The 57,671-nt window shown below is 70.0% G+C and carries 44 protein-coding genes (2 of these 44 running past the window's edge); 15 read left to right on the top strand and 29 right to left on the bottom strand.

What is annotated here, in order from left to right:
• Positions 1–1,950, top strand: partial view of a 3-hydroxyacyl-CoA dehydrogenase NAD-binding domain-containing protein gene (locus AQI94_RS25500; RefSeq protein WP_031044867.1) — the 3' portion only. It extends 177 nt beyond the left edge of the window; 1,950 of the gene's 2,127 nt are visible here — the last part of the coding sequence; its start codon lies off the left edge, out of view; the stop codon is at positions 1,948–1,950.
• Between the two features lie 76 nt (positions 1,951–2,026).
• Here AQI94_RS25500 and AQI94_RS25495 read toward each other — a convergent pair whose 3' ends face one another.
• Positions 2,027–3,055, bottom strand: coding sequence for a hypothetical protein (locus tag AQI94_RS25495; protein WP_078902718.1), 1,029 nt, complete (start codon positions 3,053–3,055; stop codon positions 2,027–2,029).
• A 70-nt stretch (positions 3,056–3,125) separates the two neighbouring features.
• Here AQI94_RS25495 and AQI94_RS25490 point away from each other — a divergent pair, with 70 nt between their 5' ends.
• Complete coding sequence (locus tag AQI94_RS25490; RefSeq protein ID WP_031044863.1) at positions 3,126–3,491, top strand: PIN domain-containing protein; 366 nt, start codon at positions 3,126–3,128, stop codon at positions 3,489–3,491.
• A gap of 154 nt (positions 3,492–3,645) precedes the next feature.
• On the opposite strand, the gene AQI94_RS25485 is transcribed toward AQI94_RS25490, so the two are convergent.
• From AQI94_RS25485 to ngcE, 10 genes are all read right to left on the bottom strand, one after another.
• Complete coding sequence (locus AQI94_RS25485; protein ID WP_062229944.1) at positions 3,646–5,076, bottom strand: ArnT family glycosyltransferase; 1,431 nt, start codon at positions 5,074–5,076, stop codon at positions 3,646–3,648.
• A 74-nt stretch (positions 5,077–5,150) separates the two neighbouring features.
• On the bottom strand, positions 5,151–6,668 hold the full coding sequence (locus AQI94_RS25480) for an amino acid permease (RefSeq protein WP_031041182.1): 1,518 nt from the start codon (positions 6,666–6,668) through the stop codon (positions 5,151–5,153).
• Positions 6,669–6,814: 146 nt separating this feature from the next.
• On the bottom strand, positions 6,815–8,734 hold the full coding sequence (gene dxs, locus AQI94_RS25475; protein WP_031041179.1) for a 1-deoxy-D-xylulose-5-phosphate synthase: 1,920 nt from the start codon (positions 8,732–8,734) through the stop codon (positions 6,815–6,817).
• A gap of 134 nt (positions 8,735–8,868) precedes the next feature.
• Positions 8,869–10,191 carry a sugar ABC transporter permease gene (locus AQI94_RS25470; RefSeq protein ID WP_031041176.1) on the bottom strand — a complete coding sequence of 441 codons (1,323 nt, stop codon included), beginning with the start codon at positions 10,189–10,191 and terminating at the stop codon, positions 8,869–8,871.
• Complete coding sequence (locus tag AQI94_RS25465) at positions 10,188–10,979, bottom strand: ATP-binding cassette domain-containing protein (RefSeq protein WP_031041173.1); 792 nt, start codon at positions 10,977–10,979, stop codon at positions 10,188–10,190. Before AQI94_RS25465 ends, AQI94_RS25470 begins: the two co-directional genes overlap by 4 nt.
• Positions 10,980–11,268: 289 nt before the next feature.
• Positions 11,269–12,360, bottom strand: a complete 1,092-nt coding sequence (locus tag AQI94_RS25460) for a sugar ABC transporter substrate-binding protein (RefSeq protein ID WP_031041171.1) — start codon at positions 12,358–12,360, stop codon at positions 11,269–11,271.
• A gap of 133 nt (positions 12,361–12,493) precedes the next feature.
• Positions 12,494–13,693, bottom strand: a complete 1,200-nt coding sequence (locus tag AQI94_RS25455; RefSeq protein WP_031041169.1) for an ROK family transcriptional regulator — start codon at positions 13,691–13,693, stop codon at positions 12,494–12,496.
• 183 nt (positions 13,694–13,876) lie between these two features.
• Positions 13,877–14,800: a carbohydrate ABC transporter permease gene (locus AQI94_RS25450; RefSeq protein WP_031041167.1), complete on the bottom strand. Its 924-nt coding sequence runs from the start codon at positions 14,798–14,800 to the stop codon at positions 13,877–13,879.
• Between the two features lie 17 nt (positions 14,801–14,817).
• Positions 14,818–15,753 carry a carbohydrate ABC transporter permease gene (locus AQI94_RS25445; RefSeq protein ID WP_031041165.1) on the bottom strand — a complete coding sequence of 312 codons (936 nt, stop codon included), beginning with the start codon at positions 15,751–15,753 and terminating at the stop codon, positions 14,818–14,820.
• A 67-nt stretch (positions 15,754–15,820) separates the two neighbouring features.
• Positions 15,821–17,266 (bottom strand): N-acetylglucosamine/diacetylchitobiose ABC transporter substrate-binding protein, encoded by a 1,446-nt coding sequence (gene ngcE, locus AQI94_RS25440; RefSeq protein ID WP_031041162.1) that lies wholly within the window; start codon positions 17,264–17,266, stop codon positions 15,821–15,823.
• Between the two features lie 421 nt (positions 17,267–17,687).
• Here ngcE and AQI94_RS25435 point away from each other — a divergent pair, with 421 nt between their 5' ends.
• Together AQI94_RS25435 and AQI94_RS25430 are read left to right on the top strand one after the other, a co-directional pair.
• On the top strand, positions 17,688–21,422 hold the full coding sequence (locus tag AQI94_RS25435) for a GH92 family glycosyl hydrolase (RefSeq protein WP_031041160.1): 3,735 nt from the start codon (positions 17,688–17,690) through the stop codon (positions 21,420–21,422).
• A 20-nt stretch (positions 21,423–21,442) separates the two neighbouring features.
• Positions 21,443–23,386, top strand: coding sequence for an alpha-glucuronidase (locus tag AQI94_RS25430; RefSeq protein WP_031041158.1), 1,944 nt, complete (start codon positions 21,443–21,445; stop codon positions 23,384–23,386).
• Here AQI94_RS25430 and AQI94_RS25425 read toward each other — a convergent pair.
• Genes AQI94_RS25425 through AQI94_RS25405 form a run of 5 tightly spaced genes read right to left on the bottom strand, consistent with a single transcriptional unit; the run spans position 23,380 to position 29,755 of the window.
• On the bottom strand, positions 23,380–25,389 hold the full coding sequence (locus tag AQI94_RS25425; RefSeq protein WP_031041155.1) for a beta-galactosidase: 2,010 nt from the start codon (positions 25,387–25,389) through the stop codon (positions 23,380–23,382). The genes AQI94_RS25430 and AQI94_RS25425 overlap by 7 nt on opposite strands.
• Positions 25,386–26,219 carry a hypothetical protein gene (locus AQI94_RS25420; RefSeq protein WP_031041152.1) on the bottom strand — a complete coding sequence of 278 codons (834 nt, stop codon included), beginning with the start codon at positions 26,217–26,219 and terminating at the stop codon, positions 25,386–25,388. The genes AQI94_RS25425 and AQI94_RS25420 overlap by 4 nt, the downstream gene beginning before the upstream one ends.
• Positions 26,216–27,871, bottom strand: coding sequence for an ABC transporter substrate-binding protein (locus AQI94_RS25415; protein ID WP_031041149.1), 1,656 nt, complete (start codon positions 27,869–27,871; stop codon positions 26,216–26,218). Before AQI94_RS25415 ends, AQI94_RS25420 begins: the two co-directional genes overlap by 4 nt.
• Before the next feature lie 37 nt (positions 27,872–27,908).
• Positions 27,909–28,781: a carbohydrate ABC transporter permease gene (locus AQI94_RS25410; RefSeq protein ID WP_031041147.1), complete on the bottom strand. Its 873-nt coding sequence runs from the start codon at positions 28,779–28,781 to the stop codon at positions 27,909–27,911.
• On the bottom strand, positions 28,775–29,755 hold the full coding sequence (locus AQI94_RS25405; protein WP_031041144.1) for an ABC transporter permease: 981 nt from the start codon (positions 29,753–29,755) through the stop codon (positions 28,775–28,777). The genes AQI94_RS25410 and AQI94_RS25405 overlap by 7 nt, the downstream gene beginning before the upstream one ends.
• Positions 29,756–29,958: 203 nt before the next feature.
• Between AQI94_RS25405 and AQI94_RS25400 the strand changes: the two genes are divergently transcribed.
• Positions 29,959–30,954 carry an acetylxylan esterase gene (locus AQI94_RS25400; RefSeq protein WP_031041141.1) on the top strand — a complete coding sequence of 332 codons (996 nt, stop codon included), beginning with the start codon at positions 29,959–29,961 and terminating at the stop codon, positions 30,952–30,954.
• Here the strand turns inward: AQI94_RS25400 and AQI94_RS25395 are convergent.
• The 5 genes from AQI94_RS25395 to AQI94_RS25375 form a co-directional block, all read right to left on the bottom strand.
• Positions 30,944–34,213 (bottom strand): GH92 family glycosyl hydrolase, encoded by a 3,270-nt coding sequence (locus tag AQI94_RS25395; protein ID WP_062229943.1) that lies wholly within the window; start codon positions 34,211–34,213, stop codon positions 30,944–30,946. The genes AQI94_RS25400 and AQI94_RS25395 overlap by 11 nt on opposite strands.
• A 359-nt stretch (positions 34,214–34,572) precedes the next feature.
• A complete protein-coding gene (locus tag AQI94_RS25390; RefSeq protein WP_031057385.1) occupies positions 34,573–35,637 on the bottom strand; it encodes a lytic polysaccharide monooxygenase auxiliary activity family 9 protein in 1,065 nt (354 codons plus the stop codon).
• A gap of 1,540 nt (positions 35,638–37,177) precedes the next feature.
• On the bottom strand, positions 37,178–37,759 hold the full coding sequence (locus tag AQI94_RS25385) for an HD domain-containing protein (protein ID WP_051832819.1): 582 nt from the start codon (positions 37,757–37,759) through the stop codon (positions 37,178–37,180).
• 136 nt (positions 37,760–37,895) lie between these two features.
• Positions 37,896–38,444 (bottom strand): DUF1062 domain-containing protein, encoded by a 549-nt coding sequence (locus tag AQI94_RS25380; protein ID WP_031057390.1) that lies wholly within the window; start codon positions 38,442–38,444, stop codon positions 37,896–37,898.
• A 210-nt stretch (positions 38,445–38,654) separates the two neighbouring features.
• On the bottom strand, positions 38,655–39,482 hold the full coding sequence (locus tag AQI94_RS25375) for a helix-turn-helix domain-containing protein (protein ID WP_031057392.1): 828 nt from the start codon (positions 39,480–39,482) through the stop codon (positions 38,655–38,657).
• A gap of 112 nt (positions 39,483–39,594) precedes the next feature.
• Between AQI94_RS25375 and AQI94_RS25370 the strand changes: the two genes are divergently transcribed.
• On the top strand, positions 39,595–40,371 hold the full coding sequence (locus AQI94_RS25370) for an alpha/beta fold hydrolase (RefSeq protein ID WP_031057395.1): 777 nt from the start codon (positions 39,595–39,597) through the stop codon (positions 40,369–40,371).
• A 105-nt stretch (positions 40,372–40,476) separates the two neighbouring features.
• On the opposite strand, the gene AQI94_RS25365 is transcribed toward AQI94_RS25370, so the two are convergent.
• The 3 genes from AQI94_RS25365 to acnA all read right to left on the bottom strand — a co-directional run bounded on the left by AQI94_RS25365 (position 40,477) and on the right by acnA (position 45,284).
• Positions 40,477–42,030: a sensor histidine kinase gene (locus AQI94_RS25365; RefSeq protein WP_031057398.1), complete on the bottom strand. Its 1,554-nt coding sequence runs from the start codon at positions 42,028–42,030 to the stop codon at positions 40,477–40,479.
• Positions 42,027–42,431 carry a response regulator transcription factor gene (locus tag AQI94_RS25360; RefSeq protein WP_225890260.1) on the bottom strand — a complete coding sequence of 135 codons (405 nt, stop codon included), beginning with the start codon at positions 42,429–42,431 and terminating at the stop codon, positions 42,027–42,029. The genes AQI94_RS25365 and AQI94_RS25360 overlap by 4 nt, the downstream gene beginning before the upstream one ends.
• Positions 42,432–42,566: 135 nt before the next feature.
• Positions 42,567–45,284, bottom strand: coding sequence for an aconitate hydratase AcnA (gene acnA, locus AQI94_RS25355; protein WP_031057405.1), 2,718 nt, complete (start codon positions 45,282–45,284; stop codon positions 42,567–42,569).
• 412 nt (positions 45,285–45,696) lie between these two features.
• On the opposite strand from acnA, the gene AQI94_RS25350 reads away from it, so the two are divergent.
• Entirely contained in the window at positions 45,697–45,897 is a 201-nt protein-coding gene (locus AQI94_RS25350; RefSeq protein ID WP_031057408.1) for a DUF4236 domain-containing protein, read from the top strand.
• A gap of 83 nt (positions 45,898–45,980) precedes the next feature.
• The gene (locus AQI94_RS25345; RefSeq protein ID WP_031057411.1) at positions 45,981–47,510 is read left to right on the top strand and encodes a helix-turn-helix domain-containing protein; all 1,530 of its coding nucleotides are present in this window, start codon (positions 45,981–45,983) and stop codon (positions 47,508–47,510) included.
• Between the two features lie 50 nt (positions 47,511–47,560).
• On the opposite strand, the gene AQI94_RS25340 is transcribed toward AQI94_RS25345, so the two are convergent.
• On the bottom strand, positions 47,561–48,067 hold the full coding sequence (locus AQI94_RS25340) for a DinB family protein (RefSeq protein WP_031057415.1): 507 nt from the start codon (positions 48,065–48,067) through the stop codon (positions 47,561–47,563).
• A 174-nt stretch (positions 48,068–48,241) separates the two neighbouring features.
• On the opposite strand from AQI94_RS25340, the gene AQI94_RS25335 reads away from it, so the two are divergent.
• Positions 48,242–48,637: a TOBE domain-containing protein gene (locus AQI94_RS25335; protein ID WP_031057417.1), complete on the top strand. Its 396-nt coding sequence runs from the start codon at positions 48,242–48,244 to the stop codon at positions 48,635–48,637.
• Positions 48,638–48,655: 18 nt separating this feature from the next.
• Here AQI94_RS25335 and AQI94_RS25330 read toward each other — a convergent pair whose 3' ends face one another.
• Positions 48,656–49,345: a M24 family metallopeptidase gene (locus tag AQI94_RS25330; protein WP_031057421.1), complete on the bottom strand. Its 690-nt coding sequence runs from the start codon at positions 49,343–49,345 to the stop codon at positions 48,656–48,658.
• A 256-nt stretch (positions 49,346–49,601) separates the two neighbouring features.
• Here AQI94_RS25330 and modA point away from each other — a divergent pair, with 256 nt between their 5' ends.
• The 4 genes from modA to AQI94_RS44660 all read left to right on the top strand — a co-directional run bounded on the left by modA (position 49,602) and on the right by AQI94_RS44660 (position 53,230).
• Positions 49,602–50,420, top strand: coding sequence for a molybdate ABC transporter substrate-binding protein (gene modA / locus AQI94_RS25325; protein ID WP_031057424.1), 819 nt, complete (start codon positions 49,602–49,604; stop codon positions 50,418–50,420).
• The gene (modB, locus tag AQI94_RS25320; protein ID WP_031057428.1) at positions 50,417–51,280 is read left to right on the top strand and encodes a molybdate ABC transporter permease subunit; all 864 of its coding nucleotides are present in this window, start codon (positions 50,417–50,419) and stop codon (positions 51,278–51,280) included. Before modA ends, modB begins: the two co-directional genes overlap by 4 nt.
• A 610-nt stretch (positions 51,281–51,890) precedes the next feature.
• Positions 51,891–52,970: an ABC transporter ATP-binding protein gene (locus tag AQI94_RS25315; RefSeq protein WP_031057433.1), complete on the top strand. Its 1,080-nt coding sequence runs from the start codon at positions 51,891–51,893 to the stop codon at positions 52,968–52,970.
• Between the two features lie 116 nt (positions 52,971–53,086).
• Entirely contained in the window at positions 53,087–53,230 is a 144-nt protein-coding gene (locus AQI94_RS44660) for a hypothetical protein (RefSeq protein WP_158806425.1), read from the top strand.
• A gap of 244 nt (positions 53,231–53,474) precedes the next feature.
• Here the strand turns inward: AQI94_RS44660 and AQI94_RS25305 are convergent, their stop codons facing one another.
• A complete protein-coding gene (locus tag AQI94_RS25305) occupies positions 53,475–53,909 on the bottom strand; it encodes a DUF6299 family protein (protein WP_031057439.1) in 435 nt (144 codons plus the stop codon).
• A gap of 241 nt (positions 53,910–54,150) precedes the next feature.
• On the opposite strand from AQI94_RS25305, the gene AQI94_RS25300 reads away from it, so the two are divergent.
• Positions 54,151–54,345, top strand: a complete 195-nt coding sequence (locus AQI94_RS25300) for a DUF5999 family protein (RefSeq protein ID WP_031057442.1) — start codon at positions 54,151–54,153, stop codon at positions 54,343–54,345.
• 127 nt (positions 54,346–54,472) lie between these two features.
• Here the strand turns inward: AQI94_RS25300 and AQI94_RS25295 are convergent, their stop codons facing one another.
• Both AQI94_RS25295 and AQI94_RS25290 read right to left on the bottom strand, forming a co-directional pair.
• Complete coding sequence (locus AQI94_RS25295; protein WP_031057445.1) at positions 54,473–54,871, bottom strand: RidA family protein; 399 nt, start codon at positions 54,869–54,871, stop codon at positions 54,473–54,475.
• Positions 54,868–56,046 carry an acyl-CoA dehydrogenase family protein gene (locus AQI94_RS25290; protein ID WP_031057447.1) on the bottom strand — a complete coding sequence of 393 codons (1,179 nt, stop codon included), beginning with the start codon at positions 56,044–56,046 and terminating at the stop codon, positions 54,868–54,870. The genes AQI94_RS25295 and AQI94_RS25290 overlap by 4 nt, the downstream gene beginning before the upstream one ends.
• A gap of 163 nt (positions 56,047–56,209) precedes the next feature.
• Here AQI94_RS25290 and AQI94_RS25285 point away from each other — a divergent pair, with 163 nt between their 5' ends.
• Positions 56,210–57,671: the 5' portion of an AMP-binding protein gene (locus AQI94_RS25285; protein WP_031057453.1), read on the top strand. 131 nt of this gene lie beyond the right edge of the window; only the first 1,462 of its 1,593 coding nucleotides appear in the window; its start codon is at positions 56,210–56,212; the stop codon falls past the right edge of the window.

The following is a 57,671-nucleotide window of genomic DNA, read 5'->3' as shown; positions in this document are numbered from 1 at the left end:
AACCTGAACACCGCCATCGACCAGGTCGAGAAGGAGGCGTCGGCCGGCGAGATCGTCGGTGTGGGCATCACCGGCAAGCCGTTCATCTTCGCCGTCGGCGCCGACCTCAAGGGCGTCGAGCTGCTCAAGGAGCACAAGGACGCGCTGGCCATCGGCAAGGGCGGCCACGAGGTCTTCAAGCGTCTCGCGGGCATCGCGGTGCCGACCTTCGCGTACTACAACGGCGCGGCGATGGGCGGTGGCGTCGAGGTCGGTCTGCACTGCCAGTACCGCACGGTCTCCGCGGCCCTGCCCGCCTTCTCGCTCCCCGAGGTCTTCCTCGGTCTGGTCCCCGGCTGGGGCGGCTGCACGCTGCTGCCGAACCTGATCGGCGCCGAGAAGGCCGTCTCGGTCATCATCGAGAACAGCCTCAACCAGAACAAGCAGCTCAAGGGCGCCCAGGTCTACGAACTGGGCATCGCCGACGCGCTGTTCGAGGGCGCGGACTTCCTGGAGCAGTCCCTGCTGTGGACGGCGTCCGTCCTCAAGGGCGAGATCGTCATCGAGCGCCCGGCGATCGACCGCGGTGAGGCCTGGGACCAGGCCGTCGCCAAGGGCCGCTTCGTCGCGGACTCCAAGGTGCACGGGGCCGCTCCGGCCGCCTACCGCGCCCTGGACATCATCGAGGCCGCCAAGAACGGCGACCTCCAGCAGGGCTACGACGCCGAGGACCAGGCCCTCGCCGACCTGATCATGGGTGGCGAACTGCGCTCCGGCATCTACGCGTTCAACCTGGTGCAGAAGCGCGGCAAGCGTCCCGCGGGCGCCCCGGACAAGAACCTGGCCCGTCCGGTCACCAAGGTCGGTGTCGTCGGCGCCGGTCTGATGGCCTCCCAGCTCGCGCTGCTCTTCCTGCGCCGCCTGGAGGTCCCGGTCGTCCTCACGGACATCGACCAGGAGCGCGTCGACAAGGGTGTGGGCTACGTCCACGCCGAGATCGAGAAGCTGCTCGGCAAGGGCCGTATCAACCAGGACAAGGCCAACCGCCTCAAGGCCCTGGTCACCGGTGTGCTGGACAAGGCGGAGGGCTTCTCCGACGCGGACTTCATCATCGAGGCCGTGTTCGAGGAGATCGGCGTCAAGCAGCAGGTGTTCGCGGAGGTCGAGGCGGTCGCCCCGGCGCACGCGATCCTCGCCACCAACACCTCCTCGCTCTCCGTCTCGGAGATGGCGTCGAAGCTGAAGAACCCCGAGCGGGTCGTCGGCTTCCACTTCTTCAACCCGGTCGCGATCCTGCCGCTGCTGGAGATCGTCCGCGGCGAGCAGACCGACGACGCCTCGCTCGCGACCGCCTTCGCGGTGGCCAAGAAGCTGAAGAAGACCGCGGTGCTCGTGAAGGACGCCCCGGCGTTCGTCGTGAACCGCATCCTCACCCGCTTCATGGGCGAGATCCAGAACGTCATCGACGAGGGCACCCCGGTGGCCGTGGCGGAGAAGGCGGTGGAGCCCCTGGGCCTGCCGATGTCCCCGCTGGTCCTCCTGGAGCTGGTCGGTCCCGCGATCGGTCTGCACGTCTCGGAGACCCTCAACCGGGCCTTCCCGGACCGCTTCACGGTCTCCCCGAACCTCGCGGCCGTCGTCAAGGCGGGCAAGCGCGGCTTCTACGTCTACGACTCCGGCAAGCCGGAGCTGGACCCCGAGGTCGCCGCGCTCCTCAAGCAGGGCGATGTCGTCCTGTCCGAGGAGCAGGTCCGTGACCGCGTCCTGGACGCCGTCGCCCAGGAGATCGGGCTCATGCTCGACGAGGGTGTCGTCGCCGAGGCCCAGGACATCGACCTCTGCCTGATCACGGGCGCCGGCTGGCCCTTCCACCTGGGCGGCATCACGCCTTACCTGGACCGCGAGGGTGTCTCCGAGCGCGTGAACGGCAAGAAGTTCCTGGCTCCGGGCCTGGCGTCGGTTCCGGCGTAACCCCCCGGCAGGTGACGAGGGCCTCCGCTGCGGCGGGGGCCCTCCGTCGTTCACCGTGGACCGGACGGGTGGGCGCTCAGACCTCCCGCCAGGCCGCCAGGGCCAGTCCCGGCTCGTCCTTCTGCCGGGCGACCCTCAGCTCCCCGTCGGGGGTCACCGTCGCGGCGACGACACGGCCGTCCGCGTCCTCGGCGAGGGCGACGGCCGTGTCCGCCGGCAGCTGCGGTCCGGACTCCGTCCACCACAGGCCCGCCGACTCCTGCTCCGCCGGACAGGCGGCGAAGGCGACCCGGCCGGACGCCGAACGCTGGGCGAGCAGCGTGCAGTCGTGGCCCTCCAGGGTGCAGCGCAGCAGGGCCGCGGGGCCGGGCCCGGCCGCCGCCAGCAAAGGGGTGGGCTCGGTGTCCGGACGCCAGGCATAGAGCATGCCCTCGGGGTCCGCGAAGAACAGGGTGATGTGTTCCTTGGAGGTGGGCAGCGCGCTGAGCGTGCCCGGCTCGACGGGCACCGGCAGCGGGTCGGCCGGGACGGGAGGCACGCCCGCCTCCGTCTGGAGCCAGCGCAGAACGCCGTCGGCATCGGTACCGAACAGCTCGATGCGGCCCGACTCCCCTGTCACCGCCGTCAGTTGCTCGTGCACGCCGGTCCCGCCGAGGTCGGCCCAGGCGTTCCAGCCGCCGCGCTCCTTCTGGATGAGCGCGCGCACGCTGTCACCACGGTCGCGGACGAAGACATGGGCCCGGCCCTCCGCGTCGACGGCCACGGCGGGTGGGCCGGTGCGCGCGCCGGCCTTGTCCGGGTGGCCGACCGGGGCCCAGTCGAGGGCGGCGAGATGGGCGCGGAAGTGCGTGGAGTGCACCAGGCCGGCCTCCTGGGCCTTGGTGGGCCGCCAGGAGACGAGGTGTGCGTAGCCGTCGGCGCCGTGTCCCACCCCGAGTCCGGGGTGCAGACGCTGGTCACCGCCGACCTTGCGCCAGGGCAGCCAGGTGTCGCCGCCAGGGCGGCGCTCCGCCCGGCACCACACGGCGTCGTCGCGAGTGGCGTAGACGCCGAGTCGGCCGTCGCGGGCGCGGATGAGCCAGTCGCCGTTCACTGTACGGACCATTGACACGGGTCCACTTTAATCTGGCGGTCAACGCCGTCCTCGGGTGGGCCGGGCGTGGGACGCTGAGGGCATGAGTGACGTGCTCTTGGTCGTCGTGGATGCCGCGAACGTCGTCGGCTCGGTGCCGGACGGGTGGTGGCGGGACCGACGGGGAGCGGCGGAGCGGCTGCGGGACCGACTGGCCGCGGACGGCGTGCCGGGGCGGGACGACCCTGTGGAGATCGTGCTGGTGGTGGAGGGGGCGGCGCGAGGGGTGTCCTCCGTGCCGGGGGTGCGGGTGGAGTCGGCTCCGGGGAGCGGGGACGACCACATGGTGGAGCTGGTCGCGGGGGCGGGTGAGCGGCCGGTGCTGGTGGTGACCGCGGATCGCGAACTTCGGCGCAGAGTCGGGGAGTTGGGGGCGGAGGTGGCGGGGCCTCGCACGGTTCGTCCGTGAGATGTGCTGCCGCCTGCCGGTGAGCGCCTACGGGTTCGTCGTGGCTGGTCGCCAAGCGGGTGGGTGCATCCCAGGCGGGCCTCAACTGCACCCACCCAGGGGCGCGGGGAACTGCGCGACCAGCCCCCACCGGCCCGCGCCCGACAACGCACCCCTACCCCCGCCGCACGTACAGCACAGCCCCATCCACCGTCCCCACCGCCTCGTACCCCGCCGAAAGCAACCGCCGTAGGCCCCGCACCCGTTCCGGCCCGTACGGCTTGCCCCGGGAGTCGTCCACCACCAGTGCCGCCGAGACCGCCTCCCGCCGGAACACCGTCCAGGCACCCCGTACCGCGTACCTCTCCCCCACCCGCCCCCCGTCCCGGCCCCCGCTGTAGTTCGTGAGGAGACCCGCCGTCAGATAGCGGGTCGCCGGCGCGCGGTCGGCGAGCCAGTACGTCTCCGGGTGTATCCCCCAGACCAGTACCGCATCGCCCGGCGCCGTGCGGGACGACACGGCCTGCGCGACCCGGCGGGCGTGATCGAGGTCCGTTCGCGGGGCCAGCACACCCCACGTCAGGAACAGCACGCACGCGCAGGCCGACGTGAACACCGCCGTGACCGTGCGGTCGTACGGCAGCACGCGGAGCGCCGCCGTGGCCAGGAGCGCGACCGGCGGCAGGAGGGGGAGGTAGTAGTGGCCGAAGAAGTGCAGGCCGAGCAGGACCCCTCCCGCCGATGCGAGCAGCCACAGCCACAGGTCGGCCGTCGGTGCGCGCCGGGCCCTGGCGACCGGGGCGATCAGGCCCGCGCAGGCCACCGACACGATCGCGGTGTTGACCGATCCCCTTGCCAGCACGTGGAGTTCGGAGCCGGTCAGGGTCGCGTACGCGCCCGAGCCCGTCACCGTCCAGAACACGAAGCCGACCGGATCCGTGGCCAGCGCGGCGCCCAGCACCGGCAGCACCGCCCCCGCGACCAGCCGCCCGAGGCCGCCACGCCGGGCGCCCGAGGCGACGTACAGCCACAGCACCGGCAGCAGCACCGCCCCGCCCGTCTGCTTGGTGAGGAAGGCGCACGCGACCGCCGTGCCCGCCGCGCCCCAGCGCCGTCGGTCCGCGCACCACATCGCCGCCGCCGTGCAGGGCAGCACGAAGGCCTCGAAGGTCGCGGCCTGCGCGTCCTCGGGGTTCAGGCCCACGGAGATCAGCAGATACAGCACACCGGCGGTGGTGCCGGACCGGTCGCCCCAGCGGTGGCGGGCCAGGGAGGCCAGCAGGGCCGCGGTGAGGAGGTGGGCCAGGAGGGCCAGGACCCGCACGCCGGCCAGCGTGCCGGAGCCGGTCACCGCGAACGTGGCCTCGTACAGCCACGGTACGAGCGGCGGCTTGCGGTCGACGACCGTCTCGTAGAGCTCGCCGCCCTGCGCCAGCAGCCGTGCCTGCACGGCGAGATAACCCTCGTCCGGGTTCCACAGGGGGCGGGTGAAGGACGGGATCCGCGTCACGCAGGCCAGGGCCGCGAGCGGGGGCAGCAGCCGGCTCCAGTACGCCGTACGGGAACCGGGTACGGAGGGTGACGGGAGCAGCAGCTCTGCGGGCATGAGCGGCACGCTATCCGGCCCCGTATCTCCCGGGTGAGCAGGACATACGGGGCCGGAGAGGTGGAACGTTTGTGTTACTCCCTGTTGCCGGCGCTGCCGCCGCTGTCGGCCGTCGCTGCCATGCGCTGTCCGAGACGGCTGTGGCCACGGCCGTAGAGGAAGTACACGGCGAAGCCGATGACCATCCAGATCGCGAACCGCAGCCAGGTCTCGGCCGGCAGGTTGAGCATCAGCCAGAGAGAGGCCGCCACCGACAGGATCGGGATGAACGGCACCCAGGGGGTGCGGAAGGCCCGCGGCAGGTCGGGGCGGGACTTGCGGAGGATGATCACGCCGATGGCGACGACCACGAAGGCGAACAGGGTGCCGATGTTGACCAGTTCGGCGAGTTCGCTCAGGGGCGTGAAGCCGGCGACGATCGCGATGATCACGCCGAGCAGGATGGTCGGGCGGTGCGGGGTCCGGAACTTCGGGTGGACGTGGGAGAAGAACGTGGGCAGCAGTCCGTCACGGCTCATCGCGAAGAACACCCGGGTCTGGCCCAGCAGCAGGATCATGCAGACGGTCGTCAGGCCGACCGCGGCGCCGAAGCTGATGAAGCCCGCGAACCAGGGGTGGCCGGTCGCCTTGAAGGCGTCCGCGAGCGGGGCCGTGATGGACAGGTCCGTGTACTTCTGCATGCCCGTCACGACGATCGACACGGCCACGTAGAGGGTCGTGCAGATGAGGAGGGAGCCGAGGATGCCGCGGGGCATGTCGCGCTGCGGGTTCCTGGTCTCCTCGGCGGCCGTGGCGACGACGTCGAAGCCGATGAAGGCGAAGAAGACGACGGAGGCGGCGGTGAAGATGCCCATCACGCCGAAGTTGGAGGGCGCCCAGCCGAACATCAGCTGGATCAGCGGCGACTGGAGACTGTCACCTGCCGGTACCTCCTGCGCCTTCGGGATGAACGGGTCGTAGTGGTCGCCGTTGACGAAGAAGGCGCCCGCGATGATCACGGTCAGCACGACCGTCACCTTGATGGCGACGACGACCGAGGTCACGCGCGCGGAGAGCTTGGTGCCGAGCACGAGGATGGCGGTCAGCACCAGGACGAGCGCGGCGGCGAGGATGTCGAAGCCGAAGCCGTCGGCCCCGTCGCGGCTGCCCAGCGCGGCCGGCAGATGCCAGCCCGCGTTGTCCAGCAGCGAGGCGATGTAGCCGGACCAGCCGACGGACACCACCGCCGTGCCCAGCGCGAACTCCAGGACCAGGTCCCAGCCGATGATCCAGGCGGGCAGTTCGCCGAGTGAGGCGTACGCGAAGGTGTAGGCCGATCCGGCCACCGGGACGGTGGAGGCGAACTCGGCGTAGCAGAGCGCGGCGAGCGCGCAGACGACGCCGGCCACGACGAAGGCCAGGGCGACCGCCGGGCCGGCGTTGTTCTTGGCGACGGTGCCGGTCAGGACGAAGATGCCGGTGCCGATGATGACACCGACGCCGAAGACGGTCAGATCCAGCGCGGACAAGGACTTCTTGAGCGCGTGCTCTGGCTCCTCGGTATCGAGGATGGACTGCTCGACCTTCTTCGTCCGGAAGAGGGTGCTGCTCACGGGTACCTCCCACGCTGTGTCGTCCTCGACATGATCGAGAGGGGGCGTAGGTCGTATGCCCCGGCGCGGGGGGATTCACGCGAACGGGCCGGTCACACCACTGTCAAGAGTGGTGCGACCGGCCCGTTCGGCCGAGTCCGCAGGCGTCAGTCGCGGGCGGGCTGCGCCTCGGCCGGGGCGCTGTCGTAGCGGCCGTCGAGCTTCGAGACGAGGCCTGTGACCTGGCGGGCGATGTCGGGCGCGGTCAGCCCGATCTCCGCCATGATCTCGGCGCGCGAGGCGTGGTCGAGGAAGCGCGGCGGGATGCCGAAGTCGCGCAGCGGGACGTCCACGCCCGCGTCGCGCAGGGCCTGCGCGATCGCCGAGCCGACGCCGCCGACGCGGCTGTTGTCCTCGACGGTGACGACCACGCGGTGCCGCTCCGCGAGCGGGGCCATGGCCTCGTCGACGGGCTTGACCCAGCGCGGGTCGACGACGGTGGTGGAGATGCCCTGCTTGTTCAGCAGACCGGCGATCTCCAGGCACATGGGGGCCAGGGCGCCGACGGAGACGAGGAGCACGTCGGGCGTGTCCGTCTCCGGCTCGCGCAGGACGTCCATGCCTCCCACGGTGCCCACGGCGGGTACGGCGGGGCCGACCACGCCCTTGGAGTAGCGCAGCACGGTCGGCGCGTCGTCGACCTGGACGGCCTCGCGGAGCTGGGCGCGCAGCTGCTCGGCGTCGCGCGGGGCGGCGAGCCGGAGCGTCGGGATGACCTGGAGCATCGACATGTCCCACATGCCGTTGTGCGAGGCCCCGTCGTCACCGGTGACGCCGGCCCGGTCGAGCACGAAGGTCACGCCGCACTTGTGCAGGGCGACGTCCATGAGGACCTGGTCGAAGGCGCGGTTGAGGAAGGTGGCGTAGACGGCGAAGACGGGGTGCAGCCCGCCGGTCGCGAGGCCGGCGGCGGACACGGCCGCGTGCTGCTCGGCGATGCCGACGTCGTAGATCCGCTCCGGGAAGGTGTCCGCGAACTTCTTCAGGCCGACCGGCTGGAGCATGGCCGCGGTGATGGCGACGATGTCCTTGCGCTCGCGGCCCAGCTTGACCATCTCGTCGCCGAAGACGGAGGTCCAGCTGGCGGCGGAGGCCTTGATGGGCAGGCCGGTGTCCGGGTGGATGGGGCCGATGCCGTGGAAGCGGTCGGCCTCGTCCTGCTCGGCGGGCTCGTAGCCGCGGCCCTTCTCGGTGAGGCAGTGCACGATGACCGGGCCGCCGAAGCGCTTGGCGCGGGCCAGCGCCGACTCCAGGGCCTCGATGTCGTGGCCGTCGATGGGGCCGACGTACTTCAGGCCGAGGTCCTCGAACATGCCCTGGGGCGCGATGAAGTCCTTGAGGCCCTTCTTGGCGCCGTGCAGGGTCTCGTAGAGGGGCCGGCCGACGACCGGGGTGCGCTCCAGGAGGTCCTTGCCGCGGGCCAGGAAGCGCTCGTAGCCGTCGGTGGTGCGCAGGGTCGCCAGGTGGTTGGCGAGGCCGCCGATGGTCGGCGCGTAGGAGCGCTCGTTGTCGTTGACGACGATGACCAGCGGCCGGTCCTTGGCGTCGGCGATGTTGTTCAGCGCCTCCCAGGCCATACCGCCGGTCAGGGCACCGTCACCGATCACGGCGACGACGTGGTCGTCGCGTTCGAGCACCTGGTTGGCCTTCGCGAGTCCGTCGGCCCAGCCGAGCACCGTGGAGGCGTGGCTGTTCTCGATGACGTCGTGCTCGGACTCGGCGCGCGAGGGGTAGCCGGACAGGCCGCCCTTGGAGCGCAGCTTCGAGAAGTCCTGCCGCCCGGTGAGCAGCTTGTGCACATAGGACTGGTGGCCGGTGTCGAAGAGCACCCGGTCCTTGGGCGAGTCGAAGACCCGGTGCAGCGCGATGGTCAGCTCGACCACACCGAGGTTGGGGCCGAGGTGGCCGCCGGTCTTGGAGACTGCGCCGACGAGGAAGCTCCTGATCTCCTCCGCCAGCTGGTCCAGCTCCTCGAGGCTGAGCCGGTCCAGATCGCGCGGTCCCCTGATACGGGTCAGCAGCGGCACCCGTGCCTCCTTGCGTTAGAGCTGATCGAGCTTGCCGGGTGAGTCGAGTCTAATGTTCTACGACAACGGTCCTGCCCGGCACCTTGTGGGTGCCGGGCAGGACCGTCGACCGGGAGGGGCGCTCCCCTGCGGTGTTATCCGCGACCCGCGGCCTTCTGAGACTTACGGGACACCGAGTCGATGACGACCGCGCCGAGCAGAACACCACCGGTGATCATGTACTGGATCGACTGGTTCATGTTCAGCAGGTCCAGACCCGTCTGGATCGACTGGATCACCAGCATGCCCAGCAGCGCCGACCACACCGAGCCGCGTCCGCCGAACAGCGAGGTACCACCGATGACGGCCGCCGCGATGGCGAGCATCAGCGTGTTGCCGCCGCCGGCGCTCAGCGTGGCGCTGGCGGTCTGACCGGCGAAGAACATACCGCCGATCGCCGCGAAGCCGCCGGAGATGGCGAAGACGGTGATCCGGATGATCGGCACGTTGATACCGGCACGACGGGCCGCCTCGATGCCGCCGCCGACCGCGAAGACCTTGCGGCCGTACGTCGTACGGCGCAGCACGAAGTCCACGATCACCAGCGCCGCCAGGAAGATGACCAGCGCGTTGGAGACACCGGCGGCGTCGTTCAGCACGGCGGCCGTCAGGAAGGACGCCACCGCGAGGGCGCCGACGCGCACCAGGATCTCGCCGGTCGGCCGGAAGGGGACACCGGCGGCCTTGCGGCGCCGCTGCTCCCCGAAGTTGCCCACGAGGGTCAGGACGACACCGAGACCGGCCAGCAGGTAGGCGCCGATGATGGCCTGGTCCATGAAGAACGAGTTCTGGCCGAGCAGGTGGACCGGACCCGAGTCGGACGGGATGTTGATGGTGCCGCTGGAGCCCAGCAGCCACAGCATCAGACCGTTCCAGCCGAGGAAGCCGGCCAGGGTGACGACGAACGCCGGCACTCCGATCTTGGCGAAGAACCAGCCCTGCAGCGCACCGACGGCGATACCGGTGATGACCGCCAGGAGCAACGCCAGCCAGGCGTTCATGCCGTGTTCCACGACGTAGACCGCGAACAGGGTCGACGCCAGACCGCTGACCGAACCGACCGACAGGTCGATCTCGCCGAGCAGCAGGACGAACACCAGGCCGATGGCGAGCATGCCGGTGGCCGAGAGGTAGTAGCTGATGTTCGAGAGGTTGTCGGCGCTCAGGAAGCGGTCGTTCTGGAGCTGGAAGATCGTCCAGATGATGATCAGGCCGATCACCACCGGCAGCGAGCCCAGCTCACCGCCCTTGACCTTGCGCGTGAACTCGGTCCAGTAGCCCTTGAGGCCTTCCTCGCGGACCAGCAGCCGGGGGTCGACGACGGCGATCGACGCGGCGGTGGGGTCGTCGGCGGGGGCCACGGTGGCCTGTCCCTCGGACGCGGCGTCCGCCTTGGAAACCTTGGATGTGTCGCTCACTTCGCGGCCTCCGTGCTGCGACGCCCCGCACGACGGGTCACGGCATTGTCCGTGGCACCCGTGATCGCGGAGATGATCTCTTCCTGACTGGTGTCCTTCACCGAGAAGGAACCGTTGTTCCTGCCCAGACGCAGCACGGCGACGGTGTCGGCGACGGCCTTCACGTCGGCCATGTTGTGGCTGATGAGGATGACGCCGAGGTTGCGCTCGCGCAGTCGCTCGACGAGGTCGAGGACCTGCGCGGTCTGCTCGACACCGAGGGCGGCCGTGGGCTCGTCCAGGATGACGACCTTGGGGTCGCCGATCAGGGCGCGCGCGATGGCGACGACCTGGCGCTGACCGCCGGACAGACTCGCGATCGGGATGCGCACACTCGGGATGCGGATGGAGAGCGTGCTCAGCAGCTCGCGGGCCTTCTGCTCCATCGAGACCTCGTCGATGATGCCGCGGCGCAGCAGCTCACGTCCGAGGTAGAGGTTGCCTACCACGTCGAGGTTGTCGCACAGGGCGAGGTCCTGGTAGACCGTCGCGACGCCGAGTCCCTGGGCGTCGTGCGGCTTGTTGATGCTGACCGGCTTGCCGTCCCACTCGATGACGCCCTCATCGATGGGGTGAACACCGGCGATCGTCTTGACCAGCGTGGACTTTCCGGCGCCGTTGTCGCCGACCAGGGCGACCACTTCTCCGGCGTGGACCTCCAGTTCGACATCGGTGAGGGCCTGCACCGCACCGAATCGCTTGGAGACTCCGCGCAACGCCAGCACGGGCGTAGCGGACACGTGAACCATCTCCTTCGCCGCCTGACCGGCGGGGATGCCGCGCTTGGGGTAAGGCGCGGAGGGGTTGCGCTCGTGGCACTCAGGCTCGTAGCACTCGACTGACGAGTTGTGCCGTAAGCACGGATTTACTAGTCGAACATGCGCGCGGCCGATGCCTCTTGGCAACGGCTGCGTCCGCCATGCTTCCGTCCGGCGCCCGCCCCGCAGCGGGGTATGAAGGCGGTGCGGGCGCCGGACAGGCTTGGTGCCTGCCTCGGGGCGGATCCGTCGAAGGACGCGCCCCGGGGCTCAGCGGCTCTTACTGAAGGCCGGCCTTCTTGCACGCGGCGGCGTAGTCGGCGGTGCAGATCTGGGCGACGGTGTAGAGACCGTCCTTGACGACCGTGTCCTTGATGTTCTTCACGGTGACCGAGACCGGGGTCAGGAGCTTCGCCTGGACCTTGTCGCCGGAACCGCTGGTGACCTCGGTGTCGGCGAGGGACTTGATGTCCTTGCCCTGGAGCAGGTTGACCGCGAGCTCGGCGGCGGTGTCGGCCTCCGGCTTGTAGGCCTTGTAGACCGTGGCGGACTGGGTGCCGGCGACGATCCGCTGGATGGCGGCGAGCTCGGCGTCCTGACCGGTCAGCGGGATGGTGCTGATGCCCGCACCCTTGAGGGTGTTGGCGATACCACCGGCCATGCCGTCGTTGGCGGCGTAGACGCCCGCGATCTTCTTGGCGCCCAGCTGGGTGATGGCCGCGGACATCTTCTGCGCGGCGACGGTGTCCTTCCACAGGCCGGACTGCTCGTAGGCGATCTTGACCTTGCCGTCGAGGACCTTGTGCGCGCCCTCCTTGAACTGACCGGCGTTCGGGTCGGCGTCGTCACCGTTGATCATGACGACGTTCGCGCTGGGGGTCGCCTTGGAGCCGAGGGCGTCGAGCAGGGCCTGACCCTGGAGCTCGCCGACCTTGACGTTGTCGAAGGAGACGTACGCGGAGACCGGGCCCTGGGCCAGACGGTCGTACGCGACGACCTTGACGCCCTTGCTCACCGCGGAGGCGATGGAGGACTTGATGGCGGCGGAGTCCTGCGCCGACACCACGATCACCTTGACGCCCTTGGTGACCATGCTGCTCATCTGCTGGGCCTGCTTGGCCGGGTCGGCCGCGGCGTTGGCGTAGGACACGGTGCAGTCGCTGCACAGCTCCTTGACCTTGTCCTCGAAGTACGGCTTGTCGAACTTCTCGTACCGCGCGGTGACGTTGTCGGGCAGGAGCAGGCCGATCGACTTGCCGCCGGAGCCGGAGCTGCTGCTGTCACTGCCGTTGTCGTCGTCGCCGGCCTTGCCACAGGCCGCGGCCGAGACGGCGAGCGCCGAGATCGCGACGGATACGGCCACACGACGCATGAGCGTGTTCACTTGAGAAACCTCCCTGACGAGGCCGCGTCGTTGCGGCCGAGGTGGCTGGAAGTCAACTCGGCCGCACGTGCGACGTCAAGAAGTAAATACTTAACGAGATGGCAACGACGTCTTGCGTTCTCTAAGTGAAGGCAGGTGTCGCTGCGTGCAGCGTGCTGTCCAAAAGGGTCGAATCACCCATCTCGCTGAGGGCGAGAGCAAGTGCTCCGAGCACCTCGGCACGACCGCCAAGTGCCCCCGGAAGTACGGACAGTTGACGAGCCGCACTGGGGATCGCATAGCGACCGACGGACTCCCTGATCGGACCGAGCACCAGCTCACCGGCCTCGGCGAGATCACCGCCCAGGACGACTCGGCTCGGGTTCAGCAAGTTGCAGAGATTGGCGACTCCACTGCCGATGTGTCGGCCGACGTCGGCGATCACCCGACGGCAGCCAGGGTCTCCGTCCCGTGCGAGTCGAACAACGCCTTCCATGGTGAGATCGGTGCCGTGGCTGGACTGGAGCAGCGGGAGCACATAGCGCGCGGCCGCAAAGGTCTCCAGGCAGCCACGGTTGCCGCAACGGCAGACGGGGCCGGACTCATCAAGAGTAATATGCCCGATTTCTCCCGCTGTGCCACCCGGGCCCCGGTAGATCTTGCCGCTGATCACCAGTCCGGCGCCCACACCGCTCGCGACCTTGATGTACGCCAGGTCGCGAACCCCCCGGCCACTGCCCCAGACGAGTTCGCCGAGGGCACCGAGGTTCGCGTCGTTGTCCACGTGCACAGGCACGCCGAGGCGCCCCTGGAGCTCCTCCGCGGGCTTGGTGCCGATCCAGCCCGGCAGGATGGCCGAGGAGCCCAGGGAGCCGGATTCCAGGTCGATCGGGCCAGGGACGCCGAGGCCCACCCCGGCGATCTTCGTACGGTCCACACCGGTCGCCTCGATCAGCCGGTTGACCAGCTGTTCCGCCCGGTCGAAGCCTTGAGTGGAGGAGGCGTCCACGTCCAGCGGCTCGGACTCCTCGGCGAGCACCTGATGGGCGAGGTTCCCGACTGCGACGCGCAAATGGGTGTGCCCGAAGTCCACCCCTATGACGATGCCGGCGTCTCCGCTCAGGGAGACCGCGCGGGCCCGCCGGCCACCCGCCGACGTGGGCGTGACCTCGACGGTTCCGCCGTCCTTGAGCTCGCGGACGATGTTGGAGACGGTCGCGGCGGACAGACCCGTGGTCCGCGCGATCTCCGCCTGCGTGAGCGACCCGGCCAGCCGGACGGCCCGGACGACCCGCTCCAGGTTGGCTCGGTGCAGCGACGACTGCGACCCCGGAGTCTCCACGACGACCTCCTGCGCGCGGGACCGCAGCGATGAGGCCCCGTCTATGTCCAACTAGTGAACTCTAAGCTGAGCCGTTAGGGTCGCCTCCCGTCAAGAGGTTGAACAGTATCCGGGGTGTAGCGCACACCTCAGCGCACCGTCACCGGAACCGGGGACAGTGCGCTTCCGTGCGATCGCCGAGAGCTACTTCAAGGTCGCCGACGTCAGGCCCGCCTGCACCTGGCGCTGGAACGACAGGTACACCACCAGCATGGGGATCATCGCGATGGTCACCCCGGCGAAGAGCACCGGCAGGTCCGAGGCGTACCCCATCTGCTGCTGGAGCTGGATCAGGCCCTGGGTGAGCACATAGCGCTCCGGATCGTCACCGCTCTGCGGCTGCATCAGCACCGTGGGCAGGATGAACTGGTTCCACTGGCCGAGCGTGTTGAAGATGCCGACACTGATCAGCCCCGGCTTCGCCATCGGCAGCATGACCTGGAAGAAGGTCCGGGTGTGCGAGGCGCCGTCGAGCACCGCGGCCTCGAACACGGCCGTGGGCAGCGTCCGGAAGAACGCGTGCATGAAGAACACCGTGAACGGCATCGAGTAGGCGACGTACACCAGGATCAGCCCCTGGTAGGTGTTCAGCATGTCCAGCCGCTTGACCATGAAGAACAGCGGGACCAGGGCCAGGAACACCGGGAACATCGCGCCCGCGACGAAGAAGAAGTACAGGAACCTGTTGCCCCAGAACTGGTAGCGGGCCAGGACGTAGGCGGCCATGGAACCCAGCAGCATCGTCAACGGCACCGAGAAGACCAGCACGATGACGGTGTTCAGGAAGTAGTCGCCGATGCCCTTGTCCCAGGCCCGTCCGAAGACACCGAGGGACCAGTGCTGAGGCCAGCCGAAGGCCGAACCGCCGATCTGGGCGTCGGTCTTGAAGGAGCTCAGCACCAGCCACAGCAGGGGCAGCACGATCAGCAGGGCCCACAGCGCGAGGAAGCCGTGCGAGAAGGCGTTCAGGACGACGCCCTCGCTGCGCTCGCTGCCGGGGCGGGCCGGGGCCGTGCCCGTGGTCCGCTGCGCCGGGACGGCGGCGGTCTCCTTGATGGGTGCGCTCATCGTCGTATCTCTCCCGCTCAGAACTCGACGCGGTCGCGGCGGGTGGCACGCAGCATGACCACGGACAGGACCAGGGTGAGCAGCAGCATGACGACGCCCATCGCGCAGGCGTATCCGCTCTTGCCGAAGTACTGGAAGTTGCGCATCATCACCGTCGACATCACATCGCTGTGATGGTCGGGACCGCCGCCGTAGGCGCCCATGTTCTGGGTCATCGACGACACCAGCACGAACATGTCCATCGCGACGATGCCCAGATAGACCCAGGCGGTCTGCACGGTGTCCCACAGCAGCGGCAGGGTGATGCGGAAGAAGGACTGGTTGCGGCCCGCGCCGTCGATGAGCGCGGCCTCGTAGATGTCCCTCGGGATGGACTGCATGGCAGCCGAGAACAGCACGAGGTAGAAGCCGACCCCGTGCCACACCACGGCGATGACCAGCATCCACAGCACCAGGTTGGGCTCGTTGAGCCATTCCATCGGATTCTCGGCGTCGACCAGGCCGAGTTTGATCAGGAATCCGTTGAGGAGACCGCCGCCGTCACTGCGGTACACCGCGTTGAACAGCACGGCGACGATGGCCAGCGACAGCACCTGGGGAAAGAAGTAGACGATTTTGTAGACCTGCGATCCGGCGACTCCCCGCACCCCGCCGGCCCTGCTGCGGCCTCCCGCGTTCAGCATGAACGCGAAGAACAGCGCGAGCAGAATGGTGATCACCGGGATGAAGATCAGGAACAGGATGTTGTGCCAGATGGCCTGCATGAAGACGTCGTCCTGGAACAGCGCCTTGTAGTTGTCCAGGCCGATGAACTTGAACGTCTGCGACTGCCCCTTCCAGTCGGTCAGCGAATAGCCGATCGTCTGGATGTAAGGCCAGATCACGAAGATCAGGTAGAGCGACACGGGTGCGAGGAGAAATCCCGCGACGAACCTGTACTGCCCTTTGTGCATTGGCGATTCCTGCCCCTGGGGTCCTTTCCCGGGCCGGAGTGCTCCGGCCCGGGAAACGGCGGTGCGGTCAGTCCCGGTGGTTCTTCTTGGAGGCCGGGTCCTTGGCCTGCTTGTCGACCGCGGCCTGGGCCCGCTTGAGCCACTCCTTCGGCTGGATGCGCTTGGCCATCAGCTCGTTGGACGCGGCCTCGATGGCCGCTCCCATCTCGCTGTACCACTCGGTGTACAGGTAACGGAAGGTGTCGTCGCCGGCTGCCTTCGAGGCCTCGACGGTGGACTGGGTGCCGGGGCGCAGCTTCACGCTCGGGTCGACACCGTCCTTGAGGATGGTGAGGGAGTTGGCCTCCTTGGCGAAGAGCGTCGACCACTCCTTGGAGAGCATGTGCCGCATGAACTCCTTCGCGCCCGCCAGGTTCTTGGCCTTGGCCGGGATGATGAAGGGCTCGCCGGAGCCGGCCCGGATCGCCGTGAAGGGCAGCGCGCTGTCGGGCAGCAGCGGCATCGGCATGAACTTCATGTCGAAGTCCGCCGGGGTCTGCTTGAGCTGCTCGTTCTCCAGCCAGGAACCGCAGGTGATGAAGGCGGCCTTGTACTGGTTCCAGCGGGTCTGGGACTCGGTGTGGGTCAGGCCGTTGGTGCCGGGCATCAACAGGCCCTTCTCCACCACCTCGTAGATCGCCTCGACACCGGCCTGGGCCGCGTCCGAGCCGACGAAGGCCTTCGGGTCGAGGTTGTCGATCGCCTTCATGGCGTCCAGACCGCCCTTCTTGGCGATCAGGTCCATGATGGCGACGTTGATGTAGTACGGGTACTTGCCCTGGTGGGCGAGGCCGCCGATGCCCTGCTTCTTGGCGTCCTGGCAGACGGCGAGGAAGTCGTCCCAGGTCTTGGGCTCCTCCCAGCCCTTCTCCTTGAAGAGCTTGCCGGAGTACCACAGGCCCCAGACGGTGTAGATGTAGTTGAGGGCGACGACCTTGCCGCCCTGGAGACCCGCGTCGAGGGTCCCCGGGATGATCAGGTCGCTGACCTTCTTGCTCGGGTCGTCGATCGCGGGCGCGTCCAGGACCTCGGCGAGGTCGAGCAGCTGACCGTTCTTGTAGAGGACGTCGACCTTGATCTGCTGGGCGCCGGAGTCGTCCACGATGTCCGGCGGGTTGCCCGCGTTGAAGCGCGGCTGGAGCTTTCCGGTGATCTCCTGGGTGCCGGTGTGGGTGGAGGTGATGCCGAGCTTCTTCTGGAAGTCGGCCTCCCACGCCTTGGCGTAGTCGTCGCCGTAGCCGCCCTTGAAGATCACGACGTCGAGCTTGCTGCCCTTCGCCGCGCCGAACGGGTTCTCCTTCGAGGTGGCGCCCTTGGTGCCGTCGTCACTCGAATCGTCGCCGCCGCCGCTCGCGCAGGCGGACAGAAAACCGGTCGCGGGAACGGCGGCCAGTCCGAGCGCGGCGGACCGCTTGATCAGATCGCGGCGTCCGACACCGTCGTCACCATGGCTGTCTGCGGAAGTGGATCCCATGCTCAAGTCCTCGCCTTCTCCAGGACTCAGGCGGTGAACCGGATCCTCCCCGGCACCGCGGTCAGGTCAAGCAGGTTCGTGCAAGAGGTTCGTGCGAGTGGGGTGAATTGCCGACAGGTATAGTCCACTTCCGGTCGGCGGAGCAAGATCGAACGCAATGTTGGCCTTGGGTGTTTTCGAGTTGAGACCTCGCGGAAATATGAGCGCCCTGTGCGAGGCTTGCCGGAAAAATTCGCGACATACGCCTCGAATGCCACAGCCAACACCCTTGACATCACCGTCCACTTGGGCCCCTACTGATCCTTGCACGGATTGTGTGACAACGTTGTCCGTCCTTGTGCAGGGAGGGTACTCGCCGATGGATCGGTACAGAACTCGGCTCAGACGGAGTACGGCGGTCGTCTTCACGGCCGCCTTTGTCATGACGGTGGGCTCCCAGGGCGCGGCGGTCGCCCTGCCCGAGGCCCCCACCCCGGCGGATCGGGGGTTCACCTCCTCCTTCGAGGCGGACGAACCGGCCCCCGACTGGACCAGCACCGTCGACAGCGGCCGGGCCTCCGGCGTCGACGGCGGCTACCGCACCGGCATCCCGGGCAATGTCACCGACCATGTCACCGACGTCCGGGCGAGCGCCGAGAACGCCTCCGGCGGCGAGGTGAAGGAGAACCTCGCCGACAGCGAACCGGGCACCAAGTGGCTGGCCTTCGCCTCCACCGGCTGGGCGGAGTTCGACCTGGACCAGCCGGTCAAGGCGGTCACCTACGCGCTCACCTCGGCCAACGACGCCGCCGAGCGCGACCCGAGGGACTGGACGCTCAAGGGCTCCACGGACGGCAAGGACTGGAAGGCCCTCGACACCCGTGCCGGGGAGACCTTCGCCGAACGGTTCCAGACGAACTCGTACGACATCCCCGCGGACGCCGTCGCCGAGTACCGGCACTTCCGGCTCGACATCACCGCGAACAACGGCGCCTCCGGCATCGTCCAGCTCGCCGACGTGCAGTTCTCGACCGGGGCGAGCGACGGGCCGGTTCCGCCGGACATGCTCTCGCTCGTCGACCGCGGCCCGACCGGCTCGCCCACCGCGAAGGCGGGCGCCGGATTCACCGGAAAGAAGTCCCTGCGCTACGCCGGACGGCACACCGCGCAGGGACGGGCGTACTCGTACAACAAGATCTTCGACGTGAACGTGCGGGTCGACCGGCTGACCCGGCTGTCGTACCGGATCTACCCGTCGATGGTCGACGGCGACCGGGACTACGACTCGACCAACGTCTCCGTGGACCTGGCCTTCACCGACGGCACCTTCCTCAGTGACCTCGGGGCACGCGACCAGCACGGGTTCACGCTCTCCCCGCAGGGACAGGGCGCCTCGAAGGCGCTCTACGTCAACCAGTGGAACAACGTGGTCGCGCGGATCGGGCCGGTCGCGGCCGGGAAGACCGTCGACCGCATCCTCGTCGCCTACGACTCCCCGGGCGGGCCGGCGAAGTTCCGGGGCTGGCTGGACGACGTGACGCTGGAGCGGGCCGCGCCCGAGGAGCCCCGGGCGCATGTGTCCGACTACGCGCTCACCACCCGCGGCACCCAGTCCAGCGGCGGTTTCTCGCGCGGCAACAACTTCCCGGCGACGGCCGTGCCGCACGGCTTCAACTTCTGGACGCCGGTGACCAACGCGTCCTCGCTGAGCTGGCTGTACGACTACGCACGTGCGAACAACGCCGACAATCTGCCGACGATCCAGGCGTTCAGCGCGAGCCACGAGCCGAGCCCGTGGATGGGCGACCGGCAGACCTTCCAGGTGATGCCGTCGGCCGCGTCCGGCACCCCGGACACCGGCCGTGGGGCGCGGGAGCTGGCCTTCCGGCACGAGAACGAGACCGCGCGGCCGTACTACTACGGGGTGCGGTTCGAGAACGGGCTGAAGACGGAGATGGCGCCGACGGACCACGCGGCGGCCCTGCGCTTCAGCTACCCGGGCGACGACGCGAGTGTGCTGTTCGACAACGTGACGGACCAGGCGGGGCTGACGCTCGACAAGGACGCCGGTGTGATCACCGGGTACTCGGACGTGAAGTCCGGGCTGTCGACCGGCGCCACCCGGCTCTTCGTCTACGGCGTCTTCGACCGGCCGGTGACGGAGGGCTCGTCGAGCGGGGTCAAGGGCTATCTGCGCTTCGACGCGGGCAGCGACCGGACCGTCACGCTGCGGCTGGCCACCTCGCTGATCAGCCTCGACCAGGCGAAGGACAACCTGCGCCAGGAGATCCCGGACGGCACCTCCTTCGAGCAGGTCCGCGACCGGGCCCGGGGGCAGTGGGACCGGCTGCTCGGCAAGGTCGAGGTCGAGGGCGCCACCCAGGACCAGCTGACCACGCTGTACTCCAGCCTGTACCGGCTGTACCTGTACCCCAACTCCGGTTTCGAGAAGGTGGGTTCGAAGTACCAGTACGCGTCCCCGTTCTCCCCGATGCCCTCTCCCGACACCCCGACGCACACCGGGGCGAAGATCGTGGACGGCAAGGTGTACGTCAACAACGGTTTCTGGGACACCTATCGGACCACCTGGCCGGCCTACTCGCTCCTGACGCCCTCTCAGGCGGGTGAGATGGTCGACGGGTTCGTCCAGCAGTACAAGGACGGCGGCTGGACCTCGCGCTGGTCCTCGCCCGGCTACGCGGACCTGATGACGGGCACCTCCTCGGACGTCGCGTTCGCGGACGCGTACGTCAAGGGAGTCGACTTCGACGCGAGGTCGGCCTACGACGCGGCCCTGAAGAACGCCACGGTCGCACCCCCGTCCTCCGGTGTGGGCCGCAAGGGCATGGCGACCTCGCCCTTCCTCGGCTACACCAGCACGGACACCCACGAGGGCCTGTCCTGGGCGCTGGAGGGCTATCTCAACGACTACGGGATCGCCCGGATGGGCCAGGCGCTGTACGCGAAGACCGGCGAGAAGCGCTACCAGGAGGAGTCGGCGTACTTCCTGAACCGGGCGCGGGACTACGTGAACCTCTTCGACCAGAAGGCGGGCTTCTTCCAGGGCCGGGACGACAAGGGCAAGTGGCGTGTGGACTCGTCGAGTTACGACCCCCGGGTGTGGGGCTACGACTACACCGAGACCAACGGCTGGGGGTACGCCTTCACCGCCCCGCAGGACAGCCGGGGCCTCGCCAACCTGTACGGCGGCCGCTCGGGTCTCGCCGACAAACTGGACCGGTACTTCGCGACGCCGGAGACGGCCTCGCCGGAGTTCGTCGGCTCCTACGACGGTGTCATCCACGAGATGACGGAGGCCCGGGACGTCCGGATGGGCATGTACGGCCACTCCAACCAGGTCGCCCACCACGTCACCTACATGTACGACGCGGCCGGTCAGCCCTGGAAGACGCAGAAGAACGTCCGTGAGGTGCTGTCGCGGCTGTACGTCGGCAGCGAGATCGGGCAGGGCTACCACGGGGACGAGGACAACGGCGAGCAGTCGGCCTGGTTCCTGTTCTCGGCGCTGGGCTTCTACCCGCTGGTGATGGGCAGCGGCGAATACGCCGTCGGCTCACCGCTGTTCACCAAGGCCACGGTCCATCTGGAGAACGGCCGGGACCTGGTGGTCAGGGCACCGAAGAACAGCGCGCGGAACGTGTACGTGCGGGGCCTGAGGGTCAACGGCAAGCCCTGGACCTCCACTTCGCTCCCCCACTCGGTCCTGTCCAGGGGTGCCGTGCTGGACTTCGACATGGGTCCGCGGCCGTCCAAGTGGGGCACCGGGAAGAACGCCGCCCCGGTGTCGATCACCCAGGACGACGAGGTGCCGACGCCGCGTGCGGACGTGCTCGCCGGGGACGGGGCGCTGTTCGACAACACCTCGGCCACCGACGCGACCGTGACCTCGGTGGACCTTCCGGTCTCCGGTGCGGTCAACGGGGTCCAGTACACGGTGACCTCGTCGTCGGACCACGCGAAGGCGCCGACCGGCTGGACGCTCCAGGGCTCGGACGACGGGACCGGGTGGAAGACCCTCGACCGGCGGTCCGGTGAGTCCTTCGCATGGGACAGGCAGACACGCGCGTTCTCGGTGAGGTCTCCGGGTACGTACGGGAAGTACCGTCTCGTGCTCGACGGCGAGGCGGTGGTCTCGGAACTCGAACTGCTCGCCTGAGCAGGAGCGTTGGGGGTCATATGCGGGGTGCCGATCACGCCTGGCTGCCGGACGGGGTGTTCCGGCCGATCGGCACCCGGCGGACCCTGATCCGCGGCTCGGGTCCGCTGGTGGACACGGTCCACGGTGAGGTGGCGCGGGCCTGCGCGCGGTTCGGCGGGAGTGTCACGCGTGAACCGGGTCCCTGCGACCTGGTGTTGGAGCTGAACGGCGAGGACGGCTCCGAGGGGTTCGCGTACGGACGCCGTGACGGTTCCACGACCGTCACGGCGTCCGGTGCGCGCGGGCTGCTGTACGGGCTGTTCCATGTCGTGCGGCTCGGGGAGGCGGCTTTCCTCGAAGAGGCCCAACCCGTCCGCCATGAACCGCGGTTGGCGCTGCGCATGCTCGACCACTGGGACAACCTGACCGTGCACCCGGTCATGGGCCAGGTGGAGCGCGGATACGCCGGCGGGTCGCTGTTCTGGGAGGACGGGCGGGCGCGCGGAGACCTGGAGCGGGTGCGGGCGTACGGCAGACTGCTCGCGGCCTGCGGGATCAACGCTGTGGCCGTCAACAACGTCAACGTGCACGCGGCCGAGGCGCGGCTGCTGACCGGGCGGCTCGGTGAAGTGGCCGACATCGCGGGTGCGTTGCGGCCGTACGGGATTCGTGTCCATCTGTCGGTGACCTTCGCCGCGCCGATGGTCCTGGGCGGTCTGCCGACGGCCGATCCGCTCGATCCGGGAGTGTCGGCGTGGTGGGCCGAGGCGACCGCCCGGGTGTACGCGGCGATCCCCGACTTCGGCGGGTTCGTGGTGAAGGCCGACTCCGAGGGACAGCCGGGCCCGTTCGCGTACGGGCGCACGCATGCCGACGGCGCCAACATGCTGGCCGCCACGGTGGAGCCGTACGGCGGCACGGTGCACTGGCGGGCCTTCGTCTACGACCACCGTCAGGACTGGCGGGACCGCTCGACCGACCGGGCGCGGGCCGCGTACGACCATTTCGTGCCGCTGGACGGCGAGTTCGCGGGCAACGCCGTCCTCCAGGTCAAGCACGGGCCGATGGACTTCCAGGTGCGCGAGCCGGTGTCCCCGCTGATCGGGGCGATGCCGGGCACGCGCCTTGCGGTGGAGCTCCAGGCGACGCAGGAGTACACCGGGCAGCAGCGGCATGTGTGCTGGCTGGGGCCGATGTGGAGCGAGGTGCTGCGCTTCGGGATCGACGGCGAGTCCACGGTCGGCGAGCTGGCGCGCGGTGGGCTGGTCGCCGTGTCCAACATCGGGGACGACCCGTTCTGGACCGGGCATCCGCTGGCCCAGGCGAACCTGTACACCTTCGGGCGGCTGGCCTGGGAGCCGGGCGGCGATCCGCATCGATTCCTCGACGAATGGATCCGGCTCACCTTCGGGAGCGCCCCCGGGCTCGCGGCGGGGCTGCGCTCGATTCTGGACGGTTCGTGGCGGACGTACGAGAAGTACACCGCTCCCCTCGGTGTCGGGTTCATGGTCCAGCCGGGGCACCACTACGGGCCGAGCGTCGACGGCTACGAGTACAGCCCGTGGGGCACCTACCACTTCGCCGACCGCGACGGCGTCGGTGTGGACCGGAGCGTGGCGACCGGGACCGGGTACGCGGGGCAGTACGCGAAGCCCTGGGCCGAGGTGTACGAGTCGGCGGAGACCTGTCCGGACGAGCTGCTGCTGTTCTTCCACCACGTGTCGTACGAGCACATGCTGCACAGCGGGAAGACGGTGATCCAGCACATCTACGACACGCACTTCGAGGGCGTGGCGGAGGTGGAGGTGGCCCGGGAGCTGTGGTCCTCGCTGGCGGGCCTCGTGGATCCGGAGCGTCACGCGCGGGTGGCGGAGCGGTTCGAGGAGCAGCTGCGGAGTGCCCGTGAGTGGCGCGATCAGGTCAACAGCTACTTCTTCCGGAAGTCGGGGGTGCCGGACGGGCGGGGGCGGACGATCTACTGAAGCCGGAGCACCGCCACGCCCCTCGGGTCGAGGGCGAAGGGGGCCCCGGCCTCCGTCCGTCTGCCGGTGAGCAGGTCGGTGGCGCCGGTGTGGGCCTTCAACTCGGCCGTCTCGTCGGTGTGGTTGAGGAGGAAGAGCAGGCGGGTGCCGTCGGCGGCCGTCCGGTTCGCGGTCTCCACACCGGCGTGGCCGGCGTACGGGCCGACGAGGTCGTGGCGGGACAACACGCGGCGCACCACCACGTCCACGCCCGGCTGGTCGAGGGCGGTGGCGACGTACCAGCCCTCGCCCCGCCCGTAGGTGTTGCGGGTGACGGCGGCGGTCCCGGCGTAGAAGTCGGAGCCGTAGGTGGCGACCGTCTCCGCGCCCCGGGGCTGCACGAGCTCGAAGACGAGCCGTCCGTGCGAGGCCAGTTCGGGAACGGGCTGGGCGAAGTCCGCCCGGCGGGCGTCCCATTCGTCGATCCGGATGCCCATCAGGGGCGCGAGGGGGCCGGGGACGTCGGTGAGGAAGGCCCGGTCGTGTTCGTCGACGCGGCCGGAGAGGAAGGTGGCGAGGACGGTGCCGCCGCGTTCCGCGACCGCTTCGAGGCGGGTGGCGAGGTCGCCCTTGACCATGTGCAGGGCGGGGGCGAGAACCACGTCGTACGGGGTGAGGTCGGTGGTGTGCGGGACGACGTCCACGTCGGCGCCCGCCTCGCGGGCGGCCCGGTAGTAGGCGTGGACCACCTCCTGGTACCTGACCAGCCGGGAGGGGCCGTCGGAGATCTCCAGGGCCCACCAGCTGTCCCAGTCGAAGAGCAGGGCGGTGCGGGCCGGAGTGCGGGCGCCGAGGGAGGCGTCGCCGAGCCGCTGCAACTCCGCTCCCAGTGCGGCCACTTCGCGGAACACGCGGGTGTCGTCGCGGCCCGCGTGGCCGATGACCGCTCCGTGGTACTTCTCGCAGGCTCCCCGGGAGGCGCGCAGCTGGAAGTAGAGGGCCGCATCGGCGCCGTGGGCGATCGCCTGGAAGGTGGCCAGGCGCAACTCCCCCGGCCTGCGCAGGGGGTTGACATCACGGCAGGCCGTCGTGGACGGGGTCTGCTCCATCAGCCAGAAGGGGGCGCCGCCCTTGAGGCCGCGCATCAGGTCATGGGCCAGGGCGGCCCAGGTCGGCGGGGCGTCCAGGGGCGGGTAGCTGTCCCAGGACGCGAAGTCGAGGTGGGGTGCCCAGCGGTGGTAGTCGAGGGGGCGGAACATGCCCATGAAGTTGGTGGTGACGGGGGTGACCGGATCGTGGGCGCGGATCACCTCCTTCTCGGCGAGGAAGCAGCCGAGCAGCGCGTCGGTGGTGAAGCGGAAGTAGTCGAGCGTGATGCCCTGGAAGGCGGTGTGGTCGGGGCCCCGCCAGTGCTCGGTGAGGGCACTGGGCGGCTCGATCTGGGCGAAGTCGGTGTAGCGGTGCGACCAGAACGTCGTCCACCAGGCGTCGTTGAGGGCGTCGAGGGTGCCGTACCGCTCCCGCAGCCAGTCCCGGAAGGCGTCGGCGCACAGGTCGCAGTAACAGACGCCGCCGTACTCGTTGTTGATGTGCCAGGCGAGCAGCGCCGGGTGGTCCGCGTACCGTTCCGCGAGCCGTGCCGCCATCCCCGTGGCCAGTCTGCGGTACGCCGGTGAGCTGGGGCAGAAGGAGTGGCGCTGTCCGTAGCGGTGCCGGCGGCCCTCGAAGTCGGTGCGGTTGACCTCGGGGTACGTGTGCGCGAGCCAGGGCGGCACGGCGGCCGTACCCGTGGCCAGACAGACCTGTCGGCCCTCGGCCGCCGCCCGGTCCAGGACCTGGTCGAGGACCGTGAAGTCGTAGGTTTCCTCGGCGGGTTGGGTGAGCGACCAGGAGAAGACGCCGACGGTGAGGGTGTCGATGCCGGCCCGGGTGAACAGCCGGTGGTCCGCGTCCCAGACCTGTGCCGGCCACTGCTCGGGGTTGTAGTCGCCGCCGTAGGGGATCTTGGAGCTCGACGGCGTCATGCGGTGAAGTCCTCCTGGGTCTCGGCGATCACCCAACGGCTGCTGTGCAGCAGGGACAGCAGCAGCGGGGCCGCGAGCAGGGCGGGCAGGGCCTCGGTGAGCACGGCGGTCCCGGCGGCCGTCAGGACGAGCAGCGAGGCGGCGCCGAGGGTGGCGCGGCCGTGCCGGAACAGGAAGTAACCGGCGAGGCGTGCGGTGTCCCTGGCCCGGAAGGCGAACAGGGCGGTGAGGACGAGCGCGTGCGCGCCCCACAGGAGGGAGCCGACACCGATCGCCGCGAGCAGCCCGGCCCACCAGCCGGGCAGGCCGGTGGCGGTGAAGTGGGTGAGCGTGAACGCGATGACCGTGAGCCAGGCCAGCAGGGGCGCCCACAGTTTCAGGGCGGGCACGGCGTTGAGCCGCCAGCCCCGCCAGTAGGAGCGGGCCGGGTGGAGGTCGGTGAGGTCGCGGTCGCGGTGGCCGAGGGCGAACAGGGCGGCGGCCGTCGCCGGGCCGAGGGGCAGCAGGCATACGGCGGCGAGCGGGAGGCCGGCCGGGGCGGGGCCCAGCAGGAACAGGGCGGCGAGGCCCGGCGATGCGGCGACCAGGAGCAGGGCCTCGACGGTGACGAGCGTGTGGATCAGGGCCGCGGCGCGGGAGAGGGAGCCGGTGCCGAAGGAGGGGGCGGGGGGTTCACGGTCCTCCGGCGGGCGCTGTCCTGCGGGCGGGTGCTGCGGGGCGGCGCCGGATCGGTCGGCGGACGGGGTGTCGCGGGACTCCGCCCTGGTGCGACCGGTCGCCGCCCGTACCCGGCCGGTACGGCCCGGCTCGGCGGGGACGCGGAGGATCACCCGTTCTCCTTCTTGAACCGCTCGTGAGCCTTGTTGTGCAGGTCGACGAGTTGCTGCATGTTCTTCGCCTTCAGTTCGGACACGTACGCGTCCCACTCGGACATGGGGCGCTTGCCGAGCACGAACTGGAGGGTGTTCTGGATGGCGTGGTCCTTGAGCGGGGTGTCCCAGAGCGTCGCCTGCTCCTGCTCGAAGGACTGCAGGGGGTGGGCCGGGTCGACGGGCAGTTCCTTGCGCTGGGACATGGCGTCCTGGAACTTCTTCTCGTCCGGGCCGAAGTTGGAGGAGACCAGCTCCCAGCTGCCGCCGTAGGTGAACACGCCGTTGAAGAAGCCGTAGTCCTTCTGGAGATCCTTCGGGGCGTCGGGATCGGAGCCCATCAGCGAAATGCCGGGCTTCAGCGTGTACTTGCCGCCGGACCCGGTGTACGTGACGCCTTCCACACCCCACTTGCAGAACTTCTGGCCCTCGTCGGAGTACCAGAGCCAGTCCACGAACTGCATCATCGCGACGAAGTCTGCGCTCTTGAGGGCCTTGCTGGAGATCATGACGCCGTTCTCCAGCCGGACGCCGCTCAGCAGGATCGGGCCGGCCGGGCCGAGCGGCACCGGGACCATCTCGATCTTCGAGCCCTTGACCTGCTTGCCCAGGTTGTAGCGGTAGTTCTGCACCAGCTCCTGGGGGTTCGCGCTGATCGCGTAGGACTTCTCGGCCAGCAGCTTCTGCACGGCCTGGTCGTCCTGCTGGGTGAAGCTCTCGGGGTCGAGGAGCTTCTCGGCGACGATCTTCCTGAGGAACTCGACCATCTGCCGGTAGGCGTCCTGGGCGGCGGTGAAGACGAACTTCTGCGCCTTGGTGTCGAAGCTGATGTTGTCGTACGTCCAGCCGGCCTTCACCCCGTAGGCCTGGCCCAGGTACTGGAACAACGCCCCGCACGGGAAGGGGGTGTTGGTGCTCCAGCGGTCGGTCCAGGGGTACTTGCCGGGGTACTCGGCCTTGAGTGCCTTGAGGACGTCGTACACCTCGTCCCAGGTCGTGGGCAGGGCCAGTCCGTGGCGGTCGAGGACGTCCGTGCGGAAGGACAGCGAGTAGCCGGACTTCGGCTTCTCGTGCAGACCGGGCAGCAGGTAGTACTTGCCGTCGGACTGGCGGATGGAGTCGAGCTCGGGTTCGAGCTTCCACCTCTTCACCTTGTCCCGGAAGTTGGGCATCAGGTCGACGTACTCGCTGACCGGGAGGATCGCGCCCGAGGACACGAAGGCCACCTCCCCGGGGTGGTACGTCTTCGGGATGATGAAGGGGGCGTCGCCCGCGCCGATGAGGACGCTGCGCTTCTTCTCGTAGTCGGCCAGGGGCACGTCGAGGGGCTTGATGGTGATACCGGTGCGCCGGGTGACCTCCTTCCAGAACAGCCAGTTCTTCTTCAGGGGGTAAACCGGGTTGTCGTTGTGCAGCATCGAGAAGGACAGTGCCCTGGACGCCTTGAACTGCTGGCCGGCCCGGTACTCCTTCATCGCTCCGTTCTGCTTCTTGGAAAGGTCCTTGGAGTCGCCGCCGTCGTCGCCGCTGCCGCAGCCGGTGAGGGTGGCGAGGCCGACGAACCCCGCTGCGGCCAGGATCTGACGTCGCGACAGCTGTCCTGCGTTCTCCACGGATACTCCCTTGTTCCGTAAGTGAGGTGACGGACTGTCAGCCCTTGACCGCGCCGAGCATCACGCCCGAGACGAAGAAGCGCTGGACGAACGGGTACACGCAGATGATCGGCAGCGCGGTGAGCACGATCGTGACGGCCTGGATGCTCGCGCCGACCTGGCTGAGCTCGGCGGTGCCGGCACCGGCGTTGCCGCCGCCGGTGGCACCCGCGATGAGGTTGCGCAGGTAGACGGTGACCGGCATCAGGTCGGAGTGGTCCATGTAGAGGAACGCGCTGAACCAGGAGTTCCAGAAGGACACCGTGTAGAAGAGCACCATGGTCGCGACGACCGCCTTGGACAGCGGCAGCACGACCCGGAAGAGGATGCCGTAGGTGCTCAGGCCGTCGATCTGCGCGGCCTCCTCCAGCTCGGTCGGCAGGCTCTCGAAGAAGGCCTTCATCACCAGCAGGTTGAAGACGCTGATCGCGTTGGGCAGCGCGATCGCCCAGACGCTGTTCTTCAGTCCGAGCTCGGTGACCAGGATGTAGTTCGGGATCAGGCCGCCGGTGAAGAACATCGTGAACACGGCGATGCCGACCAGCACCCCGCGCCCCTTGAGGTTCTTCTTCGACAGGACGTAGGCGTAACAGGTCGTCAGAACCATGGCCACGACGGTGGACGCGACCGTGTAGAAGACGGTGTTGCCGTAGTTCCGCCAGAACATCGAGTCCTGGAAGACGATCCGGTACGTGGTGAGGTTGAACCCCTTGGGCCACAGGGTCACTTCACCGGCACGGATCTGCCGTTCCCCGCTGAAGGAGCGCGCGACGATGTTGGCGAAGGGGTACAGGGTCACCAGCACGACGAAGGTGAGGACCACCCCGTTGACGCCTTGGAAGACCCGGTAGGAGCGGCTCGGCTTCACCACAGGCTGGTCCCCACCGTGCGGCGCGAGAGCGTGTTGGCGGTCGTGATCAGGACCAGGCCGATGACCGCCTCGAACAGGCCGATCGCGGCCGCGTAGCTGAAGCTGTTGGACTCGACGCCGGCCCGGTAGACGTAGGTCGAGATCACGTCGGCACTCGGGTAGGTGAGCGGGTTGTACAGCAGCAGGACCTTCTCGAAGCCGACCGCCATGAACGTGCCGACGTTGAGGATCAGCAGCGTGACCATGGTGGGGCGGATACCGGGCAGGGTGACGTGCCAGATCTGCCGCCAGCGGTTGGCGCCGTCGATCCGGGCGGCCTCGTACAGGTCCTCGTCGATGGTGGTGAGTGCGGCGAGGTAGAGGATCGTGCCCCAGCCGGCGGTCTGCCAGATCTCCGAGCCGACGTAGATCGTGCGGAACCAGTCGGGTTCCTGGATGAAGCGGATCTCGTCGTGGCCGAACCAGCCGAGGGCGTGGTTGACCGGTCCGTCGGTGGCGAGCATCTGCATCGTGAGGCCCGCGACGATCACGATCGACAGGAAGTGCGGGAGGTACGAGACCGACTGCACGAACCGCTTCAGGGAGCGCCGGCGCACCTCGTTGAGCAGGAGGGCGAGCACGATCGGGATCGGGAAGCAGAACACCAGCGTGAGCCCGCCGAGCCACAGGGTGTTGCGGAACACCTGCCAGAAGGTCGGGTCGCTGAGGAACATGCGCACATAGCGCAGGCCCACCCAGTCCTCGCCGAACATCGAGCCGCCGGGCTCGAAGCGCCGGAACGCGATCACGTTGCCGATCATCGGCAGATAGCGGAACACCAGGAAGAACAGCAGCGGCAGGACGGCCAGCGAGTAGAGCTGCCAGTCGCGGCGCAGGGCCCGGCGCCAGCCGCCGCGCGGGACGGGGCGGGCGACGGCTCCCGGCAGGTTTTCGAGGCTGGGGGGTGGAGAGGCCGACTTGACGGATGTGCTCATGCTCGGTCCTCTCAGAAGGAGGCATGGAACCGAAACTTTCGAGCTCTTACCGGTAACTTCGCGGCAACTTAGAGGGCTGGAGAAAGCGCTGTCAATGGGGCGAGCGAGAGATGGCTGGGACGGGAGTGGGGTAGAACAGGGAGGCCAAATCCCTTCGCTCGCCGCAAGTTTCACTACTTGGACCGACTCATGCGAGGTGCCCCGTGCCTGCGTTCGACCTGCCGCCTGCGGAGCTGGAGCACTACCGTCCCGATGTGCAGGAACCCCCGGATTTCGACGAGTTCTGGCGTGACACCCTGAAAGAAGCGGCGCAGCAGGACGTGTTGGTCTCGATGCGCCCGGCCGAGAGCGGACTGCGGCTGACCGAGACCTGGGACGTCACCTTCCGGGGCTTCGCGGGCGACCCGGTACGCGCCTGGTACAGCAGACCCGCCGGGGTGCGCGACCCGCTGCCCGCGGTCGTCGAGTACGCCGGCTACGGCCGGGGCCGCGGCCTCCCGCACGAGCGACTGACCTGGGTGAACGCCGGATACGCGCATCTGCTGATGGACAACCGCGGCCAGGGCGACCAGTACGGCAACGGCGGCGCGACCCCCGACCCGCACGCCTCGGCACCGGGCGGCCCGGGTCCCGCGGCACGGGGCCTGCCCGACCCGCGCGCCTACCACTACCGACGGCTGATCACGGACGCGGTACGGGCGGTGACGGCGGTGCGGGCGCTGCCCGAGGTGGACGGGGGGCGCGTCGCGGCCGTCGGCAACAGCCAGGGCGGCGGGCTGGCGCTGGCGGTCGCGGGACTGGTGCCGGATCTGGCGGCGGTCCTGGTCACCGCGCCCTTCCTGTGCGGCATCCGGCGCGCCCTGGAACTGACCGACGCGAGTCCGTACGGCGAGATCAGCGCGTACCTCTCCGTGCACCGGGACGTGGAGGAGGCCGCGTACCGCACGCTCGCGTATGTGGAGGGCGTCTCCTTCGCGCGGCGTGCCGCGGCCCCGGCCCATTTCGGGACCGGCCTGCGGGACACGGTGTGCCCGCCGAGCGGGGCGTACGCGGCCTTCAACCGCTACGGCGAGCTGACCGGCGTGGACCCCCGCAAGGAGATCCACGCCTATCCGTACAACGGCCACGAGGGGGGCGACGCGGTCCAGGTGCGGCGCCAACTCGAATGGCTGGCCAGGGAGTTGTTGGTCAGCCGGTAGCCAGCGTGAACACGTGCAGGTCCGTGTTCCGCGGCAGCCGCACGCTCGCGATCCGCTTGCCGTCCGGTGCGGTGAACGGCTTGGTGGCGAAGACGTACGTGGCCACCGGGTCCCGGTCCGCGCCCGCCACGTTGCGGTACGCGGTGTGGGCGACGATCTCGTTGCCGTACTGGACGGTGCCGCCGCCTCCCCCGACGGTCCAGTCGGTGAAGGCGAGTTCGACCGTGCCGGTGCTGCCGTCGGTGTAGGTGACGGTGGCCTGGGACTGCTGGTTGCCGTTGACCGCGCTGCCGACGAAGGACAACCTGTCGGTTGGTGCGCCCAGTTGGATGGCCTGACCGGTCGCGGTCGCGTTGTCGGGCCGCCCGTTCGGCGAGTCCGGCCAGGTGAAGGCCAGGCCGTCGACCGTGCCCTGCCCGCCCGGGGTGAGACCGGCCGCGGTCAGCGCCTGGCGGGAGTAGCTCCAGCCACCGCCGTCGTAGTCGGCCTCGTCGTGGTCACCGGAGTCGTCCGAGACCCCGGTGTTGTCGTAGGCGGCGAGGAGGGTGCCGGGTGCGGCGACCGTGAGCGACACAGGCTGTTCGTACGCGGTGCCGTCCGAGGTGACGGCGATCGTGACGTCGTAGAAGCCCTGCGGGGTGCCCTCGGTGGTGCTCAGGGTGATCTCCTGGGAGCCGTCGGCCACCGTGCCCTCGGCGGGGCTCGCCGTGATGCCTTCCGGAGTCTGGACGCGGAAGCGGACCTCGGGCCCGGTGCCGTCGCCGCTCAGCGACAGCGCGCGGACACCCACCTTGGTGCTGCCGCCCGGTGCGATCGTCGCCGTGGTCGGGCCGACGCCGATCTGGTACGGCTGCTCGCCCGCGCGGAAGGACGGCGGGGCCGCGTCCGCTCCCCAGGCCGGGTCGGCCTCGGTGGACAGGGTGTAGTCCAGCCGGCCGCCGTCCCGCACGAAGGAGGCGGGCAGCCAGGGTGCCTGGCTGGTACGGCCGTTGACCTTCAGCGAGTGGACGTACGGGGCGTCTGCGGCCGCTCCCTGCGCGCGCACGGAGATGTCGTTGCCGAAGGGGCGGTCGATCTCGATGCGCGGGAACAGCGGTGAGGCGAGGACCAGTTCGGACCGGGACGGCACCTGGGGGTACATGCCGAGCGCGGAGAAGACGTACCAGGCCGACATGGCGCCGAGGTCGTCGTTGCCGGGGATGCCGCCCGGCTCGGTCGACCAGAGCTGCCGCATGGCGGCGCGGACGGTCTCCTGGGTCCTGTGGGGAACGCCCGCGTAGGCGTACAGGTAGGGGACGTTGATCGACGGCTCGTTGTCCAGCTCGGACTTCTCGCCGCCGTTGCCGGTGAAGGCCCAGTCGCCGTTGTCGTCGTGGAAGAAGGAGTCGAGCCGGTCGAGGGCCTTGTCACGGCCGCCCATCGCGGCGAACAGGCCCGCCGGGTCGTGCTGGACCATCCAGGTGTACTGGGCCGCCGTCCCCTCGACGAACCCGTTGCCGGTGGCCGGGGTGAAGCCGGTGACCCAACTGCCGTCCGCCTTGCGGTGGGCGATGTACCCGCCGCTCGGGTCGGCGGCGATGTTGAAGGTGTTCTGCCACCACTGGGATCTCTTGGCGAAGGCCGCCGCGGTGCCCTTCTCCCCCGCCGCGCCGGCGAGTTGGGAGAGCGCGAAGTCGGCGCCGGACATCTCCAGGGTCTCGGCGGCACCGCCCCAGGCGTTGGAGACGGACGGCATGTAGTGCAGCTTCAGGTACTTGTCGAGGGAGGGCCGCTGGCCGACGGACAGCACGGGCTTGCCCGCCGGCGACAGGTCCCCTTCCGTGGGGACCGTGGCCGCCCGGACGAGCGAGTCCAGCGCGCCGCGCAGGTCGAAGGCGGTGCCACCGAAGGCGCGGATGCCGGCCAGGGCGATGGGCGAGGGATCGCCGTTCATGACGTGGGTGCCGCTCGCCCCGTGCAGCCAGCGGTCCCAGACGCCGCCGTTCTGCCGGGCCAGTTCGTACAGCGACTGCGCCACGTCCGAGCCGGTGCGCGCGTCGAGCAGGGTCAGCAGCTGCACCTGGCCGCGGTAGACGTCCCAGCCGGAGAAGGTGCCGTACTGGGCCCGGTGGCCGCGGGCCACGCGGTGCACCTCGTCGTCGCTCCCCCGGTATCTGCCGTCGGCGTCGCTGATGACGTTGGGGTGCAGGAGGGCGTGGTAGAGCGCGGTGTAGAAGGTGGTGCGTTCGTCGTCGGTGCCGCCGCCGACGCGGATCGCCCGCAGCCGGTCGCGCCAGGCGCGACGGGCCGCGTCGCGCACGGCGTCGAAGGAACGCCGGGGCGGGTTCTCCGCGGCGAGGTTGGCCTCCGCGCCCGCCCGGCTGACGTACGAGATCCCGATCCTGACGCCCACCTGCTCGGTGCCGGGCGCGAACCGGACGTATCCGCCCGCCCCCTTGCCCGCGACGGGCCGCCCGTCCTGGGAGAACCCGCCGGTGCCGCCGGAGGCCTTCACGGACCCGGGGGCGAGCTTGTCGTCCTGCCAGGTGCCGGTGGCGGCGAAGGGACGGTCGAAATGGGCGGTGAAGTGGAGGGTGTAGTAGGCGCGTCGGCCCTCCGGGTCGAGGTAGCCGCAGAAGTTGCCGGAGGTGACCGAACCGGAGACCGTCCGGGTCTCCGGGTCGATCTCGACCGTCGAATCGGTCGAGCCCACCTCGGAGTTGGCGGTCCTGAACAGCAGGGAGGCGGGCTTGTCGGCCGGGTAGGTGAAGCGGGCCGAGCCGGTGCGGGCGGTGGCGGCGAGGTCGGCGCCGACGCCGGAGTCGAGGCCCACCCTGTAGTGGCCGGGCTCCGCGGTCTCGTCGGTGTGACGGAAACCGGCCGCGTACACCGCGTCCTTGGTGTCGCTCGCCGGGGACGAGGTGACCTCGCCGGCGAAGGGGAAGAGCGGGATGTCACCGCTGCCGCCCGCGCAGCCCGTGCCGGACATGTGGGTGAGGCTGAAGCCACGGATGCGGGTGGCGCCGTACAGGTAACCGCCTGGTGCGGCGGTGCGGGTGGCGTCGCCGCGGGTGTTCTCGGGGCTGAAGGAGAACATGCCGAACGGGGTGACGGCACCGGGGAAGACGTTGCCGCCGTTCTCCGTGCCGATGAGCGGGTTCACGTAGGCTGTCGGGTCGTCGACGAGGCCGGGTGGCGCGGCGGGGGCCGCGAGGGCGGGGGTGGCTCCGGTGGCCGCGAGAACGGCCGCCAGCAGCAAGGACGTAGGACGGAAACGCATGACGCGGCCCCTCCTCCTTCGGACGGGTCGCGCACCACAGGTCGCACAAGCCGCAGGGACAGTAACGTGCGCCACGCGTATCACGAAAGGGTTCGTGCGCTGGAAGGGACGCGCGGGGGCGTCGCCCGGGTGGCCGGTCCCGGCCAATTCCCCAACTTATTTGACATCGTTGTCCGTTGGCGCGGTAGAGTCATGTATAGACCACTCGACAACGTTGTCGCGCGTCGGGTCGTCACAAGCCATGCACCATCCGCGTCGGCCATCACCCCCCTCGTGCCGGCACGGCTCGCGGACCCGGTGGCGCACAGCCCCACCGGGTCCGCCCTGAGCGGAGGGTTCGAACGCGTCCTGACGGTTGCTCAGCCGACCCGGCAGGGAAGGGTCGTGGCCGTGTCGCCGCCGGAGCCGGTGACGACGTAGCCGAACGTCGTGCTCTGCCCCGGACTGAGTGAGCCGTTCCAGTTGGCGTTGTGGACCATCACGTCCTGGCCGGTGTACGTGGCGTTGCCGTTCCAGAGACTGTCGACCTTCTGTCCGGCCGGCAGGCTCCAGTCGACCATCCAGCCCAGCATCGGGACGTCGCCGGAGTTGGTGACGGTCACCTCGGACTGGTAGCCGCCGCTCCAACTGCCCGTGGTCTTACGGGTGGCCGTGCAGGTGCCCGGTACCGGTTCGGTCGGGTTGCCCGGCTCATGGATGCCGGTGACCTCGCCGTTGCCGCCGTCGAAGACGACGTCGGAGCAGGAGTAGAAGGTCTCCGCGCTGTCCGAACGCTGCCAGACCATGTAGATGATGTGGCGGCCGGACTTGTTCGCCGGAAGCTGGCCGGTCCAGGAGTAGTTGGCCTCGACCGTGCCCGGGCTGCCGTTGAGCGGCGGGTGGTCGACACTGAGGAACGGCTGGGACTCCATGTCGTCCCAGGTGAGGGTCTTCTTCGGGTCGAAGCCGTCCTTGGTGACGTAGACGTAGAACCAACCCGGGTGCGCGGCCCAGGCGTTGTAGGAGAAGTCGACCGTCTTGCCCGCGGTGAGGTGGGTGAGCGGCCAGTCGTCGCGGGCGGCGTTGAAGCCGGTGAAGTTGGTGTTGCCGCCGCTGCACAGCTGGCCGTCCGGGACGAAGCCGCGGGTGCGGCCGGCGCCGTCCGAGCGGAGCACGGAGAACCAGTTGTAGAACGGGGTGGTGCCGCTGACCGCCTGCGCGTTCTTGCAGGCCGGGTTGACCGGTTTGATCTCACCGGTGTCGGTCAGCGCGTCCTGCCAGCACAGGAAGGTACGGCTGGCGGGCTTCATCGGGGTGCCGTGGGCCTCGGCCTTGGTGCCGGCCGTGAGGACCAGGCTGAGGGCGGGAATGGTGGCCAGGAGGGAGACGAGGACCAGGAAGAGGGCTTTGCGACGGGTCACCCTCGATAACTTTGTCAGGATCATGACAATCCAGTCCGTTCCTTGAGGTACGGGCCGTGCGGGGTGTGTGTGATTGCCGTGGGGTGAGAGCTTCACGCGGGCGGGTTCCGGTCCGTCCGCATGGGAGCGCTCCCACCCCACGTGTTGCGGAAGGTAGCGCGAAGTGGGGCGACTGTAAACAGGTGGCGGGGGGATTGGGGTGGGCGGGGTGTATCAGGGGGTGACTGCGTGGGGTGCGGGGTGGGAGGGCCGGGGTGGGGTGCGCGAGGAGGATCCGCGGCTGTAGTGGGTGAGTTGTCGGGGGGGATGCGTGGGGATGCGCGACCGCAGGGGTGGGTTGGCTGGCGGGCTCAGCCGTTCGGGCATGCCGGGGCGTCTGAGGAGTGGGGCGAAGGAGCGCACCGCGGTGGGCTGTTGGGGAGTCCGGTTGAGCGGTCTCAGCGGGTGGGCCGTCTCGGAGTCCGGTCGGGTGCTCGTATCCGGTGGGTCGTCTCGGAGTTCCGCTGACTGTCGCAGGGGTCGGTTGGCTGGAGGCGTCGGCCGCGGGGCCCTGGTCGGGCTTCCGGAAGGTCGGCCGAGTGAACGCACTGGGTGGGGCATTGGGGTATCCCGGAAGCCCACCGAACGGTCACACCAGATGAACCAGCCCGGAGTCGTTCGGCCGGGCACCCCGGGGCCGCCTCGAAGCCACGCCGACCCACCAGACCAAGCGGACCCCTCCAGGGGCCCACCGACTGGTCACACCGACTGGTTGCCCGGAGGCCTCGCCCCCGGGGCCCCTGCCGGGTCTCCGGAAGGTCGGCGAGCGGCCACACCGGGCGGGGCATCCCGGAAGCCCACCGAACGGTCACACCAGGTGAACCAGCCCGGAGTCGTTCGGCCGGGCACCCCGGGGCCGCCTCGAAGTCACGCCGACCCACCAGACCAAGCGGACCCCTCCAGGGGCCCACCGACTGATTGCCCGGAGGCCTCATCTCCGGGGCCATGGCTGGGCCTCCGGAAAGTCGGTCGAGCAGCCACACCGAGCGGGGGCGTGGCGGAATTTCGCCAACTCACCACACCAGGCGGACCGTTATCGGAGTCAAGCCGAGCCCCGGAAGACGGGGCGAGCAGCCCCGCCGGAGAGGCCGGTGCGGATGCGGAACCCTGCCAACTCACCACACCAGGCCGACCGTTATCGGAGTCAAGCCGAGCCCCGGAAGACGGGGCGAGCAGCCCCGCCGGAGAGGCCGGTGCGGATGCGGAACCCTGTCAACTCACCACACCAGGTGGACCGTTGTCGGAGCCGTGCCGGTCGCCACCCCGGGTGATCCGTATCGAAATCCCGCCCACCGGCCACACCGTCCCGTTGTCCGGAGATCTCAGCCGCAGGGGGCCACGGCCGGGCCTCCGGGACGTGGGTCGAGCCGCCGCACCGGGCGGGGCATCCGGGGTCGCGCCGACCGGGCACACCGAGTGGACCGTCTCGGAGACGTGCCGCCCGGCCACACCCCGTGCCCGCAGTCGGAATACCCCGACCGGCAGCCGCACCGGGGTCGGACGTCCCGCGGTGCCAACCCACCCCTCACACCGGGTGGGCGGTCTGGAAGGCCAGTCGCTCCTCCGCTCGCTCTCCTACGGCCGTCAGCGTGTCGTCGAGGGCCAGGAACTCCTCCCACACCGTGCGGCCGCTCGCCTCGGCCAGCCTCCTGACCACGAGGTCCTCCAGTTCCGGCACCCGCTTGTTCTTCCAGATCTTGTCGGCGACGCTGACGAGCAGGTCTTCGAGTCCGATGTCCGGGAGGGTCCAGGCCGCGTGCGTGGCGGCGAAGCGGGCGCGGTCGGGGGTGACGCCGTGGGCCAGGAGGAGTTCACGGCCGGTCTCCTCGTGTGCGGAGCCCGGGCCGGAGAGTTCGCGGACGTGTGCGGTCTTTCCCACGTCGTGCGTCGCGGCGCCGAACAGGACTGCCTCACGGTCCAGTTGGAGCCCCGGACAGCGCGCCGCGAGCCACTCGACAAGCTCGTACGCCACGTCGTGCACGAGTCTCAGGTGGGCCGCCAGGCGGGGTGGCGCGTCCAGCGTTCGCAGGAGCCTGGCGGCCTCGTCGGGGAGGGGGCGGGGGCCGGGTGCGTGGAGAGCCCGGTGCAGGGGGTCGGGGGTGGTCACTCGGTAAGGGTAGGGATGAGGGCGGGAGTTGGGGGCTCGTCGTCGGTCCTGCGCCGTCCCGTCGTACGCCGACACACCGCGCTCCTGATGCGGCGCCCGGGGCCCGGCCGGCCGGGCCCCGGGCGCCGACAAGGGCTCAGCGCTTGAGCGTGAAGGTGAAGTCGCCGGAGAGTCTGGCGTTCAGCCGGGCCACGGAGACCAGATTCCCCTCCGTGATCAGCCGTTCCACCTCCGCCCGGGACAGGCCGCAGCCTTCGGCGATCAGCCGCACCGGACGGACGGGGATCCGAGCCACGAAGCGGACCGAGACGTCGATCACCTCGCGGTCCAGGTGAGCCGATCCGCCGGTGTCGAGACGCCAGGCGTCGTTCCAGTCCAGGGCTATGCGGTTACGGCGCCGCACGACCGGGTCCTGCAGCAACTCGGCTGCGAGAGCAGGGTCGTTGTCGTGCAGCCGGTCCAGCAGTCCAGGTCGGACGGAACGCACATGCGTCCGCTCCAGGACCGTGAGTTTCGCTGTTTCCCCGCAGGTGGTGCAGAGCACGAGAAGCCAGATGTCGAGGAGCTTGTGGTTCGCGTTGACCCGGAACCTGCCGTCGGCCCGGAAGCGGTCCGACGCGCACGTGTGGCAACGGCGGAGGACGAGCGGAAGGCAGGTGGGCATGACCACCCAGTTGGTGAGCACGTAGGTACACCGGTTTCAGTGAGAAGTCCGCAGCAAGAAGCAGCGCGGCGCACAGGTGCGACGCGCGACCGATCAGCGCTTGGGGGTTCTCACAGGGTGTACAACGGCACGTCCTTGCCTCGGCGATTCAAGTCGAGTCGATTCGGCAGCACGGTAGCGACGACCGGTGGTGCTGATCCACTGGTTTTCGATCGGGGCGGGTGCGCGCCCTCACTCGACGGCCGCCCCCGCCTGCCACGCACCCGGCCGCATACCCGTCGCCTTCAGGAAGAACACCGAGAAGTTGGACGCGTCGGGGAAGCCGAGTGCCTCGGCGCAGCCTGCCGCGGTGAGACGGTCGTGGGCGAGGAGCCGTTTGGCTTCCAGGACGAGCCGGTCGACGATGTACGCCTTCGCGGTGCGGCCGGTGGCCTGCTGCACCGCTCGTGAGAGGGTCCGAGGGGCGTATCCCAGTGCCCGGGCGTAGTGGCCGGCGTCGTGATGTTCGCGGAAGTGCGCTTCGACGCCGGACCGGAAGAGCCGGAACACCGGGTGCGCGGACGTCTCCTCGGCGCGCGGTGGCCGGAGCCGGGCGATGAGCGCGGAGAGCAGGATCCCGGGTAGCTCCGCCGAGGCGTCCCCGGGTGGAGCGGATGCCTCCAGGAGGAGATGGTCGCGGGCGGTGTCGACGTACGGCCAGTCGGCGGCGGGGATGTTCCAGTGCGCGAGCGGGTCCGGGGACGCGACGAGTTCTCGGGTGACGTGGGTGACCGGTGCGGTGGGGACGAACAGCACCAGGTGCCCTGTCACGTCCGCGATGTCGTCCCATCGGTGCACCGCTCCCGGGGCGACCCACACCGCGGACCGCTTCTCGATCCGGTGCCGGAGGAAGTCCACCGTGACGGATCCGTGCCCGGCGTCGACGACGGCCAGGACGTGGAAGTCGGCACGCTGTGTCCCGCCGTCGTTCAGTTGCCGAAGCCGGTCGAACGTCATCGTCTCCACGGCGGCCGCCCGGCCTCCGACGGGCTGGTAGGTCATCTGCCGGATCACGGTCATGTGTCCAGTTTCCACCATGCCCCGTCCAGTCGTGCCGATGCCTCGGAGCGGGCGGGAGGGTGCAATGGAAAGCAGGAAACGCTAGCCCTGCGTACCGAGCGAAAGAGTCATCATGAACACGACCCAGCAGTCGCTGCTGCCCACTTATGACCACCGTCCGGGGACCGGACCGACCCTGGTGTTCCTCCACTACTGGGGTGGTTCGGCCCGCACCTGGGACCTTGTCGTCGACCGCCTCGCGGGTCGCGCCGCGCTCACCGTCGACTTCCGCGGGTGGAGCCGCTCGCGCGGTCTGGACGGCCCCTGCACGCTCCGCCGGCTCGCGGACGACACGCTCGCCGTGCTCGCCGACGCGGGGGTCACCGACTTCGTCCTCGTCGGACACTCCATGGGCGGCAAGGTCGCTCAGCTGGTCGCGGCGACCCGGCCCGTCGGCCTCCGCGGGATCGTCCTCGTCGGTTCCGCTCCGGCGAAGCCCGCCCCGACGGTCACCGCCGAACACCGCGAAGGGCTCTCCCACGCCTACGACTCCGAGGAGTCCGTCGCCGGCGCACGGGACCACGTCCTGACCGCGACCGAGCTGCCCGAACCGATCAAGTCGCAGATCCTGGCCGATTCGCTGGCCGGGACCGACGCGGCCCGGCTGGAGTGGCCGTTGCGCGGCATCGCGGAGGACGTCTGCGAGCACACCCGGATGATCGACGTCCCCGCTCTCGTCGTCGCCGGAGAGCACGACCGGGTCGAGCCCGTCGACGTGCTCCGCGACCACCTGATGCCCTACCTCTCCGTGGCCGACCTCGTGGTGATCCCGGACTCGGGCCACCTGATCCCGCTGGAGGCACCGGCCCGGCTCGCCGACGCGATCAGCGCGTTCGCACCGGCGAGCTGACACCGGACCCGGCCGTCGTCACCATCCATGAACATCCCGTCACCGTCCACGAGCACCCGTCGCCGTTCATAAGCCCTCGTCCGACTCCGGTTCCTCGTAAGGGAGTTACACCGACGCGCCGTTGCCGGACACCGCTCGCGTCTCCGTCCCCCTCTCCACGGCCGCCGGGAGGTCGATCGTGAACTCGGTGCGTCCGGGGACGCTGTTCACCTGGATGCGGCCACCGTGTGCCGCCGAGACCGCCGCCGCGATGGCCAGCCCCAGACCCGATCCGCCGGAATGGGCGTCGGCGCGCGAGCGGGAGGTGTCCGCGCGGGTGAAGCGTTCGAAGACCGTGGGAAGGAGGGCCGGAGCGATGCCGGGGCCGTTGTCGCGGACGCGGATCACACATCGCCCGTCCGCGGCCTCCACCGAGGCCGTCACCCTCGTGCCGGACGGGGTGTGCAGCCTCGCGTTGGACAGGAGGCCGGCCACCACCTGGTGCAGCCGGACCTCGTCGCCGATCACCGACACCGGTGCTTCCAGGTTCAGTTCGAGCTGCCAGTCGTGGCCGGGGCCCGCCGACCGCGCGTCCCACACCGCCTCCGCGACCAGGGCCGCCAGGTCCACCTCCCCGGACTGGAGGGGGCGGCCCTCGTCGAGGCGGGCGAGCAGGAGCAGGTCCTCCACGAGGCCCGTCATCCGGGCCGACTCCGCCGAGACCCGGCGCCAGGCCAGTACGGGTTCGACGCGGCCGGTGCCGCGGTTCATCAGCTCGGCGTACCCGGCGATCGAGGCGAGCGGTGTCCGCAGTTCGTGGCTGGCGTCGGCCAGGAAGCGCCGCATGCGTTCCTCGCTGCTCCGCATCCGCTCCTCGTCGCGTTGCCGCTCGGCGAGCGAGGACTCCACATGGTCGAGAAGGTGGTTGAGCGCGGCCCCGACCTGGCCGGCCTCGCTGCCGGGGTCGGTGTCCCGTGCGGGCACCCGGGTCAGTGCGGTGACCTCGCCGTGTCCGAGCGGGGCGCGGGAGACCTCGGCGGCGGTGGCGGCGACCCGGCCGAGGGGGCGCAGTTGCCGTCGTATGACCACCGCGCAGACGCAGCCGGCGGCGGCGAGCCCGGCCACGGCGACGCCCGCCTCGATCATCACCAGTCCGCTGATCATGTCCTGGACGTCGTCCATCGGCAGGCCGGCGAGGACCCGGACGTCTCCGCTCCCGAGGGCAGTGACCCGGTAGGTGCCGAGGCCGGGCACGGTGCGGGTGTGCGTCGCACCGTCCGCCCGGATCCCGGACAGGGCGGTGCGCTGGCCGGTGCTGAGGTGGCGGGTCGGGGCGTCCGGGGCTACGACGGCCGCGGAGACGAGGGCACCGTCCTCGTCCAGCCGGGCGGCGAGCATCCCGGCGGGCTGCCCGGACTCCCGCAGAAAGGCCAGGTCGTCCTCGGTGTTCTGGTGCAACGAGGCTCCCTCCAGGGCCCGTTCGGCGGTGTCGCGGACCCGGTCGTCCAAGTCGCCCATCAGATAGGCACGTTGAAAGAGGTTCGTGATCAGTCCCATCGCGACGCAGACGACGACCAGCGTGGCGCTGACGAACACGAGCAGGCGGGTGCGGAGGGACCGGGCGCGCGTCCTCGTGTTCGTGGGCCGGGTGCGCGTCCCCGTGTTCGGTCGCCGGCTCATCTCCCGTCCTCCGCTGCCCTGATGGCGTCCGGGCACGGGTGTGCGAGCAGCGGACCGAGCCGGTCGTGCTCCTTCGCGGTGAGCCGGACGGGCACGCCCGCGCGGCGCACTTCGCGGGTGTCCTCGCCCATGACCAGGTCGCCGAGCACCTGGACGGAGTCGTAGGCGCCGGCCTCCGGTCCGTCGAGCCGGTGCTCCAGAGCGTCGCGGGCGGTCCGCGGCGCGCTCCGTCCGTCGAGGGCCGGGCAGTCGAGCGCCGGGCAGGGGCGCCGGCCCGCCTCGGTGAACGTGAAGGCGACGGCGACGGCGACGGCGACGGACAGCACTTCGTCGAGTGCCGGCTCGTCGTCGACGATGAGCACGCGTACGCGGCCGGTGCGCGGCCCGGATGTGCCAGTCATGTACCGATCGTGTCCCCGCCCGCTGAGGGAATCCTGTGTTCCACCTGAGGGTGGGTGATGACCCGCGTGGACGGGGGTACGGCGAAGGGCCGCACCCCCGTCACGGGAGTGCGGCCCTCAGGCGCCCGAAAGGACTTACTTGCGGATCAGGGACCGCAGCACGTACTGCATGATGCCGCCGTTGCGGTAGTAGTCGGCCTCACCGGGGGTGTCGATGCGGACGACCGCGTCGAACTCGACGCCCGTGTCGGTGGTGACCTTGACCGTGCGCGGCGTGGTGCCGTTGTTGAGCTCCTCGACGCCGGTGAAGGAGAAGGTCTCCTCGCCGGTCAGACCGAGGGTCGCGGCGGACTGGCCCTCGGGGAACTGGAGCGGCAGGACGCCCATGCCGATGAGGTTCGAGCGGTGGATGCGCTCGTACGACTCGGCGATGACGGCCTTGACGCCGAGGAGCGCGGTGCCCTTGGCGGCCCAGTCGCGGGACGAGCCGGAGCCGTACTCCTTGCCGGCCAGGATGGCCAGCGGGATGCCCTGCTCGATGTAGTTGCGGGAGGCGTCGTAGATGAACGACACCGGACCGCCGTCCTGGGTGAAGTCGCGGGTGTAGCCGCCCTCGGTGCCCGGCGCGATCTGGTTGCGCAGGCGGATGTTGGCGAACGTGCCGCGGATCATGACCTCGTGGTTGCCTCGGCGGGAGCCGTAGGAGTTGAAGTCACGACGCTCCACACCGTGCTCGGTGAGGTACTTGCCGGCCGGGGTGTCGGCCTTGATGGCACCGGCGGGCGAGATGTGGTCGGTCGTCACCGAGTCGCCGAGCTTGGCGAGCACGCGGGCGCCGGTGATGTCGGAGACCGGGGTGGTCTCCATCGTCATGCCCTCGAAGTACGGGGGCTTGCGGACGTAGGTCGACTCGGCGTCCCACTCGAAGGTGTTGCCGGTCGGGATCGGCAGCGCCTGCCACTGGGCGTCGCCCGCGAAGACGTCGGAGTAGGACTTGTTGAACATGTCCTCGCCGATGGCGTTCGCCACGACGTCGTTGACCTCGGCCTCGGAGGGCCAGATGTCCTTCAGGTAGACGGCGTTGCCGTCCTGGTCGACACCGAGCGCGTCCTTGGTGATGTCCACCTTCATGGAACCCGCGAGGGCGTACGCGACGACCAGTGGCGGGGAGGCCAGGTAGTTCATCTTGACGTCGGGGTTGATACGGCCCTCGAAGTTCCGGTTGCCGGAGAGGACTGAGGTCACCGCGAGGTCGTGGTCGTTGACGGCCTTGGAGACCTCCTCCGGCAGCGGGCCGGAGTTGCCGATGCAGGTGGTGCAGCCGTAGCCGACGAGGTTGAAGCCGACCTTGTCGAGGTAGGGGGTGAGCCCCGCCTTGTCGAAGTAGTCGGTGACGACCTTGGAACCCGGGGCGAGGGTGGTCTTGACCCACGGCTTGCGGGTCAGGCCCTTCTCCACGGCCTTCTTCGCGACCAGCGCGGCGGCGACCATGACGTACGGGTTCGAGGTGTTGGTGCAGGAGGTGATGGCCGCGACCGTCACCGCGCCGTGGTCGATCTCGTACGTCGAGCCGTCGGGGGCGGTCACGGTGACCGGGTTGGACGGGGCGCCGTTCGGGGCCACGGCCGGGGCGTCGGAGGCCGGGAAGGACTCCTTGCCGGACTCGTCGACGTCGTCGACGTAGTTGCGGACGTCCTGCTTGAACTGCTCGGCGGCGTTCGCGAGGACGATGCGGTCCTGCGGGCGCTTCGGGCCGGCGATGGAGGGGACGACCGTGGAGAGGTCGAGCTCCAGCTTCTCGGAGAAGTCCGGCTCGGCCTTCGGGTCCAGCCAGAGGCCCTGCTCCTTGGCGTACGCCTCGACGAGCGCGAGCTGCTGCTCGGTGCGGCCGGTGAGCTTGAGGTACTTGATCGTCTCGTCGTCGATCGGGAAGATCGCGGCGGTCGAGCCGAACTCCGGCGACATGTTGCCGATGGTGGCGCGGTTCGCGAGGGAGGTGGCGGCGACGCCCTCGCCGTAGAACTCGACGAACTTGCCGACCACGCCGTGCTTGCGGAGCATCTCGGTGATGGTCAGCACGAGGTCGGTGGCGGTGGTGCCGGGCTTGAGCTCACCGGTCAGCTTGAAGCCGACGACGCGCGGGATGAGCATGGAGACCGGCTGGCCGAGCATCGCGGCCTCGGCCTCGATGCCGCCGACGCCCCAGCCCAGCACGCCGAGGCCGTTGACCATGGTGGTGTGCGAGTCGGTGCCGACGAGGGTGTCGGGGTACGCCTGACCGTTCCGGACCATGACCGTGCGGGCCAGGTGCTCGATGTTCACCTGGTGGACGATGCCGGTGCCCGGCGGGACGACCTTGAAGTCGTCGAACGCGGTCTGGCCCCAGCGCAGGAACTGGTAGCGCTCGCGGTTGCGGCCGTACTCCAGCTCGACGTTCTGCGCGAACGCGTCGTGGGTGCCGAACTTGTCGGCGATGACGGAGTGGTCGATGACCAGCTCGGCCGGGGAGAGCGGGTTGACCTTCGCGGGGTCGCCGCCGAGCTCCTTGACGGCCTCACGCATGGTGGCGAGGTCGACGACACAGGGCACGCCGGTGAAGTCCTGCATGATCACGCGGGCCGGCGTGAACTGGATCTCCTGCGACGGCTGGGCCTGGGAGTCCCAGCTGCCGAGGGCGCGGATGTGGTCGGCGGTGATGTTCGCGCCGTCCTCGGTACGGAGCAGGTTCTCCAGGAGAACCTTGAGGCTGTACGGCAGGCGGGCCGAGCCCTCCACCTTGTCCAGCCGGAAGATCTCGTACGACTCGTCGCCCACGCTCAGCGTGGCGCGGGCGTCGAAGCTGTTCGCCGACACGACAGTCTCCTTCATTTTTGTGCGCTTACCACCGCATCCTGCCGCCACGCCGTCTTGGCCGATCCGCTAAGGTAAGGCTAAGTTAGGTATGCCTTACTGCCAGACCCAGCGAAAGCGTGCGACTGCGGTACGCCTCGGCAGATATCTCGATGTCGAGATAACTCTAGTACATGAGGCCCGGATGGTCATGCCCGGCCTCGCGGCGATGTCCGGGCAACCCCGAATCCGCCATGAGCAGGCGCCGGCACAGGCGGCCGTCCCCGCACGCGCCCCATCACTGCCGTACCGCCCCCCACCTCCCCAACTCGCCCACGACAACGGGGCGGTGCGAAGCCGGCAGCCATCTCTTCACCGAGCCGGGGTATGCGAACGAAGTCGAAAGCACGCGACCGACCTTCAAGGGGAGGCCCCCATGCCGCTCACGTTCCGCAAGAGTTTCCGGATCCTTCCCGGAGTGCGGCTGAACATCAACCGCCGCTCCTGGTCCATCACGACCGGCGGCGGAAGCCACGGCCCGAAGCACACGCACAGCAGCACGGGACGTCGTACGACATCGATGGATCTGCCCGGACCTTTCGGATGGCGTCGCACCCGTACCGCCAAGCGCCGCTGAGGCTCCTTCAGGCCCGCGGAGGCCCCTCACCCGGACGGACCCCCCGGAATGTGCCATCTCATATCTGAGATAGCCTCAACCCCATGGCAGACGACTACCTCGTACGTATCGGCAGGCTCATCCGTGACGCCCGGCAGCACCGGGGCTGGACACAGTCGCAGCTTGCCGAGGCGCTCGGCACGAGTCAGAGCGCCGTCAATCGCATCGAGCGCGGCAACCAAAACATCAGCCTTGAGATGATCGCCCGTATCGGTGAAGCACTGGACAGCGAAATCGTCTCTTTGGGCTACGCGGGCCCGATGCATCTGCGGGTGGTCGGCGGCCGTCGGCTGTCCGGCGCGATCGACGTCAAGACGAGCAAGAACGCGTGCGTGGCCCTGCTCTGCGCCTCGCTCCTCAACAAGGGGCGCACGGTGCTGCGCAGGGTCGCCCGCATCGAGGAGGTCTACCGCCTTCTGGAGGTGCTGAGCTCCATCGGGGTGCGCACCCGGTGGATCAACGGCGGTGTCGACCTCGAACTGGTGCCGCCGGCCGAGCTGGACATGGGCGCCATCGACGCCGAGGCCGCCGTGCGCACGCGCTCGATCATCATGTTCCTGGGCCCGCTGCTGCACCGCATGGACAGCTTCCGGCTGCCCTACGCCGGCGGCTGCGACCTCGGCACCCGGACCATCGAGCCGCACATGATCGCGCTGCGCCGGTTCGGTCTGGACGTCGCCGCCACCGAGGGCCAGTACCACGCCCGGGTCGACCGGGAGGTCCGTCCCGACCGTCCGATCGTGCTGACCGAGCGCGGCGACACCGTGACGGAGAACGCGCTGCTCGCGGCCGCCCGCCACGACGGCGTCACCGTCATCCGCAACGCCTCCTCCAACTACATGGTCCAGGACCTCTGCTTCTTCCTGGAGGCCCTGGGCGTCAGGGTCGAGGGCATCGGCACCACCACCCTCACCGTGCACGGCGTGCCGCACATCGACGTGGACGTCGACTACTCCCCCTCCGAGGACCCGGTCGAGGCCATGAGCCTGCTGGCCGCGGCCGTGGTGACGGAGTCGGAGCTGACCGTGCGCCGGGTGCCCATCGAGTTCCTGGAGATCGAGCTCGCGGTCCTGGAGGAGATGGGCCTCGACCACGACCGCACGCCGGAGTACTTCGCCGACAACGGCCGCACCCGCCTGATCGACCTCACGGTCCGCCCCTCCAAGCTGGAGGCGCCGATCGACAAGATCCACCCGATGCCGTTCCCCGGCCTGAACATCGACAACGTCCCCTTCTTCGCCGCCATCGCGGCCGTCGCACAGGGCCAGACCCTCATCCACGACTGGGTCTACGACAACCGGGCCATCTACCTGACGGATCTCAACCGCCTGGGCGGACGCCTCCAACTCCTCGACCCGCACCGGGTGCTGGTGGAGGGCCCGACCCGCTGGCGTGCCGCCGAGATGATGTGCCCGCCGGCCCTGCGCCCCGCGGTGGTCGTCCTGCTGGCGATGATGGCGGCCGACGGCACGTCGGTGCTGCGCAACGTCTACGTCATCAACCGCGGTTACGAGGACCTGGCCGAGCGGCTCAACTCGGTGGGGGCGCAGATCGAGATCTTCCGGGACATCTGAGGGAGGTGTTCCCTCTGCACACGGCCGGCGCGCGGGATTCGGGGCGAGGTCTAGTCGCCGGTCGTGCCGTCGAGCAGCTCGCGCAGGATGTCCAGGTGGCCGTTGTGGCGGGCCGTCTCCTCGGTGAGGTGGAGGATGATCCAGCGGAGGTCGACGTGGAGACCGCTGCGGGTGGCTCGCTGGGCCTTCTTGTCCAGGTCGGTCCCGGCGACCAGTTCTCGGTAGCGGGCGCTCTGTTCGGCGTATTCGTCGAGCAACTGCGGCAGCGGAAAGTCGACGGCGATACGCATCTCGCGGTCGGGGTCCTCATCGGTCCAGGGGCCCTGGTCCTCCTCGCCGAGGAAGACCACCTGGAACCAGTAGTACTCGACCCAGCGGAGGTGGTTGACCACTCCGCTCATGGTCATCAGCGGCGAGCCCGGCAGGAGCGACTTGCGTGCGTTCTCCGCGGAGACGCCCTCGCACTTGGTGCGGACGGTGTCCCGTGCGTAGTCGAGAAACGTGGTGAGCTGGGTGCGCTCGTCCCACGCGGGCGGCGTGTCATCGATTCTTGTCATCGCGCGAAGCGTCCCCGATCGCGCCACCCGGTGTCGAGGCATTTATCGACGGCCCGGACCCCGGTCCCGAACGGTGGCGGCGTACTCGCCGGGCTTCCGGGCGGGGGCGTCGTGTGCGGGCGCACGGCGTCCCGCGACCACGGCCGGGAACGCCGATCGCCTATCTTGGCGCGTATGCAGTCCTACACGATCGGCCAGGCCGCACGGCTGCTCGGCGTGAGCCCGGACACCGCGCGGCGGTGGGCGGACGCCGGGCGGGTGCCCACTCACCGGGACGAGGGCGGGCGGCGCCTTGTCGACGGCAAGGATCTGGCCGCCTTCTCGGTGGAACTGGCCAAGGGGGAGGGTGGTGAGGAGGGTGTGTCCCGCACGTCCGTCCGCAATGCCTTCCCCGGCATCGTCACCGCCGTGAAGCTCGGCGACGTCGCGGCCCAGGTGGAGATCCAGGCGGGCCCGCACCGGCTGGTGTCGCTGCTGACACGGGAGGCCGTGGAGGAGCTCGGCCTGGAGGTCGGGGTGGAGGCCACCGCCCGCGTGAAGTCGACGAACGTGCACATCGACCGCACCTGAGCGGGGCCGTCACCCGGATCAGAGGGTGAGCAGCTCCTCGTGGAAGCCGCCGAACTCCCGCTCGGTGTCGACGAGATGGATCTCCAGGATCCAGTGGCAGCGGCGTCCGGCCTTGTCCGTGCGGCGCAGTGGGGTGTCGTTGGCGGGGGTGATGTACGACTCCACGTCGGCGCCGTCGATCCACTCGTGCGGGAACTCGCCGACGAGGTGCCCGGCGTGCCAACCGCCCAGTTCCCAGCCGGACTCGGCGGCGAGCCGTTCGACCTCGGCGTACAGCCGCGCGCCGGTGATGTCCGGGTCGGCCTCGAAAACGCTTCGGCCCGCCGCGAAGATCGTCGGCAGGTCGTCGCGGAGGCGGTGCTTGACCGGGTCGTCGCCGAGGACGAAGGTGCGCCCGAAGTCGGCCTCGTACTCCTCGAAGATCGGGCCGAAGTCGGCGAAGACGATGTCGTCCGCGCCGATCACGCGGTCCGGCGGGTTCTCCCGGTACGGCCGGAGGGTGTTCGGTCCGCAGCGGACGATCCGCTTGTGCCAGTGCCGGGTGGTTCCGAACAGGTCGTTCGCCAGGTCCCGGATGCGGTCGCTGACCACCCGCTCCCCCTGGCCTGGCGCGACCAGTCCGCGCGCCTCGATCTCCGCGAAGAGACGTGCCGCCTTCGCCTGGGCGTCCAGCAGCCTTGCCGCGCGGGTGGGTTCGTCGTCCGCCATGGGCCCGACCGTATGCACCTCGGTTCGTGGCCGGCAACGGAATTCCTTCGTGCCGCTCGGACCAGGGGCACCGCCACCGTCCGTACGAACGCACATGCCAACCTCAAGGATCAGGTTTCCGGCTCATGCGATGCGACAGGAGACTTTTGCCTGGCATCTGCGCCAGTATGATCGACGTACACGCGGATCGCCGACGAGCGGGACCGCCGGGACGCAGGTGATCGTGTCCGTGAGGACCAGAGGGAGTGGACCCGTGATGACCCCTACCGCGCGCCGGAGCCAACGGGCCCTGCGGACGGCCGGCCTCGGTGCCGCCGCGCTGCTGGCCCTGAGCGCCTGCTCGTCGTCCGGCTCGGACTCCTCGTCGGCGAAGCCGGACTCCTCCGCCTCGGGCCGGCTCTCCGGCACGGTGACCGTCTTCGCCGCCGCCTCCCTCCAGGAGAGCTTCACGACGCTGGGCAAGCAGTTCGAGCAGGCCCACCCGGGCACGAAGGTCACTTTCAGTTTCGGCGGCAGCGACTCGCTGGCCGCGAGCATCACCGGCGGCGCCCCGGCGGACGTGTTCGCCTCGGCCAGCCCCAAGACGATGAAGATCGTCACGGACGCGGGGGGCGCCTCCGGCACGCCCGTCACCTTCGCGCGCAACCAGCTGGAGATCGCCACCCTGCCCGGAAATCCGGACAAGGTCGGCTCGCTGAAGGACCTCACCGACAAGAGCCTGAAGGTCGTGCTGTGCGACAAGGAGGTGCCCTGCGGCGCCGCCGCGCAGAAGGCCCTCGATGCGAGCAAGCTGAAGCTCACGCCGGTCTCCTACGAGCAGGACGTCAAGTCCGCGCTGACGAAGGTCGAACTGAAGGAGGCCGACGCGGCCGTCGTCTACAAGACCGATGTGCACGCGGCGGGTGACAAGGTGGAGGGCGTGGAGTTCCCCGAGTCCGCCGACGCCGTCAACGACTACCCGATCACCCTGCTCAAGGGCACACAGCACGCGGAGACCGCGAAGGCGTTCATCGCGCTCGTGCGGTCCGCCGAGGGCCAGAAGGTGCTGACCGGGGCCGGGTTCCTGAAACCGTGAGCCCCACCGGCAAGGCCGCTGCCGCGTCCGAGCCCCTGCGGGGTGGGCCGCGGCGCCGCCGTGTCCGGACGCCCGGCGGGCGCCGCGGTGTGCCTCTGCCGCTGCTCGTGCCCGCGCTGATCGGCGTGGCGTTCCTGACCGTGCCGCTGGTCGCCCTGCTCGTACGGGCCCCCTGGCGCGCCATGCCCGAACAGCTGACCGGCACAGCCGTGTGGCAGGCGCTCCAGCTGTCCCTGGTCTGCGCCACGGCCGCGACCGCGGTGAGCCTGGTGCTCGGGGTCCCGCTGGCCTGGCTGCTGGCCCGTGTCGAGTTCCCCGGCCGGGGTCTGGTCCGTGCCCTGGTCACCCTGCCGCTGGTCCTCCCGCCGGTCGTCGGCGGTGTCGCCCTGCTCATGGCGCTGGGGCGCAACGGGGTCGTCGGGAAGTGGCTGGACGCCTGGTTCGGGATCACGCTGCCGTTCACCACCGCCGGGGTCGTGGTCGCCGAGGCGTTCGTCGCGATGCCCTTCCTCGTCATCAGCGTCGAGGGCACGCTGCGGGCCGCCGACCCGCGCTACGAGGAGGCGGCGACCACCCTGGGCGCCTCCCGCTTCACCGCGTTCCGGCGGGTCACGCTGCCGCTGATCGCGCCGGGTGTGGCGGCGGGGGCCGTACTGGCCTGGGCACGGGCGCTCGGCGAGTTCGGCGCGACGATCACTTTCGCCGGCAACTTCCCGGGCCGTACCCAGACCATGCCGCTCGCCGTCTACCTCGCCCTCCAGAGCGACCCGGAGGCGGCCATCGCCCTCAGCCTGGTGCTGCTGGCCGTGTCGGTGGCGGTGCTGGCGGGGCTGCGCGACCGTTGGATGGCGACGGGATGACAAGGATCGACGGCGGAGGGCCGGCCGGGAGCGTGGATCACGGGAGGCGCGACTGGCACGTCTGGCGCGACATGCGCGACATGCGCGACTGCGGCGACACCGGGACCGCCCGGACCGCCGACCACCGCACGACACGGACCGGCCCCCTTCCAGCCGCCGCGACCGACGCCGCCGTCGCGCACCACACAGCAGGCGGTCGTGCGGCCGGCACTGGGGACGGGCGGACGACGCGGACTGGTGGCGGGTGGCCGACCTCGATCGGTGACGGGCGGACGATGCGGACTGGTGGCGCATGGCAGACACCGACCGGTGACGGGCAGACGACACCGACCGGTATACGGCGGCCGACACCCACCGATGACGGGCGGACGACGCGAACCGGCAGCGCTTGGCCGACACCAACCGGTGACCGACAGACGGCACCGACCCGCAGCGCTTGGCAGACACCAACCGGTGACGGGCAGACGACACCGACCGGTAGATGGCGGCCAACACCCACCGATGACGGGCGGACGACACTGACCGGCAGCGCGGGGCAGACACCAGCCGGAGACAAGCGAACCGCACCGACCGTTCCGGCGGGACGACGGACGGGTCCGGTGACCGCCCCATGACCGGCGGAGTCCGAATCACCGCCCCGGGCGCCCCTCAGGACGGTCTCGACGCCCGACTGGTCGTGGAGCGCGGCGCCTTCCGCCTCGACGTCTCCCTGTCCGTCGCCCCCGGCGAGGTCGTCGCCCTGCTGGGTCCGAACGGCGCCGGAAAGACCACCGCCCTGCGCGCCCTCGCCGGGCTCACCCCGCTCACCGACGGCCATCTACGGCTGGACGGCGCCGCGTTGGAGGGGACGCCCGCGGAGTCCCGCCCGGTCGGTGTCGTCTTCCAGGACTATCTGCTCTTCCCGCACCTCACCGCACTCGACAACGTCGCCTTCGGCCCGCGCTGCCAGGGCGCGAGCAAGGCGCAGGCACGGGCACGCGCCGCCGAGTGGCTCGACCGTATGGGTCTCGCTGCCCACGCGGGCGCCAAGCCCCGCAAACTGTCCGGTGGTCAGGCCCAACGCGTCGCCCTGGCCCGCGCGTTGGCCACCCGCCCCCGGCTGCTGCTCCTCGACGAGCCCCTGGCCGCCCTCGACGCCCGCACCCGTCTGGAGGTCCGCGCCCAACTCCGGCGCCACCTGGCCGAGTTCGAGGCCGTCGCCGTACTCGTCACGCACGATCCGCTGGACGCCATGGTCCTCGCCGACCGTCTCGTGGTCGTCGAACACGGCGAGGTCGTCCAGGAGGGCGCCCCCTCCCACATCGCCCGCCATCCGCGCACCGACTACATCGCCCAGCTGGTCGGCCTGAACCTCTACCGGGGGGAGGCCGACGGGCACACGGTCCGCCTCGACACCGGGCCCGCGCTCACGACCACGGAAGACCTCACGGGGCCCGTGTTCGTCGCGTTCCCGCCGAGTGCCGTGACGCTCTACCGCGAACCCCCCGCCGGTTCGAGCGCCCGCAACCACTGGCGCTGCGAAGTGGCCGGCCTGGAGACCCACGGCGACCAGATCCGTGCCGCCCTCACCGGCGAGCTCCCTCTCGCGGCGGACCTCACGACGGTGGCCGCTGCCGAACTGGACCTGCATCCGGGCGCGGAGGTCTGGGCCGCGGTCAAGGCGACGCAGACGCACGCGTATCCCGTCTGAGGAAGGGGCCGCCCCCAGGGCCGAGCCGACGGCTCACTGGTGAGCACTGCTCTCGGACCTCACCCGAACGGCCGTCCGGACAGGCTGCCCGCCCCGCCCCTTCCTAGCGTGAACACATGCGGGGTGCGTCGACCCGGCCCCTCACCAAGGGCACCCCCGTCAAAGCGCCGGATCGCCGGATCGCCGGATCGCCGAAGGAGGAGACCATGACTCTGACCGTCCTCGAACATGTCTCCGACGCGAAGGCGGACGTCCGGTGACGGCCGCGCACACCCCGCCCGCACGGCGGTGCGTCAGCCGGCACTCCGGTCCGCGGGACGGGGAGGAGTGCGGCGCCCGCGCTCGCTTCGAGATCGCCTGCCACGCCCGGCCACCCCTGGTCGTGTGCCCCCAGCATCTCGGCCCTGCGCTGCTGTTGGCCGACGGGGTGCTGTGGCCTCCGGAGATCGCGCTCGTGCGATGACCGCCCGGTGACGGGCGGCCACCGCCGCCCGGGAGCCGGGCTCAGCCCTTCGTCAGGGTGATGTCCCGCTGCTCGGCCGCGTGGAAGCGGGGCAGCGGCAGGCCGCCCTGGAGGCTGAGTTCCATGAGGGTGGCCTCGACGTGCGCCGCACCCGGTTCGAGGGCGCCCTGGGTGGGCTTGCCCGTGTTCTCCCAGCTGTGCTCCACGCCGTCGCACAGCGCGCGGGTCCCGCCGATGCCGTACCGGCTCGACGAGGAGCGCCCGCTCACGGAGGAGCTCACGAACACGGGGCCCGAACCGGCGGTGCAGCGGTAGGTGCCGGACAGGGTCACGGTGCCGTCCTCGGCGATACGGCCGACGGGGTCGACGGTGACGGTCTCGTACGGGGCGGCGCTCGCCGGCAGCGCGGGGGCGACCAGCAGGAACAGCGCGGCACCGGCAGCGGCGGCGGCGGCGAGAGCGGGGCGAACGGACACGGGGTACCTCCCGGATGAGTGGAACGGGGGCCTCCACTGCTACCGGGAACCCGCCCGGACAGCCGTGACCGTCACTCATTCGGTGGCGAGTCCGCACCGAGCGTCGTGGAACCGTCCGAGAGTTGTCCGCGTGTTGTCACGCTTCATGTCGGGCCGTTCCGATGAGTTCGCGACGGGAGCATGGTCTACCCATACGGATACGGACCCCATAGGGACGGTCCGCCCACTGTGGAGGTGCGCCATGTGTTCTCACCGGTCTTCGTGCGCTTCGTCCGACGACATCACTCCGCACATCGTCGCCGCCCACCCCGAGCAGGGCTGGAACCTGCTGTGCGACGGCGCGATCGTCTTCGACGACACCGGCGAGCTGCTGCCCGACGGCCGCGTCGTCGCCCCGCACCGGGTGCCGACCGGTGCGCTGGCCGTCGCCGCCTGATCACTCGCGCGGCCCTGCAGCCGTGCGGCCGTCAGACCTGCGGCCGTGCAGCCCTGCGGCCTCAGGAAGACCGCCACGCCGGTCACCCGGCTGACCACACCGCTCGCCTCCGCCGTCAGCACCGCGGCTAAGACAGCACGGCGAATCCGTCCAGCTCCACCGCCGCCTGGTCGTCCCACAGCCGTACGACCTCCACGACGGCCATCGCCGGATAGTCACGGCCCGCCAACGTCCGCCAGATGCGGCCGAGTTCGCCGACATGGGTGCGATAGGCCGCGATGTCGGTGGCGTAGACGGTGACCCGGGCGAGGTCGGCGGGCGTGCCGCCGGCCGCTCGCAGAGCCGTCAGCAGGTTCGTGAGCGCGCGTTCGAACTGCTCGGGGAGGGTCTCCCCCACCACCTTGCCGTCGGCGTCGAGTGCGGTCTGCCCCGCGAGGAAGACCACCCGGGACCCGGTGGCGACGACCGCGTGGGAGAAGCCGGTGGGCGGGGACAGTTCGGGCGGGTTGATGCGCTCGGCGCTCACGGCACCTCCAGGTCGGCGTACAACTCCTTGGCGATGATGCCCCGTTGGACCTCGCTCGCCCCTTCGTAGATGCGCGGGGCGCGCACCTCCCGGTACAGGTGCTCCAGCAGGTGACCGCGCTCCAGGGCACGGGCGCCGTGGAGTTGGACGGCGGTGTCGACGACGTACTGCGCGGTCTCGGTGGCGAGCAGCTTCGCCATCGCCGCGCGCTTGGGCACGTCCGGGGCGCCTTCGTCGTACGCCGTCGCCGCCGCGTACACCATGAGGCGGGCCGCGTCCGTGCGCAGGGCCATCTCGGCGACCGTGTGGGCGACGCTCTGGAGGTCCCGCAGCTTGCCGCCGAAGGCGTCCCGTCGGGAGGTGTGCGCGAGGGTGGCGTCCAGTGCCGCCTGCGCCATGCCGAGCGCGAAGGCGCCGACGCTGGGCCGGAAGAGGTTGAGGGTGCCCATGGCGACCCGGAAGCCCCGGTCGACCTCCCCGAGGACGTCGTCGGCGCTCACCGGCACGGCGTCGAAGGCGAGGGCGCCGATGGGGTGCGGGGAGAGCATGTCGAGGGCGGTGCCGGTGAGTCCGGGACGGTCGGCGGGTACGAGGAACGCGGTGACTCCGCGGGCCCCGGCGCCGGGGGTGGTGCGGGCGAAGACGGTGTAGAAGTCGGCCTCGGGGGCGTTGGAGATCCAGCACTTCTCCCCGGTGAGCCGCCAGCGGGAGGGGCCGTCGGGGGCGGCGACGGGCTGGTCCGCCCCCGAGCCGGCGGGCGTGGCGGCTTCCGGCTCGGCCCGCAGCGACAGCGCCGCCGCGTCCGATCCGGCCCCGGGCTCGCTCAGCGCGAACGCGGCCACCGCACTGCCCTCGCCGACCGCCGGCAGCCAGCGCTCCCGCTGGGCCGGGGTGCCGTGGGCGTGGACGGGGTGGGCACCTAGGCCCTGGAGGGCGAGGGCCGTCTCCGCCTCCGTGCAGGCGTGGGCGAGGGACTCCCGCATCAGGCAGAGGTCGAGGGCGCCGGCGGTGAACAGCCGTTCCAGCAGGCCCAGTCGACCGAGTTCCGCGACCAGCGGACGGTTCACATGCCCCGGCTCGGCCTTCTCCGCGAGCGGGCGCAGCCGTTCCGCGGCCAGGGCACGCAGCTCCGCACAGCGGGCGGTCTGTGACGGTTCGAGCGAGAATGCGGGCATCGCCGGTCCCCTCTCGTCGACAGGACCCTACGACAGTATCGCGTGCCGTTGACTGTCGTCACCAACACGATACGCTCCTCGTACGAGCCCACCATCGACGCCCACAAGGCGGCCCACGCGGCCATGCGGTCACGCGGCCCACAAGGCAAGGGGGCGACCCGCCATGAACGTCTCGGCCCACGTCGACACTTTCGCGCGCGACCACCTCCCGCCCCCCGACCAGTGGCCGGAGCTCCGCTTCGACCTGCCGGAGCTGCGGTACCCCGATCGGCTGAACTGTGCCGCCGAGCTCCTGACGGGCCCGCCCGACGACGCCCCGGTCTTCCACACCCCGGCCGGGGACACATGGACGTACGCCACACTCCGCGCCCGGGTGGACCGGCTCGCGCATCTCCTCAGCGGCGACCTCGGGGTCGTTCCCGGCAACCGTGTCCTGCTGCGCGGCCCGACCACCCCCTGGCTCGCGGCCTGCTGGCTGGCGGTGCTGAAGGCGGGCGCGGTCGCCGTGACCGTGCTGGCCCAGCAGCGCCCGCACGAGCTGGCCACCATGTGCGAGATCGCGCGCATCGAACACGCCCTGTGCGACATACGCGCCGTGGACGACCTCGCCAAGGCCGAGATACCGGGCCTGAGGATCACGACGTACGGCGGCGACGCCCCCGACGACCTCCTGAACCGCGAGGCGCCCGGGACGCCGTACCCCGCCGTGGAGACCGCGGCCGACGACGTGGCGCTGATCGCCTTCACCTCCGGGACCACCGGGCGCCCCAAGGGCTGTATGCACTTTCACCGGGATGTGCTCGCGATAGCCGACACCTTCTCCAAGCATGTGCTCAAACCACATGGGGACGATGTCTTCGCCGGCAGCCCCCCGCTTGGATTCACCTTCGGGCTCGGCGGACTGGTGATCTTCCCGATGCGCGCGGGCGCCAGCTCCCTTCTCCTCGAACAGGCCCATCCGAAGCAGTTGCTGCCGGCGATCGCCGAGCATCGCGTCTCCGTCCTGTTCACCGCCCCCACCGCCTACCGCGCGATGCTCGACGAGCTCGACGCGTACGACCTCTCGTCCCTGCGCCGCTGCGTCTCCGCCGGGGAGAACCTGCCCGCGGCCACCTGGCGGGCCTGGCGGGAGCGGACCGGGCTGCGGATCGTCAACGGCATCGGCGCCACCGAACTGCTGCACATCTTCGTCTCCGCGGCCGACGAGCACATCCGGCCCGGGACGACCGGGGTGCCGGTGCCCGGCTGGCACGCGCGCGTGGTCGACGAGACGGGTCACGAGCAGCCCGACGGCGAGCCCGGGCTGCTCGCCGTGCGCGGCCCCGTCGGCTGCCGCTATCTCGCCGACCCCCGTCAGCGCGACTACGTGCGCGACGGGTGGAACATCACCGGCGACACATACATCCGCGAGAACGACGGGTACTTCCGCTATGTGGCCCGCGCGGACGACATGATCATCTCCGCCGGGTACAACATCGCCGGACCGGAGGTCGAGGATGCCCTGCTGCGGCATCCGGACGTGGTCGAGGCGGCGGTCGTGGGAAGGGCCGACGAGGCTCGCGGCCAGGTCGTCGTCGCCTTCACCGTCCTCAAGGAGGGCGCCGGGCGCGACGCGGAAGCCCTGC

Source organism: Streptomyces pseudovenezuelae (genome assembly GCF_001513955.1).
Taxonomy (GTDB): Bacteria; Actinomycetota; Actinomycetes; order Streptomycetales; family Streptomycetaceae; genus Streptomyces; species Streptomyces pseudovenezuelae.
Note: the sequence above shows the minus strand (reverse complement) of the source record. Positions and strands in the feature narration are given on the sequence as shown.

Bases quoted from the DNA above. Each gene is read 5' to 3' on its own strand.
- AQI94_RS25495 (WP_078902718.1), bottom strand. From the start codon at position 3,055: ATGGTCCGTACAGTGAACGGCGACTGGCTCATCCGCGCCCGCGACGGC.
- AQI94_RS25490 (WP_031044863.1), top strand. From the start codon at position 3,126: ATGAGTGACGTGCTCTTGGTCGTCGTGGATGCCGCGAACGTCGTCGGC.
- AQI94_RS25485 (WP_062229944.1), bottom strand. From the start codon at position 5,076: ATGCCCGCAGAGCTGCTGCTCCCGTCACCCTCCGTACCCGGTTCCCGT.
- AQI94_RS25465 (WP_031041173.1), bottom strand. From the start codon at position 10,979: ATGGTTCACGTGTCCGCTACGCCCGTGCTGGCGTTGCGCGGAGTCTCC.
- AQI94_RS25460 (WP_031041171.1), bottom strand. From the start codon at position 12,360: ATGCGTCGTGTGGCCGTATCCGTCGCGATCTCGGCGCTCGCCGTCTCG.
- AQI94_RS25450 (WP_031041167.1), bottom strand. From the start codon at position 14,800: ATGAGCGCACCCATCAAGGAGACCGCCGCCGTCCCGGCGCAGCGGACC.
- AQI94_RS25445 (WP_031041165.1), bottom strand. From the start codon at position 15,753: ATGCACAAAGGGCAGTACAGGTTCGTCGCGGGATTTCTCCTCGCACCC.
- ngcE (WP_031041162.1), bottom strand. From the start codon at position 17,266: ATGGGATCCACTTCCGCAGACAGCCATGGTGACGACGGTGTCGGACGC.
- AQI94_RS25435 (WP_031041160.1), top strand. From the start codon at position 17,688: ATGACGGTGGGCTCCCAGGGCGCGGCGGTCGCCCTGCCCGAGGCCCCC.
- AQI94_RS25430 (WP_031041158.1), top strand. From the start codon at position 21,443: ATGCGGGGTGCCGATCACGCCTGGCTGCCGGACGGGGTGTTCCGGCCG.
- AQI94_RS25425 (WP_031041155.1), bottom strand. From the start codon at position 25,389: ATGACGCCGTCGAGCTCCAAGATCCCCTACGGCGGCGACTACAACCCC.
- AQI94_RS25405 (WP_031041144.1), bottom strand. From the start codon at position 29,755: ATGAGCACATCCGTCAAGTCGGCCTCTCCACCCCCCAGCCTCGAAAAC.
- AQI94_RS25395 (WP_062229943.1), bottom strand. From the start codon at position 34,213: ATGCGTTTCCGTCCTACGTCCTTGCTGCTGGCGGCCGTTCTCGCGGCC.
- AQI94_RS25390 (WP_031057385.1), bottom strand. From the start codon at position 35,637: ATGATCCTGACAAAGTTATCGAGGGTGACCCGTCGCAAAGCCCTCTTC.
- AQI94_RS25375 (WP_031057392.1), bottom strand. From the start codon at position 39,482: ATGACCGTGATCCGGCAGATGACCTACCAGCCCGTCGGAGGCCGGGCG.
- AQI94_RS25370 (WP_031057395.1), top strand. From the start codon at position 39,595: ATGAACACGACCCAGCAGTCGCTGCTGCCCACTTATGACCACCGTCCG.
- AQI94_RS25365 (WP_031057398.1), bottom strand. From the start codon at position 42,030: ATGAGCCGGCGACCGAACACGGGGACGCGCACCCGGCCCACGAACACG.
- AQI94_RS25360 (WP_225890260.1), bottom strand. From the start codon at position 42,431: ATGACTGGCACATCCGGGCCGCGCACCGGCCGCGTACGCGTGCTCATC.
- AQI94_RS25350 (WP_031057408.1), top strand. From the start codon at position 45,697: ATGCCGCTCACGTTCCGCAAGAGTTTCCGGATCCTTCCCGGAGTGCGG.
- AQI94_RS25345 (WP_031057411.1), top strand. From the start codon at position 45,981: ATGGCAGACGACTACCTCGTACGTATCGGCAGGCTCATCCGTGACGCC.
- AQI94_RS25340 (WP_031057415.1), bottom strand. From the start codon at position 48,067: ATGACAAGAATCGATGACACGCCGCCCGCGTGGGACGAGCGCACCCAG.
- AQI94_RS25335 (WP_031057417.1), top strand. From the start codon at position 48,242: ATGCAGTCCTACACGATCGGCCAGGCCGCACGGCTGCTCGGCGTGAGC.
- AQI94_RS25330 (WP_031057421.1), bottom strand. From the start codon at position 49,345: ATGGCGGACGACGAACCCACCCGCGCGGCAAGGCTGCTGGACGCCCAG.
- modA (WP_031057424.1), top strand. From the start codon at position 49,602: ATGACCCCTACCGCGCGCCGGAGCCAACGGGCCCTGCGGACGGCCGGC.
- AQI94_RS25315 (WP_031057433.1), top strand. From the start codon at position 51,891: ATGACCGGCGGAGTCCGAATCACCGCCCCGGGCGCCCCTCAGGACGGT.
- AQI94_RS44660 (WP_158806425.1), top strand. From the start codon at position 53,087: ATGCGGGGTGCGTCGACCCGGCCCCTCACCAAGGGCACCCCCGTCAAA.
- AQI94_RS25300 (WP_031057442.1), top strand. From the start codon at position 54,151: ATGTGTTCTCACCGGTCTTCGTGCGCTTCGTCCGACGACATCACTCCG.
- AQI94_RS25290 (WP_031057447.1), bottom strand. From the start codon at position 56,046: ATGCCCGCATTCTCGCTCGAACCGTCACAGACCGCCCGCTGTGCGGAG.